We start from the raw sequence: 57,671 nt of genomic DNA, 5'->3' as shown, positions 1-57,671 counted from the left end.
CTTTTAATTATATTAAAATTTTTATTTTTTCTATAAAAATTAAATATTTACATAAAATATTATTATATATAATATCTATGTATAAATAAAATAAAATTTATAATTATTAATTTTATAAAAATAAAAATATATTCAAGATAATTAGTATGAAAAATAAATTTAACCTAAATTTACCAAAAACAAAATTTCCAATGAAAGCATGTTTAACACAAAAAGAACTAATTATATTAAAACAATGGGAAAAAGATAATTTATATAAGAAAATATTAAAAAATAAAAAAAATAAAAAAAAATTTATCTTACATGATGGACCCCCATACGCTAATGGTAATATTCATATTGGTCATGCTTTTAATAAAATATTAAAAGATATTATTATAAAATTTAAAAATATGAATGGATATTCTACTTCATTTATTCCTGGATGGGATTGTCATGGATTACCTATAGAACAAAAAGTAGAAAAAATTTTAAAAAAAAAAAAGAAAAAAATTTCTAAAAAACAATTTAGAATTGAATGCAGAAAATATGCTTTTAAACAAATTAAAAAACAAAAAAAAGATTTTATAAGATTAGGAATATTAGCAGATTGGCTTAATCCTTATTTAACAATGAATTTTAAAACAGAAGCAAATATTGTTCGTACTTTAGGAAAAATTATTAAAAATAATTATTTATATAAAGGTAAAAAACCTGTACATTGGTGTGTAAAATGTCTTTCTTCCTTAGCAGGTGCTGAAATTGACTATGTTAAAAAAAAAACATTAACTTGTTATGTAATGTTTAATATAATTAATACTGATTTTTTTCAAAAAAAAATCAATATGAAAATTAAGAATTATAATATTGCTTTTTTAATATGGACTACTACTCCATGGACTATACCTGCAAATAGAGCTATTGTTTTAAATCCAGAAATATATTATCAATTAATTAAAATTAATAAAGATATTATTATTTTAGCTAAGAATTTAGTTAATATTATTATGGATAAAAAAAAAATTATAAAATGGGAAATTTTATTAGAAATAAAAGGAAAATTTTTTAAAAATATTTTAATAAAAAATCCAATTAATAATAATATTTCATCTATCATTATAGATAATTATGTTTCTGAAAAATCAGGTACAGGAATTGTACATATGGCACCTAATCATGGATTAGATGATTATAATATATGTAATAAACATAAAATAACATGTTTAAAAAATATTATAGATAAAAAAGGATTTTTTAAAAATGGAATACATCCTCAATTAGATAAAATTAATATTTTTTCTTCTGAAAAAATAATTATTAAAATTCTAATAAAAAAAAAAGCATTATTTTTGTCAGATAATTATATTCATAACTACCCATATTGTTGGCGTCATAAAATTCCAATTATATATATATCTACTCCACAATGGTTTATTAGCATAGATAAAAAAAATCTTAGAAAATTAGCGAAAAAATTAATAAAAAAAGTACAATGGATTCCTAATTGGGGATATGAGAGAATGAATTTAATGTTAGATAAAAGACCTGATTGGTGTATCTCTAGACAAAGAACATGGGGTATTCCTATTCCTTTATTTATTAATAAGAAAACACAAAAAATACATACTAATTCTTTAGAATTTATTGAAAAAATAGCTTGCATGATTGAAAAAAAAGGTATTCAGGCATGGTGGGATTTAGATATTGAAAAATTTTTAGGTCAAGATGCTATTTTATATGAAAAAATAATTGATGTATTAGATGTATGGTTTGATTCTGGATCAACTTATGATTCTGTTATTAACCAAATCAAAGAATTTAAAAATAATAAAATTGATATATATGTAGAAGGAAATGATCAATATCGAGGATGGTTTATTTCTTCATTAATTATTTCAACAGCTATAAATAATAATATTCCATATAAAACAGTAATAGGTCATGGATTTACTGTTGATAATAATGGAAGAAAAATGTCTAAATCTCTAGGAAATATTATTAAACCTCAAAATATAATAAATACATTAGGTAGTGATATTTTAAGATTATGGGTTGCTTCTACAGATTATACTAATGAAATAAATATATCTTTAGATATATTAAAAAGAACTACAGAAACCTATAGACGTATTCGTAATACAGTAAGATTTATATTATCTAATTTAGATCAATTTATACCAGAAAAAAATATAGTCCAAAAAAAAAATATGCTAGTTTTGGATAAATGGATTATTCATAAAACAAAAATTATACAAGATAATATAATAAAATATTATAATATTTATAATATAAAAAATGTAATACAAGAAATAATGCAATTTTGTTCTGTAGATTTAGGATCTATTTATTTTGATATTATTAAAGATAGACAGTATACATTTAAAAAATGTAGTATAGAAAGATTAAGTTGTCAAACATCTTTATATATGATTCTTGAAGCTTTAGTAAGATGGATAGCACCAATATTATCTTTTACAGCTCATGAAATTTGGAATTATATTCCAGGAAAAAGATCTAAATATATTTTTACAGAAAAATGGTATTCTAAATTATTTTATTTATCATCAAATGATATCATGAATTATGAATATTGGAACGATATTTTTATTTTTAAAAATGAAATAAATAAAATAATTGAATATGCAAGAAATAAAAAAATTATAGGTAGTTCTTTAGAAGCAAATATTATTGTTTATGTAAATAAAAATATTTATAAAAAATTAATAATTTTAGGTTCAGAATTACGTTTTTTATTATTAGTATCTAATATTTCCTTTTATTATGAAGAAAAAACATCTATAAATAAATTAATACAAAGTTTTAAAATTAAAAAATCAAAATATTTAAAATGTAAACGTTGTTGGTATTATTCGAAAGATATAAATAATAATATTTGTAATCGTTGTGAACTAAATACTATAGGTAATGGTGAAAAACGTTTATTTATTTAATAATTTTTAATAAAATTAGGAAAAAAATGAAGAGAAAAAATATTTATATCTTATTATTTATATTAATAGATTTTTTTTGTAAAAATTTAATTATACAAAAAATAAAATTATATAAATATTATTATATTTGTTCTTGTTTGAATTTTATTTATGTAAAAAATTATGGAATAATTTTTGGTTTTTTTGAAAAAAATAAAAATACTATTTTTTTTTTAACATAATAAATATTATATTAATAATATTTTTTTTTATAAAAAATAAAAATAAGACATTATCTAATATTTTTATATTAGGTGGAATATTAGGTAATTTTATTAATAGAATTAAATATGGTTTTGTGATAGATTTTATAGATATTCATATATCTAATTATCATTTTCCAACTTTTAATATTGCAGATATTTTAATTTTTATTGGAATTATTTTAATTATAAAAGATATTTTTAAACATTAAATAATAAATAGGTTAGTTTTATGCAAAATAATAAAATTCGTTTAGCAATAGCAGGTATTAATGGACGTATGGGACAAAATATTTTAAAAATATTAAATACAAATAAAGTAAATAATATTTTATTAAATGGAGTTACAGAACATAAATTGTCTATAAAAAATAAAAATAAAATCCTATATAAATCAAATTTTTTAAAAATTAAACCTAATTTAATTGATATTAAAGATAAATTTGAAATTTTAATAGATTTTACAAATCCATTAACAACATTAGAAAATATTAATTTTTGTAAAAAATATAAAAAAAAAATTGTTATTGGAACTACAGGTTTTACTGAAAAACAAAAATTAATAATAAACAAAATATCAAAAAATATAGCTATTGTTTTATCTTCTAATTTTAGTCAAGGTATAAATTATTTATTAAAAATAATAGAAAATTTTACTAAAATTTTATGTAAAAATAAAGAAATAAATAATTTAGATATAGATATAATCGAAAAACATCATAAAAAAAAAAAAGATCTCCCATCAGGGACAGCATTATCTTTAAAAGATACTATTACTAATATTTGTGAAAAAATTAATATTTTTAAAAAAATAACATGTCATTCTATTAGAGCAGCTGATTTATATGGAGAACATAATATTTTATTTTCTTTTATTGGCGAACAAATAGAATTAACTCATAAAGCATCAAATAGAATTTCTTTTGCAAAAGGTGCAATTAATGCTGCTATTTGGCTCCATAATAAAGAAATAGGAATATATAATATGCATGATGTGTTAGGAATATAAAATATAATTTTTAATTAATATTTTGAATATAAAATAATTATATAAATAAAAAATCTATATGAATTATTTTACTATTTTTGTAAGGATGATATTGAATATCTAAAATTTTTACTTTATATGTTTTTTTTTTTTCATCTATTAATTGAATTTTTTTTTTTAAAAATTTTTTTAAATCAATATTAATTATGTCTGTATTATTTATAATAACAGGTATTTCTTTTTTTTTTTTACCGTAAATAATAGCTGGAAATTGATTATTAATTCTTAATCTTCTGCTAAATTTTTTCCCTATTTCTGTTCTTTTTAAAAATTTTATATTATTCATATTATATCTCTTTTTTTAATTTTATTAAAATAATTTTTTTGCAGTATCTAATAAATCTTTTTTAAATATTTTTTTCATATTTAAAATAGCATCAATAATATCATGATGAACCATTTTATTATTCTGGATACCTATACATCTTCCTCCATATCCTTTGTATAGTAATTCTACTGCAAATGATCCCATGCGAGAACCTAATATACGATCATATGCGACAGGAGTTCCTCCTCTTTGGAGATATCCTAAAACTGTAGTTCTAGTTTCACGTTTAATTTTATTTTGTATGAAAATTGCTAGTTTATTAATATCACAAATCAATTCTGTAATCAATACTATTGCATGTTTTTTCCCTTTTTTTATACCTATTTTTATTTCTTTTACTAAATCTTCTTGATTATAATTAATTTCTGGTAAGACAATAAACTCACAACCTCCAGCAATCGCTGCTGCTAAAGTTAAATCTCCACAACGTCTACCCATAATTTCAACAATAGATATTCTCTGATGGGAAGTAGATGTATCTCTTAATTTATCAATAGCTTGAACAATAGTTTCAAGTGCAGTATAGTATCCTATACTAAAATCAGTACCTACAACATCATTATCAATTGTTCCTGGTATGCCTATACATGGAAATCCAATTTCTGTTAATAATTTAGCTCCCATATAAGTTCCATCTCCTCCTATTACAACTAAGGCATCAATACCATTTTTTTTCATATTATTTATAGCAATAGAACGTATTTTTTTATTCTTAAATTGAATAAAACGAGCAGATCCTAAAAAAGTACCTCCTTTATTTATAATATCAGAAACACTATATCTGTTTAATTTAATAATATGATTATTATATAATCCTAAATAACCATTATATATTCCAAAAACTTCGATATTATATCCTAATGCTGTTCTAACTACCCCCCTAATAGCAGCATTCATTCCTGGAGCATCTCCTCCACTTGTAAGAACACCAATTTTTTGAATCATTTGATACCTCGTCGAAATATATAATATTGTATTGATAAAATTAATTCTTAAAAAAACCTTTATATTTTTCAGAAACAATAGAGTATGGATCTTGATGTATAATTATATCTGAATAAGGAAATTTTTTATTTAAAGCATTTTCTATTTTTTTTGCAATTGAATGTGATTCTAATAAGGGTAAATTATCTTCTAATACTAAATGAAGTTGTATAAAACGAGTGGGTCCAGATTGTCTTGTTTTTAATTGGTGAGCTCCTTTTACTTTTGGCCAAGAAGTAATTATATCTATTATAATTTTTTTTTCATGTTCTGGTAAAGCTCTATCTAATAGAGATTGTATGGCTTTATAACCTACTTTAAAAGCATTATAAAAAATAAATATACTTATAATTAGTGCGATAAATGAATCTGCCTGTTTTATATTAAAAAAATTTAAAATTAAAGCAATTAGAATGGCGCTATTAATTAAAATATCAGATTCATAATGAATCATATCAGCATGAGTAGCTTGACTATTTGTTTTAGCAATTACCTTTTTTTGAAAAATAACTAATATTAAAGTTAAAAAAAATGAAATTATTATAACTAATATTCCAATAATTGGATAGTGTAATTTTGTAGGATGAGATATATATTTTAAACTATTTAAAAATAAAAATATTGCTGTTATACAAATAAATATACTTTGTGTTAAAGCAGATAATGATTCAGCTTTACCATGACCAAAAGTATGTTCTAAATCAGCAGGTTGTAATGAATAATATATAATTAATAAATTAGTTGAAGAAGACATAATATCTACTAAAGAATCTACACAAGCAGCTAACATACTAATAGATTTAGTTTGCCACCAAGCTAATAATTTTAATATTAATAATATTAAAGATAATAAAATTGCTAAATTTGTAGCTTTGGTGATTAAATTACTATATTCATGTTTTTTTTTTTTAGATATATTATTCATATTTATATTTAATCCGTATTAAATTTTCTATAAATTAATAAATTTTATATTTTAAAATAATAAATTATTTTAACATTAATTTTTATTTTATTAGAAATATGTTAAATTTTAATTTATATTTTATTAAAAAAAATGAATTTTATTATACTAAAATAATAAAATTAAATATATTAAAAAATAAATGAAAGAATTTAATGAGAAAACATTTCAAGGGATGATTTTTATTTTACAAAATTATTGGGCAGAACAAGGTTGTAGTATAATTCAATCTATTGATACTGAAGTTGGAGCAGCAACATCACATCCTATGACATGTCTATATGTAATAGGAAAAAATCCAATTAAGTTGGCTTATGTTCAATTATCAAGAAGACCATCTGATGGAAGGTATGGACAAAATTCTAATAGATTACAACAATATTATCAGTTTCAAGTGATAATGAAACCTCCTCCTAATAATATTCAATTTTTATATTTAAAATCTTTAGAAACATTAAAAATAGATTTAAAAAATAATGATCTTTGTTTTATGCATGATAATTGGGAAAATCCTACATTAGGAGCATATGGAATTGGTTGGGAAATATGGCTTAATGGTATGGAAATAACTCAATTTACATATTTTCAACAAATGGGAGGATTACCTTGTAATCCAATTACAGGAGAAATTACTTATGGATTAGAAAGATTAGCAATGCATTTACAAAATGTAAAAAATATATTTAATTTAATATGGAATAAAGATCAAAATAATTCTATTACTTATAAAGATTTTTTTTATAAAAATGAAATAGAACAGTCTATTTATAATTTTAAATATACAAATATTGATTTTCTTATATATTGTTTTCAAAATTATGAAAAAGAAATTATTTATTTATTAAATTTAGAAAAACCATTAATTTTTCCTGCATATGAAAAACTTTTAAAAGCATCACATTGTTTTAATTTATTAGAAGCACGTAAATTTTTTTCTCATACTGAAAGACAAAGATATATTTTAAAATTACGTAATATGACAAAATTAATTGTTACAAAATATTATAATTATATAAAATAATAAAATTATTAATTAGGTATTAACTTTATGTGTAAAAATATTCTATTATTAGAAATTGGTATAGAAGAAATTCCTTCAAATTATTTATTAAAAATATCACAAATAATTTTAAAAAATTTTAAAAATGAACTAAAAAAAAACTGTTTTAAATATAAAACAATAAAATGTTTTTTTACTTCTAGACGTATTGCGTTACAAATTTATTTTATAAATATAAAACAACCTAATTATTTTTTTAATATTAAAGGTCCTTCTATTTCTAATAGAGAAAATATTTTTGAAAATAAAATAATTCAATATTGGATAAAAAAATATAATATTAAAGATATAAAAAATATTTTTTATAAAAATAAATATGTTTTTTATAAAAAAATTATAAAAGGATTACATATAAAATACTTATTATCAAATATGATAACAAATTCTTTAAAAAACATTATCTCTATTCCTAATTTTATGTTTTGGCATGAAAATATTTTTAAATTTATTAGACCAATAAGAACTATTGTATTAGTTTTAGGAAAAAAAAATATTAAAAAAAAAATATTAAATATTAAATCAGATAATATTATTCAAGGACATAGATTTATGTGTCAAAAAAAAATAATTTTAGAAAATTCAGAAGAATATGAAAAATTATTATTTGAAAAAGGAAAAATAGTTGTTGATTATATTAAAAGAAAAAATATTATTTTTAATAAAATTAAAAAAATAACAAATAAATTACATGCTGTTATTAAAATAAATGAAATTTTTTTAGAAGAATTATCCTCTATGTTAGAGTGGCCTATAGCATTAATAGGAAAATTTAATAAAAAATTTTTAACATTACCATCAGAAATATTATCATATGTAATGATTAAATACCAAAAATATATTCCTTTATATGATAAAAAAAATAATTTATTATGTAATTTTATTATTTTAATAAATATTAAAACAGATAATAATGAAAAAATTATTAATAATCATGAAGAAGTAATTAAATCAAGATTTAAAGATATTCAATTTTTCTTTCAAAATGATTTAAAAATAAAATTTGAACAATATTTAAATAAATTAAAAAATATTATTTTCCAAGAAAATTTAGGTAATTTATTTGAAAAAACTATAAGAATAGAAAAAATATCTCAATATATATCAAAAAAAATTATTCAAAATATTAATATAATTGATTGTATTAGAGCAAGTAAGTTATCTAAATGTGACTTAGCAACACAAATGGTTTATGAATTTCCTGATTTAAAAGGAATTATTGGTATGTATTATGCAAAATATAATAAAGAAAATAAAAATGTAACACAAGCTATTAAAGATCAATATCAATATAAAAAAAATAATTTTATACCTAAAAATATAGTTTCTTGTATTTTATTTATTGCAGATAAAATAGATACCTTGGTAGGTATGTTTAGTATACAATTAATACCAACAGGAGATAAAGATCCATTTTCTTTAAAAAATATAATATTAGTTATAATACGTATTATTATCGAAAAAAAAATAGAAATTAATTTAATTAAATTAATTAATTTTAGTCTTTTTTTATATAAAAAAGATTTTATTGATAAAGAAAAAATCTTAAAACAAATATTAATTTTTATAAAAAAAAGATGTAACAATTACTATATATCATTAGGATATAAAAAAAATATTATTAATTCTATTTTAGATAATAAAATAAATAATTTATTAATTTTAGATTATAAAATAAAAGCATTAGATTTATTTCTTAAAAATGAAAAAAAACAAATTAATTTTTTAATTTTAACTTTTAAAAGAATAAATAATATTTTATTAAAAAATAAAAAATATATAAATAAAAATAATCAGATTAATACTTATCTATTAAAAAATAAAGAAGAAATTATTTTATTTAGATATATTATTAAATTATCTAAAATATTAAAATTAAAAATTAAAAATAACGAATATTATAATATTTTGTTAATATTATCTGAATTATATTATCCTGTTAATAATTTTTTTAAGAAAGTAATAATTAATCATAAAGATAATGAGTTTAAAAAAAATAGAATTTTAATTTTATACCATATAAAAAAATATTTATTAATCGTATCTAATCTTATTCATTTATATTAATTTTAATTTTTTTAATGTATTCTCTATAATTTTTTGATTACACATTGTAAGTTGAGTCATTGGTAATCTCATTGTACCATTTTTAATTAGTCCTAATCTTTGTGCTGCCCATTTAATAGGTATTGGATTAGATTCAAGAAATAATTGATTATGTAATAGAATTAATTCTTTATTAATTTTTTTTGCTTTATGAATTTTTTTATCTCTTATATAATTACAAAATTTGTTCATTTTTGATGCAACAATGTTAGCGGTAACAGATATAACCCCATCTCCTCCTAATAACATAAATTCAAAAGAAGTTTTATCATCTCCACTAATTAAAAAAAATTTCTTTTTTATTAAATTTTTAATTTTATGTACACGAGATAAATCTCCAGTTGCTTCTTTTACTCCTACTATATTATCAATTTTCGACAATTTATAAATTGTTTCTGGTAATAAATCACATCCTGTTCTGGAAGGAACATTATATAGTAATTGAGGTAATATAGTATTTTTTGCAATTGCTTTAAAATGTTGATATAAACCTTCTTGTGTAGGACGATTATAGTAAGGAGTAATATTCAGACAACCTATAATTCCTGAATTTTCTAGAACAGATATTATCTTAATACTTTTAGATGTAGAATTAAATCCTGTTCCAGCTATAATAGGAATTTTTTTTTCTGAAAAATCTAATGCATACATTATAATATTTATTTGTTCATTATATGTTAATGTTGCAGCTTCTCCTGTTGTCCCCATAATAACAATTGCTTTTGTACCACTATTAATATGATATTTAATAAGTCTTTGTAAACTTTTTTTACAAAGATTACCTTTAATATCCATTGGAGTTATAAGTGCTACAATACTTCCGGTAAACATTAAATTATAATCCATATTAATTAATATTAATTAATAAATAATAACAAAATCAGAGTAAATAAACAAATTATTATGATTTTAATTATTTAATTAAAATTTTTAAAAGTTTAAAATTATTTTTTTATTTTATTTAATTTTTGTAAAAAATTATCTATTTTTTTTTTTACATCTAAAATAGATAATGTATTATTAATTTTTTTATAAATGATTTCATTTTTTAAATGATCTTTATAATAATAATTAGTTAATGGTTTAGTTTGTTTTAAATACTCTTTTAAACGATTTTTTATCGTAATTATATTATCATCTGTTCTTGTTATTAATGTTTCACCAGTTATATCATCTTTATTTTTTATTTTTGGAGGATTAAAAATTACATGATAAGTCCTACCTGAAGGTAGATGTATTTTCCGGCCTATAATTCTTTTAATAATTTGATTAATTGGTATATAAAATTCTAAAATTATATTTATTTTTATATTTTCTTTTTTTAGAATATTAGCTTGTAAAATATTTCTAGGAAATCCATCTAATAAAAAACCTTTTTTACAATCAATATTGTATAATCTATTTTTAATAATTTTAATTATTATATCATCAGGAACCATAATACCATTTTTAATAAATTTTTTTATTTTTTTAGTTAAAAAAGTATATTTATTTTTTAAAATATAATTTCTTAACATATTTCCAATAGAAATATTAGGTAAATTATATTTTTCAGATATAAATCTAGCATAAGTTCCTTTACCTACTCCAGGAGGACCTAATAATATTATACGCATTTAATAATATGCTCATTTTAAAAAAATTTAAAATATGTTTTTTCAAAAATATTAATTTCTTTAGAATATTTTTTTGTTAGATCTATTTGATCTAAATCATTTGTAATAAAATTAACTATGTCATTATTTATTTTAAAATTAAAAATTTTTTTATTAATTATAATTTTTTTATAAAATAAATTTATATAACAATATATACCAGGAGATTTTTGTATTATAAAAAATAATTGATCAATTATTTTTTTATTTAAAATAATTAATAATAATTTATTATTAATTGCATTATTATAAAATATATCTGCATAACTAGATGCAATAATAGTATGAAAACCAAAATCTAATAATGCCCATGGAGCATGTTCTCTTGAAGAACCACATCCAAAATTATCTCTAGTTAATAAAATTTTTGAATTTTTAAATTCTTTTTTATTCAAAATAAAATTAGGATTAATTATTTTACTTTCATTATCTAAATATCTCCAATCATTAAATAAATATTTCCCAAATCCTTGTTTATTATTTTTTTGTAAAAATTGTTTTGGAATAATAACATCTGTATCAATGTTTGATCTATTAAAAGGAACTATAATACCATTAAATTGTAATTTATTATTCATAAATATTTCTTATTATAAATTTATATTAATAAAATAACCATATATAGCTGTAATTGCTGCTATAACAGGACTAACTAAATGAGTTCTACTATTACGTCCTTGACGACCTTCGAAATTTCTATTACTAGTAGAAGCACATCTCTCTCCAGGTTGTAATTTATCATCATTCATTGCTAAACACATAGAACATCCTGAATATCTCCATTCAAAACCAGCATTTTTAAAAATTTTATCTAATCCTTCTTTTTCAGCTTGTTTTTTTACCATATTAGACCCAGGAACAACTAAAGCAGTAATATGAGAAGCAATTTTTTTCCCTAAAACTATTTTTGCAGCAGCTCTTAAATCTTCAATTCTAGAATTTGTACAAGAACCAATAAAAACCTTATCAATTTTTAAATTAATTAATGTAATTCCTTCATGTAAATCCATATATTTTAAAGCCTTTATTGCTAATTTTTTCTTATTTTCATTTTTATATGAATTTATTAATGGAATAGGTTCATCTATACTAATTATTTGTTCAGGATTTGTTCCCCAAGAAATTTGAGGAGTTAATTGTGAAATATCTATGTTTATAATTTTATCAAATTTAGCATTATGATCACTATATAATGTTTTCCAATATTTTAATGCTTTTTCCCATAACTCCTTTTTAGGAGTAAATTTTTTATTTTTTAAATATGATAAAGTAGTATTATCAGGTGCAATTAATCCTGATTTGGCTCCCATTTCAATAGACATATTACAAATAGTCATTCTAGATTCCATACTTAATTGTTTTATAACATTACCATTAAATTCAATAATATATCCGTTACCCCCACTAATACCAACTTTTCTAATTATGAATAAAATAATATCTTTTGCAGTAATATTTTTTGGTATATTACCATTAATATTTATTAACATATTTTTAGCACGATTTTGTTTTAAAGTTTGAGTTGCTAAAACATGTTCTACTTCTGAAGTACCAATACCAAAAGATAATGCACCAAATGCTCCATGAGTAGAAGTATGTGAATCTCCACATACAATTATCATTCCAGGCAATGTAATACCCTGTTCTGGTCCTATAACATGTATAATCCCTTGTAAGGGATGATAAATATCATATAGTGTAATATTGAAGTCATTACAATTTTTTATTAGTGTCTCCATTTGTTTTTTAGCTATATAACCAGATGCTTCTATATTTTTTATTTTAGTAGATACATTATGATCCATAGTTGCAAAAGTTTTATTTGCTCTATAAACTTTTCTATTTTTATCTCTTAATCCTTGAAATGCTTGTGGTGAAGTAACTTCATGAATAAAATGTCTATCTATATATAATAAATTAATATTATTTCTTAAATTATAAATAATATGTTTATCATATATTTTTTCATATAATGTTTTTCCCATATATTTATACCTATTTTTTATTAAATAATAGTTTCCATAATTAATGTTCCCATATCATCAGTTGTGACTATCTTTTCATTTTTACTATTAGTAAATAAATCTTTTGTTCTATAACCTATACTTAGTATTTTTTTAATAGCATTTTTAATTTTTTGAGATATATTTCTTTCTTTTAAAGAAAATTCGATTAACATTGCTAATGATAATATTTGTGCTATAGGGTTAGCTATATTTTTACCAGCAATATTAGGAGCAGAACCACCTGATGGTTCATATAAACCAAAATAATTTTGATTAAAACTAGCTGAAGGTAAATTACCTATCGACCCAGAAATCATAGCACATTGATCAGATATAATATCTCCAAATAAATTTGAACATAATACAACATCAAATTGTGATGGATTTTTCATTAATTGCATTACAGCATTATCAATATACATATGTTCTAATTTTACTGATATATATTGTTTTGATATTTCTGTTAAAACTTCACGCCATAATATGGATGTATTTAAAACATTTGCTTTATCAATAGAGCATATTTTTTTTTTTCTTTTTAAAGCTATATTAAAAGCAATATGTGCAATTCTCTCTATTTCAAATCTTGAATATATTTCAGTATCAAATGCATATTCATCTATACCTTTTCCTTTTCTCCCATTAGGTAAACCAAAATATATACCTCCTGTTAATTCTCTAATACAAATAATATCAAAACCTTTACATAAAATTTCTTCTTTTAAAGGACTTAAAATACCTAAATCTTTATAAAAAAAAGTAGGACGTATATTTGCAAATAAATTAAAATGTTTTCTTAATTTTAATAATGATCCTTTTTCTGGTCTTTTATTTAAAGGTAAATAATCCCATTCAGGTCCACCTACAGATCCAAATAATATAGCATTAGATTTTTCACAACCATATAACGTTTTTTTAGGTAATGGATTACCATATATATTTATAGCAGCTCCACCAACAACATAAGTATCAATAGCTATTTTTTTAGTTATATATTTTTCTATTTTTTCTAATATTTTTATTGCTTGTTTCATAATTTCTGGACCTATACCATCTCCAGGTAAAATAGCTATTTTAAATATATCTGACATTATTGTTCCTTAAAATTTTAAAATTTATTAATTTTCATTATATTTTTTTGTACTTGATCAGATCTCCAAATATTATTAAGGCAATTAATTATAGAAATAACTGAAGCTTTTATAATATCTTTAGATAACCCAATACCATGAAAAATTTTTTTTTTATATTTCATTTTAATATTAACTTGTCCAATTGATTCTTCAGTATTATTTTTAGTTGTCAATACATACTGAATAAATTTTATATTATAGTTTGTTATTTTAATTATTGTTTTGTATATTGCATCAATTGGTCCTAATCCTGTTGCTGCTTCTAATTTTGTTAATTTTCCACATTTTAATTTTATAGTTGCAATAGATAAATTAGAATTTGATTGTATATTAAAATATATTAATGAGTAATATTCTGTACTATTTTCTATTTTACTATTAAAAGCTAATGCTTCTAAATCATAATTAAAAATTTGTCCTTTTTTATCAGCTAATTTTATAAATTTATTATATAATTGATTAATATCGTATGTATTTTTTTTATATCCCATTAATTTCATATGATATTTAACGGCAGCTCTTCCTGATTTAGAAGTAAGATTAATTTTTGTTTTATTTAAACCTATATCTTGAGGATTTAAAATTTCATAAGTTTTTTTATTTTTGATTATTCCATCTTGATGGATACCAGAAGAATGTGAAAAAGCATTACTTCCTACAATAGCTTTATGTATAGCTAATGGAATATTACAAATATTACTCACTATTTTACTTGTATGATATATTTTTTGATAGTTTATATTAGTGAAAAAATGCATACTTTTTTTTCGAGTATATAGAGCCATAATTACTTCTTCCAAAGCACAATTACCAGCTCTTTCACCTATTCCATTAATAGTTCCTTCTATTTGTCTTGCACCTGCATTTATTGCAGTGATAGCGTTACCAACAGCCATTCCTAAATCATTATGTGTATGAACTGAAATAATACATTTATCTATATTATCGACTTTCTTCTTTAAAGAAGAAATTATATTATAATATTCTTGAGGAAATGTATAACCTACCGTATCTGGTATATTAATAGTTGTCGCTCCTGCATCAATAGCTGTTTTTACTACTAAACATAAATCATTGATAGGTGTTCTACTTCCATCTTCACAAGAAAACTCAATATCATCAGTATATTTACGAGCATATTTTATCATAAATGATATTTTTTCTATTACTTTATTTAAAGTAGTTTTTAATTTTGTAGTAATATGTATAGGAGAAGTTGCTAAAAAAATGTGAATTCTAAAATTATTAGATTTTTTTAATGATTTATAAACTAGATCTATATCTTTTTCTTTACATCTAGCTAATCCACATAATTTACTATTTTTTATAATATATGATATTTTTTTTGCAGTTTGATAATCATTAGGAGAAGACATTGGAAATCCAACTTCAATAATATCAATACCCATTTCTTCTAAAGAAAGTGCTATTTCTATTTTTTCTTGAGTATTTAAATTAGATTTAAGTGATTGTTCTCCATCACGTAAAGTAGTATCAAAAAGAATAATTTTTTTTTTCATATAAATGTTATCTCTTAAAACAGAATTTATTAAGTATATTTACTATTATTTTTTATAATAAAATTATTTTAATAATTAATTAAATAGTTAAAATAATATATTTTATATATATTTAATATATTAAATATAATAGTTTATATTGATAATATATTTAAATAAAAAATTAATTTTTATAAATTTTTATTTAATTAATAATTTTATTATATTAAATGATATTAATGAATATTAAAATTATAAATTATTAAATATTAAATTTTTTAAGGATATTATGTATTCAATAGATAAATTTTATATGATGTATGCTATTAAGTTAGCTAAATTAGGTATTTTTACTACAACTCCTAATCCAAATGTAGGATGTGTTATTGTAAATAATAAAAAAATTGTTGGTCAAGGATATCATTTTAAAGCAGGAGAATCTCATGCAGAAATTAATGCATTAAAAATAGCAGGTAAATATGCTAAAGGATCAACAGTTTATGTTACATTAGAACCTTGTAATTATAAAAATTTAACACCTTCTTGTTGTAAAGCATTAATTAATGCTAAAATAAAAAGATTAGTAGTTGCATCAAAAGATCCTAATCCAAGAATAAATGGAAAAGGATTAAAATATTTATCTTCTAAAGGAATTCAAATAACTAAGAATATTTTATCGAAAAAAGCGGAATCAATAAATTATGGATTTTTTAAAAGAATGAATACTGGTATTCCTTGGATACAACTTAAATTAGCATCATCTTTAGATGGGAAGATTGCACTTTTAAATAGTAAAAACAAATGGATATCATCAAAAATTTCAAGAAATGATGTTCATAAATTAAGAGCAAAAAATACGGCTATTTTAAGTACAAGTAAAACTATTTTACAAGATAATTCTACTTTACTGGTTAAATGGAATAAATTAAATTATTATATCAAAAAAAGATATCCTAAAAAATTCTTAAGACAGCCAATTAGAATTATTTTAGATCGATTAAATACAATAAAACCTACTGACAAAATAATTTTATTTCCTGGTAAAATTTTTTTAATAAAATCAAAATATACTTTTGAAAATTGGCCTAATTATGTAGAACAAATTATTATTCCTGAAATTAATGGTTATTTTAACTTAAAATATTTATTTAAAATATTGGGTAATAAAGGAATTAATTCTGTTCTTATAGAAGCAGGAAGTATATTATCAGGATATTTAATTGCTTATAATTTAATAGATGAATTAATTATTTATTTAACACCTAAATTATTAGGAAATATTACAGTAAGTTTATGTAGTATAAATAAATTTATGAATATTATTAATGTTCCAAATTTTTATTTTACAAATGTTAAAAAAATAGGACCAGATTTAAAATTAATATTAAAACCTATTAAATAATTTGATAAAAAAGGATAATACAAATATATTATGAAAATTATTGATGAAAATATTATAGTTCCTAATGCTTTTATTGCGATTGTTATATCAAGATATAACACTTTTATAAATAAAAATTTATTATATTCTACTATTGATACTTTACAAAGAATAGGTATGGTTCAAGATAAAAATATAACTATATGTTGGGTCCCAGGAAGTTATGAAATAGCATCAGTTATTAATTTATTAATACAAAAAAATATCTATGATGGTATAATAGCTATTGGTACTATTATTAAAGGAGAAACATCTCATTTTAAATATCTATCTCAAGAAGTATGTTCTCAAATATCTAGTTTATCAGTAAAAAATAATATTCCAATTTCTTTTAGTATCTTAACAACAAACAATATTAAACAAGCAATTGAAAGATCTGGTATTAAAAAAGGTAACAGAGGTACAGAAGCAGCTTTAACGTTATTAGAAATGATTAATATATTTAAAGCAATAAAATTATTACATACAAAAAATAAAAAGGAAGTTAAGTGAAATTTATTGGTAGATATTATTCTAGAAAATATGCTTTACAAGCAATTTATTCTTGGCAATTGTCTAAAAATAATTTTAATGATATTAAATATTATTTTCTAAATGAATCAATAAAAAATATCAATATTATTGATATTGATTATTTTAATGATTTAATAAATGGTGTTATAGTTAATAGTTTTTATTTAGATAATATAATGAAACCATTTTTATCTCGTAAATTATTTGAATTAGGACAAATTGAAAAAGCAATTTTACGTATTTCTTCATACGAATTAATAAATCGTTTAGATGTTCCACATAAAGTAATAATTAATGAAAGTATTTGTCTTGCAAAAAAATTTGGAGGAGTAGAAAATAGTTATAAATTTATTAATGGGGTATTAGATAAGATTGCAAATAAATTAAGAATTTAAATAATTAAAATTTTTTGTTAATTAATAATAAAAACTATATATTTTAAATTTAAAATAAATAGTATTTATTATTATTTATATATTTAAAATTTTTATAATTCTTTTTCAATTTTTAAAGATGTTTTTTCCCCTAAAATAATTTGTACTAATTTTAAATTAAATGTAATTGCATATTTTACACTTTGTGCTGTTAATAATTTATATTTGTCGTCCCAATAAACTGGGTATTTTACCCACTGTTGATATGGTATTAAATATTTTAATCCTAAATATCCAGTCATTTTAGCATTAGGAAATAAATTATTAGCACTAATAACCATAGCAGGAGCAGCACATATTGCTCCAATTATTCGATTAGTATTCTTAATTTTTTTTAAAAATTTTAACAAAAAAATATTTTTTTGAAAAAATTTTGATGCTTGTAATCCACCTGGCAAAATAATTGCTACTATATTTTTAAAATTAATTTTTGTTATTTGATTAAAAAAAAGATCACTTATAATTTTTGTACCATAAGCACATATTATTTCTCGTTTATTGTTTAGACTAACTAATATAACATTTATATTACTTCTATTTAAAATATCTATAGAAGATATAGTTTCTATATCTTCGATACCATCTGTAACAAAGATAAGAACAGAGTAATGTTTTCTCATTTAAATATTTTCCTTATTTAAATAAATAAAATATTATTAATTATATACAGGGAATAATTTACACAATTTTAGAATATCATTTTTTATATTTTGATAATATTTATTTTTTTCATTTAAAATATTTATAATATATTGACATAATATATATATTTCTTTTTTTTTAAAACCTCTTTTTGTAATAGCTGGAGTTCCTATTCTTATACCAGAGGTAATACTTGGAGGATTTATATCATTAGGTATACTATTTTTATTAACAATAATATTATATTTTTCTAATAATAATTCAGCTTCTAAACCTGTAATATTCTTATTTGTTAAATCTATAATAAATAGATGATTATCAGTTTCATTAGAAATTATTTTATAGTTATTTTTTTTTAATATTTTTACCATTAATTTTGCATTTTTTAAAATTTGTTTTTGATATCTAATAAAATTAGGTGTTAATGCTTCTTTAAAAGCTATTGCTTTAGCTGCAATAATATGCATTAATGGTCCTCCTTGACTCCCAGGAAAAACAGATTTATCAAATTTTTTAAATAAATGTTTATTTTTTTTTGATGATAATATAATACCTCCTCTAGGTCCAGATAATGTTTTATGTGTTGTACTAGTAACTACATGAGCATAAGGTAATGGATTTGGATATAATCCCGCAATAATTAATCCAGCAATATGAGAAATATCAACAAAAAAATATGCATTTACTATATCTGCAATACTTCTCATTTTATTCCAATCACATATCCTTGAATAGGAAGAAAAACCGCCAATAATCATTTTTGGTTTATATTTTTTTGCTAATTTTAATAAATGATTATAATCAATTATACCTTGTATATTAGTTTTATATGATATATTTTTATAAAATTTTCCTGAAAAATTGACTTGAGATCCATGTGTTAAATGGCCTCCATGTGAATGTTCTAATCCCATAATAATATCTCCAGGTTTTAATAAAGCCATATATACAGCAAAATTAGCTTGTGATCCTGAATGTGGTTGTACATTTACATAATCTGCATTGAATAATTTTTTAGCTCTTTTTATAGCAATACTCTCAATTTGATCAATATATTTACAACCTCCGTAATATCTATTATTTGGATATCCTTCTGCATATTTATTAGTTAATATAGATCCTTGAACTAACATAACATTATGTGATGTATAATTTTCTGAAGCTATTAAATTAATATTTTCTTCTTGTCTTTTTGATTCTTTATATATTAAATTAAAAATTTCTATATCAGAATTTGATATTTTTTTACTTTTTTTCAAATGTAATTACCTTTATAAATAAAATTATTTTTTTTTTCTTTTTAAATAAAAAAAATCATGTATAATACTCGTACATTCTTTTTTTAAAATTCCAGAATTTATTTTTATTTTATAATTAATATTATAAATTCCTAATAAATCTACAAAAGATCCTATATTACTATACTTTTTATTATAAGTACTAAATACTAAACGAGAAATTCTACTCATAATTATAGCTCCAGAACACATTAAACATGGTTCTAATGTAACATACATAGTAGTATTTAATAACCTATAGTTTTTTAAATATTTTCCAGCTCTTCTTAAAGCTATTATTTCGGCATGTGCTGTAGGATCATTATTTTTAATTGTATTATTATTCCCAAAAGAAATTATTTTATTATTTTTTATAATAATTGCTCCTACTGGTATTTCACCATTATATTTAGCTAATTTAGCAAAATATAAAGCATACTTCATCCAATAAATATCGTTTTTCATTAAAATACATTTTATTTTTTATTTAAATATAATTTAATTTTATTAAATAAAAAATATATAAAGAACATATATTTTATTTTAAAAATTAATTGTTATTAGTATAATATACTTAAAATTATTATTAAAATAATAAGAATAATTTAAATTATTAAATAATTTTTATAAAAAAGAGAGATATTTTATAGTGATAAAAAAAATTACAGCAATTCATGGTATGCATGATTATTTATTTCCAAATACTTTAATATGGAAAAATATTGAAAATACTATTGAAAATACTCTAAATAATTATGGGTATCAAGAAATTAAGTTACCTATTTTAGAAAAAAGTGAATTATTTAAAAAAACTATTGGAGAATATACAGATATTATAGAAAAGGAAATGTATACTTTATTAGATAAAAATAATAATTCTTTAACTTTACGTCCAGAAGGTACAGCTGGCTTCATTAGAGCTATTATAGAACATAATAATTTTTTTCAAAATAAACGTTTTTGGTATAATGGACCTATGTTTCGTTATGAAAGACCACAAAAAGGTAGATATAGACAATTTCATCAAATTGGTGTTGAAATAATTGGATTAAAATCTCCTTATATTGATGCTGAAATTATTATAATGATTAATAATATATGGAAAAAATTAAATATTATAGATAATATTTTTTTAGAAATTAATTCTCTAGGTTCTTTAAAAGATAGAAAAAAATATGTAAAAAAATTAACATTATTTTTAGAAAATAATTCTCATCTTTTAGATTTAAAAGATAGAAGAAAAATTTATACAAATCCTTTAAGAATTTTAGATAGCAAAAATAAAAATATTAAAATTTTATTAAAAAATGCTCCAAAATTACAAGATTATCTTAATGATAAAAGTATAAATAAATTTAAAAAATTATGTAAAATTTTAAATTTTATGAATATAAAATTTACTATAAATAATTATTTAGTCAGAGGATTAGATTACTATAATGATATAGTATTTGAATGGAAAACTACTAATATAGGAAAGGGAAATTCTAAAACTATATGTGGTGGAGGAAGATATGATAAATTAATTAATAAAATGAGTAATAAAAAAATTAATAATGGTATTGGTTGCGCTATTGGAATAGAACGTTTAATTTTATTAGTAGAAATGATACAATCCTTAAAAATAGATATTAAATATCTAGTTGATATTTTTTTAATACCAATGGAAAATAATCATATTTTAAAAAAAATTTTAGTTATTGGGGAATTAATTAGAAATAAATTTCCTAAACTTAGGATAATTACTAGTTATCTTTTTAAAAATTTAAAAAAACAAATTATTCAAGCAAATAAATATAAATCACATTTTATAATTATAATAGGGCAAAAAGAAATAGATAATAATTCTATTATTATTAAAAATTTATTTTTAAAAAAACAAACAATTATACCAGAAAATAAATTAATATTTTATTTGAAAAAAATATTTTATTAATTTTTTTTAATAAAAATATTTTTAATTAAATTTTAATTTAAAAAGAGTAAAATATGAAAATAAAATTATCAAAATTAATGATATTAATATTTATTTTTTGTTCTATTTGTTTAACTTCTTGTACATATGAAAAAGATAGTTTTTTTCATAAAAAAAATAATTCATTATCTAAATTAGATAAAATAAAATTAAAATTAATTTGGCAAAATAAAATAGGAAAAAATAATATTATTTTAAATAAGTTAAATCCTTTTTATTATAAAGGATTTTTATATTTAGCTAATAGTAATGGATATATTTGTTGTATAAATGTTAAAACAGGAAAAATTATTTGGCATATTAATTTAATAAATAGATATTGTTTTTTTTCGTCTTGTAAATATGAATATATTACTTCCGGACCTATAATTTCAAATAATTATTTGTATGTAGGTAATAAACAAGGAAAAATTTTTGCAATAAATATAAAAACAAAATCTATAGTTTGGACACAAAATGTATTTAGTGAAATATTATCTAATTTTGTAATTAGAAAAAATATATTAGTAGTAAATAGTATTGGTAATATTTTACAGGGTTTGAATAAAAATAATGGTAAAATTTTATGGACAGTTAATTTAGGAGATTTCAATACATTTGCTATAAGAGGCTTATCTACTCCTGTACTTTTTTTCGATAATATAATTACTGGTAGTGATAATGGATTAATTAGTTCTCGCATAGTTTCTAATGGATCATTAGTTTGGGAACAGAATTTATTAAGATTTAGTGATACAAATAATTTTATTGATATAAATGATATTGATGTACAACCAGTTATATATAATGAAGTTGTTTATGCAACATCTTATAACGGTACTTTTACAGCTTTAAATTTAAGTACTGGTGATGTTATTTGGGAAAAAATATATTTTACTCATAAAAATTTTATTGTAGATAAAAATAATATCTATTTAATAGATTCTAAAAATAGAATATTAGCATTAAATGCACTAAACGGTAATTTAATATGGAAACAAGATCAATTTAAAAATAATAAAATTGATAATTTATTTATTTATAAAAAAAAAATTTTTTTTACAAATAATAAAGGATTTTTATATTGGATAGATCCTAAAAAAGGATTTTTACTTGGAAATAAAAGAATTGATAAATATAAAATAAATTTTATTTTATTAATAAAAAATAAATTAATTATACAAACTTTATATAATAAAATATATTTATTTAAAATTTTAATAACATAATAAATAAAAGAGTTAAAAATGAAATATAAATATCCTATTATTACTATACTAGGTGATAGTAATGTAGGAAAATCTTCTTTATATAATATTTTAATTAAAAAATATGATTCGTTAGTTAATAAAATACCAAATTTTACAATAGATAGAAAATATGAGAATGCTCAAATTAAAAACTATAAATTTATTTGTGTGGATACAATAAGTTATAATAAATTCGAACAAAAAAAATCTTTAATAAAAGAACAAATTTTGTTATCGATTAAAGAATCAAATATAATTTTATTAATGATAAAAGGAGATAAACTTAATATTACAGATTATAAAATTATTAATTACATTAGAAAATATAATAAAAAAATAATTATTATTGTGAATATAAAAAAAAAATATTTTTTGGATAATGAATTTTATTCTTTAGGTATAGATTTCTATCAAATAGATATCATGAATAAAAATGATATTTTAAAATTTAAAAAAATATTATTTTTTCATATAAATAAAATTTATATAAAAAAAAATTTTTTAAATAAATCAAATACTAAATTTTTAGTAAAAAATAAAAATAATAATATTAAACTAGCTATTGTAGGTATGCAAAATGTAGGAAAATCTACTTTAATAAATAAATTTGTTAATGAAAAAAGAACAATTATTGATAATATGCCTGGTACAACAAGAGAAAACATTTCAATATCATTAAATCATTTAAATAAAAATATTACTGTAATTGATACAGCAGGTATAAAAAAAAAAAATAAAATTACAAATCAAATAGAAAAAATCTCAATTATTGAATCTTATAAAACCATAAAAGTATCTAATATTATTTTATATATAATTGATGGAGAAAAAAAAATTTTTTGTAACCAAGATATAAAAATAATAAAATATATTATTTCACAAAAAAAACCAATTATTATTTTAATAAATAAAATAGATCTTATTAAAGATAAAGATATTTTCTTTATAAAAAATCTTATAAAAAAAAAATTTAAGTATTTTCCTATAATTTCTATTTCTGCTAAATTTATTCTAAATTTAGAACAAATATTTAAACTAATATATAAAATATATAATATTTCAAAAAAAATATATAGTACTTCTAAACTCATGAAAATTTTAAATTTAGCTACTAAAGTAGTTTTACCACCCATATATAATGGTCGACGTATAAAATTAAAATATATACATCAATTAAAAAGTAATTTCTTAATATTTAAGATACATGGTAATCAATTATTAAAATTAAATAATAATTATAAAAATTATTTAATAAATTTTTTTTATAAAAAATTACAATGTATTGGTAGTATTATAAATTTTAAATTTCAAGAAAATAAAAATCCATATAAATAATTTATTAAAATATATTTAATATTTGATTATTTATTATGTAATAAATAATATTTTTAATACATCAATTATAAATATGAAAAAAAATATTCCATATTTTAAATTTGAAATAGCTCCTATGTTAAAAAAAACAAATAAACATTGTAGATATTTTTATCGTAAATTAACTAAAAAATCACTTTTATATACGGAAATGATTCATTGTAATTTTATTAAAAAAAATCCAGTTATTTTATTAGAAAATAAAAATATTGATAATATTGTATTACAAATAGCTGGTAATAATCCAAAATTATTATCTTTATGTGCTAGGAAAGCAGAAAAAATAGGATATAAAGAAATTAATTTAAATTTAGGTTGTCCCTCTTTAAGAGCTCAAAAAAATAATTTTGGTGCATGTTTAATGTATAAACCTTTAATTGTATCAGATTGTATAAAATCTATGAGTGATAATGTTTCTATTCCTATTACTGTAAAAATGCGTATTGGGATTAATAATAATAATAATTATGATTTTTTATATAAATTTATTGATTTATTAATAAATAGTGGATGTAAAAGATTTATTATTCATGCAAGAACAGCTTTACTTTACAAAAACATTAATACAAAAAAAAATTTAATAATTCCAAAATTAAATTATAAAATTATTTACAAAATAAAAAAAAGTTTTTCAAATATCAAAATTTCAATTAATGGAGGTATTAAAACTTTATTAGATATAAAAAAACATTTAAAATATGTTGATGGGGTTATGATGGGTAGGGAAATTTTTAAAAATCCTATGATGTTAGTAGATATAGATAAATTTATTTATCATAATAAATCTTTTATTAAAAATCCTATAATAATAGTAGAATCTATGTTTTCCTATATAGAAAAAGAATTAAAAAAAGGTACTTCTTTAATAACTATTATTAAACCTTTATTAAATATTTTTTATGGTATTTATGGAGCACATAATTTTAAAAATTTTATTTTTAATCAGAAAAAAAATAATTTAGATGTTTTAAAAAAAGCACTTTCTTTTATAAGAATAAAAGAATAAATTTTATTTTTACTATTAAGTACATTTATAGTCAAATTTATATATGGTAATAAATAATTGAATGAAACAATTTAAAAAAGATCTACAAATTGAAAAAATTAAAATTCCTCCTCATTCTATAGAAGCAGAACAATCAATATTAGGAGGATTAATGTTAGATAACAATCGTTGGGAATATATTATAGAGAAAATAATAGTAGATGATTTTTTTATTTTATCGCACAGAATAATTTTTAATGAAATGAATTATTTAATAGAATTAGGTAAACCTATTGATTTAATAACACTTTCTGAATCTCTAGAAAACAAAAAAAAATTAAATCAGGTAGGAGGATTTGCATATTTAGCTGAATTATCAAAAAATATTCCTAGTATATCAAATATATATGCCTATGCTGATATTGTTCATGAACGTGCTATAGTTAGAGAAATGATATCTGTTGCGAATGAAATAGCAGAAGATGGATATTATCCAAATGGTAGAAATAGTGAATATTTATTAAATTTAGCTGAATCTCGTGTATTTAGAATTGCAGAAAAACGTTTTAGTAAAAATACTAAACCAAAAAATTTAGAAGAAATTTTAGATGTGACTATTTCTAAAATTGAATCTTTTTATAATTCACCTAAAAAAGGTATTACCGGGATTGATACTGGATATCATGAATTAAATAAAAAAACATCAGGATTACAAAATTCTGATCTTATTATAATTGCAGCACGTCCTGCTATGGGTAAAACTACCCTTGCAATGAATATTTGCGAACATACAGCAATCTCTCAAGAGAAACCTGTATTAATATTTAGTTTAGAAATGCCTTGCGAACAAATCATGATTCGTATGCTTGCATCTCTTTCACGTGTAAATCAAAGTAAAATTAGAACAGGACAATTAAATGATGATGATTGGAAAAAAATATCAAATACTATGGGTATTTTATTAAAAAAAAAAAATATATATATTGATGATTCTTCAGAATTAACTCCTACAGAAATTAGATTACGTTCTAGAAGAATATTTAAAGAACATAACGGGTTAAGTTTAATCATGGTAGATTATTTACAATTAATGAGAGTTCCTTCATTATCTTTTAATAGAACATTAGAAATATCTGAAATTTCTCGTTCATTGAAATCTTTAGCTAAAGAATTACATGTTCCAGTTGTTGCTTTATCTCAATTAAACAGATCTTTAGAACAAAGATCTGATAAACGTCCTATGAATTCTGATTTAAGAGAATCTGGTTCAATAGAACAAGATGCAGATCTTATTATGTTTATTTATAGAGATGAAGTGTATAACGAAAATACTAATTTACATGGTATAGCTGAAATTATTATAGGAAAACAAAGAAATGGTCCTATTGGTACTATAAAATTAGTTTTTAATAATCAAATTACACGTTTCGATAATTATTCAAATTATTATAATAATGAAAATATTTGATCTCTTTATTAAAATATTTAATTATTTTTTATAAAAAATTAATTTTTTATAAAAAATATTATATTAAAATAATTAATAAAAAATTATTTATACAAATTTTATAAAGGGAAATAAATGTTAAAAATTTTTAATACATTAAGTAGAAAAAAAGAAATATTTACTCCTATTAATAAAAAAAAAGTAAGAATTTATGTATGTGGGGTAACTCCATACGATATTTGTCATATTGGTCATGGTAGAACTTTTATTGTATTTGATATAATTATCAGATATTTAAAATTTTTAGGATATAAAGTTTATTATATAAGAAATATTACTGACATTGATGATAAAATTATAGAATTAGCAAAAAAAAAAAATAAAAGCATAAAATATGTTACACAAAATATTATTAAAAAAATATCAAAAGATTTTAATAATTTAAATATTACATCTCCTAATTTTGAACCTAAAGTTACTGATCATATAAAGGATATTATTTTTACAATAAAAAAATTATTAATAAATAATACTGCATATATTGCTAAAAATGGTGATATTATGTTTTCTATTAAAAAATATCCAAATTATGGAATTTTATCTAAACAAAATACAAAATTACTAAAATTAAATATAAAAATTAAAAATTTTAATGTTAAAAAAAATTATAAAGATTTTGTTTTATGGAAATTAACAAATGAATCTAATATAGGTTGGGATTCCCCATGGGGTTATGGACGCCCAGGATGGCATATAGAATGTTCAACTTTAAGTTATAAATATTTAGGAAAAAATTTTGATATACATGGGGGCGGTAGTGATTTAATGTTTCCTCATCATGAAAATGAAATTGCACAATCTTTTTGTATAGATAAAAAATTTTATGTTAATTATTGGATACATACTGGAATGATTATTATTAATAATACAAAAATGTCTAAATCATTAAAAAATACTTTTAAAATAAAAGATATATTATCAAAATATAATGAAGAAGTTATTAGATATTTTTTAACAATTACTCACTATCGAAAACCTATTATATTTAGTGAAAATAAATTAAAACAAGCTCAATTAGCTATCCAAAAATTATATACTTCTTTATTTTATAAAAAAAATATTTTTATCATAAAAAATATAAGAAACAATTTTTTTTTATTAGAACAAAAATTCTATGAATCTATAAATGATGATTTTAATACTCCAAAAGCATATAGTATTTTGTTTAAAATATCTAAAAAAATTAATATTGCTTATAAACAAAAAAAATATTTAATTGCTAATTATTTTATTTTAAAATTAAAAAAATTAGGTAATATTTTAGGAATCTTATTTTATAATCCAAAAAATTATCTACAAAATAATAAAAATTCACTTAGTTTTTATGGTAAAGATAAAATTGAAAAATTAATTAAAAAACGTAATATTGCTCGTATTCATAAATTATGGGCTGAAGCTGATTTAATTAGAAATAAATTAAAAAAAAATAATATTCTTTTAGAAGATACTAATTTTGGAACAATATGGAAAAAAAAAATTTAAAATTTTATATAATAAAATTATTAGATATTTTATATAAAATTTATAAACTTTTTTATTTTAAAAATAAAATAATAAATCTACGTAGAGAAATTCTAAATTACAATTATAAATATCATGTATTAAATAATTCTAATATTTTGGATTATCAATATGATAAATTAATTTTTAAATTAAAGAAATTAGAAAATTTGTATCCTTATTTAAAAAATAAATATTCTTCGACTAAATTAGTAGGAGCTAGATATAAATCATTAACATTTTTAAAAAAAATATATCATAAAATACCAATGTTATCATTAAATAATGTGTTTAATGAACAAGATTTATTTAAAAAATTTTTATTTCCTATTAATAAAATAATAAAAAAATTAAATTTTTGTTGTGAATTAAAGTTTGATGGTATAGCAATTAATTTATTATATAAAAATGGTATTTTAATAAGTGCAGCTACAAGAGGAGATGGTATTATTGGAGAAAATATTATAAAAAATATTTTAAAAATTAAAAGTATTCCTCATACTTTAAAAGGTAAAAATTTTCCTAAAAACTTAGAAGTAAGAGGCGAAATATTTATAACAAAAAAAAACTTTAAAAAATTAAATCAACAGAGATTTGATAAATATAAATTATTTAGTAATACAAGAAATACCGCATATGGGATTTTAAAAATGAATAAGAATGTTGATAAAAAAATTTTTAATTTACTTAATTTTTATAGTTATGGTATTGGTTTTATAGATCAAATTAAATTTTCTAATCAACAAGAAATATTACTAAAATTAGAATATTTTGGGATTCCAATATCTAAATATACAAGAATTTATTCTTCTTATTATAAAATTATTAATTTTTATAAATATTTTAAAAAAAACAGGAATTTATTACCTTATAATATTGATGGAATTGTTATTAAAATTAATGATGTAAAAAAACAAAATATTTTAGGATATACTAACCATGCTCCTAAATGGGCAATGGCATATAAATTTCCTTCACAAGAAAAATTAACATTATTGAAAAAAATAATTTTTCAAATTGGACGTACAGGAGTTATTACTCCAATTGCATATTTTAATACAGTAAATATTAATGGAGTAAATATTAATTTTGCAACATTATATAATATTAATGAAATAATAAGATTAAATTTAAAAATTGGAGATCATATAATTATACAAAGATGTGGGGATGTAATTCCAAAAATTACTAATGTAGTAATTAATAAAAAATTTTTAAAAAGAAAAACTAATATATTAATACCTACATTATGTCCTAGTTGTAATTCTATTCTTAAAAAGACAACAAATAATATTTTATATTGTAAATCAGGATTATTTTGTAAAGATCAATTAAAGGCATATTTAAAACATTTTGTTTCAAGAGATGCTTTTAATATCTATTATTTAGGAGAAAAATTAATTAATAAATTAGTTGATAAAAATTTAGTAAAAAATACTGTAGATTTATTAAATCTAAATAATCATATTTTATCAAAAATAGATAATTTAGGTAATAAATTTATTAATAAAATTTTACAATCTTTAAAAAATAAGAAAACAATTACTTTTAATAAGTTTTTATTTTCTTTAGGAATTCCAGAAATGGGAACAATAAGTTGTTATTATATATCATTATTTTTTAAAACATTAGAAAATTTTTTAAATACTAATTTAATTGAATTATGTAGTATTAAAAATATAGGTAAAAAAACTTCATTAAGTATATTTAATTTTATTAGTAAAAAAGATAATATTAATATTATTAAAAATTTATTAAAAAAAATTAAAATTATTTATCCTATAAAAATCTCAAAAAAAAATTATTTTTATCAAAAAAAAATAACTATTACTGGAAAATTTATGTTTATAACAAGATATAATCTTGTAAAAAAATTAAAAATATTAGGAGCTGTAATACATACTCAGATTAGTAAAAAAACAGATTTATTAATTTTAGGTACTAACCCAAGTTCTAAATTATTAAAAGCAAATAAACTAAATATTAAAATCATAAATGAAAATAAAGTTTTTTCTTTATTTCAAAAATATAAATAGTTTTTTAAATTATTAAAATTTGTTAATTTATAAAATAAATGATATGGTTATCAATATTAATTGATATTTAATTGAAAAATTTTAATAATAAAATAATATGAAATATTTTAGAGATATTATAGAAAATTATTTTTCAGAATATAAAAATAATAATAATTTATTAAAAGATAAGAAAGTTATTAATAATATTAACAAAGTCATTAGTTTTTTAGATAATGGTATAATTCGAGTATCTAAAAATATTAAGGGAAATTGGGTAGTTTATGAATGGATTAAAAAAGCAATATTATTATACTTTAAAATTAATAAAAATTTTTTATTAAAAGGAACATATAATAATTTTTATGATAAAATACCTTTAAAATTTAATAGTAATTTTAAAAAAAAAAAATTTAAAAAAATAGGATGCCGTGTAGTTCCTCCTACTATTGTGAGATTTGGATCTTTTATTTCTGATAAAGTAATATTAATGCCTTCTTTTGTTAATATAGGAGCTTTTATTGGAAAAAATACTATGATAGATACTTGGTCTACAATAGGTTCTTGTGCTCAAATAGGAGATAATGTTCATATTTCAGGAGGTGTTGGTATCGGGGGAGTTTTAGAACCTATTCAATCTAGTCCAACTATCATTGAAGATAATTGTTTTATAGGTGCAAGATCAGAAATAGTAGAAGGAGTAATTGTAAAAAAAGGATCTGTAATTTCAATGGGAGTATATATAGGACAAAGTACTAAAATTTATGATAGAGAGACTGGTTCAATTAATTATGGTATAATCCCTAGTTATTCTGTTGTAGTTCCAGGAACTTTACCATCAAAAGATGGTAAATATAACTTATATTGTGTAATAATAGTTAAAAAAGTAGATAAAAAAACTTTAAGTAAGACAGCAATTAATAATATTTTACGTGAATTTTAAAAAATTAAATGTTAATTAACTAACTTAAAAGCTAAATTAAATATAACTTTTCAAAAATCTAAAAATAAAAAATAATCATTAAAAAAATCGTTTTTTATTTGCATCCGGGAGGATTTGAACCCCCGACCACTCGGTTCGTAGCCGAGTACTCTATCCCCTGAGTTACGGATGCTTGCTTTAATATTTTCGGTGAGAGAGAGATTCGAACCCTCGATGCAGAAAACTACATACACCCTTAGCAGGGGTGCGCCTTAAACCACTCGGCCATCTCACCAATTACATTAATCAGTATAGTATTATATCTTTTATAAAAACTTTGTCAAATTAATTATTTTTTGTTTTTTATAAAAAAATAAAATTATTTTAACGAATTTATTTTTTGATTTTTTTCAGCTTGTATACGTTGATATATTTCTTCACGATGAACAGCAATCTCTCTAGGAGCATTAACACCTATTCGAACTTGATTCCCTTTTATTCCTAAAACTGTTACCATAACTTCATCACCTATCATAAGTGTTTCGCCTACTCGGCGAGTAAGAATAAGCATCCTTTTCTCCTTAAAATAATAAAATATAAAATATCTATTATTTATGTATTTATTTTAAAATAATTTTAAATTTTATTTAAAAATATTAAATAAAAATCACTAAATTAATTTAAATTAATCTAATTTATTTATTTTATTTAAAATAAATAATCTTATTTTAGATAAGAAAAAATAATATTCATCTTTATTAAGATTAATATTTCCTTGTGCTATATTAGCACATCCATTTACTTTACAACTATTTTTATCTAAAATTTTTTGAATAATTTCTTTAGCATTTATTTTTTTATTAATATTTGTTGTAATTTTTATAATAAAAAATATTTTTTTTTCCCATTTTGTAGATAAAAATATTATTGTTTTTTTAAATTTTTTTAATAATTTTTTTATAATATAATTAAATAATTTAGGATTAAAATTATATATTTTACTTATTATTAAGTTAATATTATTTATTAAAATAATATTTTTTATTAAATTTTTTTCTTCTTTTAAAGATATATATTGTTCCAATTCTTGGATATTATTTTTTAAAATATTAATTTTTTTTTTATCTAATAAAATATTTTTTATTAAATTTTTTTCATCTATTCTAAATATATTAGAAATAATTTTTATATTTTTATTTTGTTTTTGAACATAATCTAAAGCTAAATTATGAGTAATTGCATGTATACGTTTTATTCCATTTGCAATACTTAAAAATTTTGTAATTATGAAAAAACCAATTTCTTGAGTACTTAAAATATGAGTTCCGCTACATAATTCTTGTGAAATATTTTGAATATCTACAATTCTTACTATTTTACCATATTTATTATTAAATAATTTAATAATATTTTTATTATTTTGTAATTCTTTTTTTTTTTTTAAATATATTTTTATAGGTATATTTTTAAATATATAATTATTAATTTTTTTTTCAATATCAAAAATGTCTTCTAATTCTAAAGAATAATTATATGAAAAATCAAATCTTAGATATTGATTAGTAATTAAAGATCCTTTTTGCTCTATACCATTACCAAATTTTTGACGTAAAATAGAATGTAATAAATGTGTTGCAGAATGATTTCTACTAATCATTAAACGATTTGTGATGTCTATTCTAGAAAATATATAATCATCTATTTTTAATGATCCTAAAATCATTTTACCAATATGAATAATTAGATTACCATGTATTTTAGTATTGTAAACCTGAAAAATATTTTTTTTGTCTTTTTCTAAATATCCTATATCACCTAGTTGTCCTCCAGATTCTCCATAAAAAGAAGTAATATTTAATATAATTTCTCCAGATTCTCCCTCATTTATTTTGTTTGTTAATTTTTCATTAAAATATATATCTAGTATTTTACTATAAATAGTGAAATTACTATATCCATCAAATTTCGATACTCTGTTTTCATAATATAAATTAATTTTTTTTTCAAAAAAAATATTTTTTCTGGATTTTTGTCGTTGAATATCCATATATTTTATAAATTCTTTTTTATCAAAATTAATTTTTTTATTTATACATATATCTTGTATTAAATCAGGAGATAATCCAAAAGTATCATATAAATAAAACATTTGTTTCCCTGATAAAAAATTTTTATTTGATTTTTTAATTTCTTTTTCTAACAAAAGAATTCCTGAATTAATAATTTTATTAAAATTTTCTTCTTCATTCTTAATTATATTAGTAATATAATCATATTTTTTATATAAAAAAATTTTTTCTGTATTATTAATGTATTTAATATATATTTTAACTAATTTATATAAAAAAGGTTTTTTTACCCCTAAAATTCTACCATGATTAATAGCTCTTCTAAGAATTTTCCTTAAAATATATCCTCTTTTTTCATTATTAGGTAGAATACCTTCTGATATTAAATAAATAGATGATCTAATATGATCAGCTATAACTTTTAATGAATTATTTTTTAAGTTTTTAATTTTAACAAAATTATTTATATTTTTAATAATTTTTTGGAAAAAATATAATTTATAATTTGAATTAACCCCTTCTAAAATACTACTAATACGTTCTAACCCCATTCCTGTATCAACTGATTTTATTGGTAAAGGTATTAATTCTTCTTTTAAATTTTTATTAAATTGAATAAAAACAATATTCCATATTTCAATAAAACGATTATATGTATTATTTTTAATATTATCTTTTAAATTATGTCCTAAATCATAAAAAATTTCTGTGGATGGTCCACATGGACCTGTTTCAGACATTTGCCAAAAATTATCAGAATGATAAATTTTGTTATTTTTATCTTTAATTAATAAAATATTTTTTCTTGGAATACCAATATTTTTATACCAAATATTATATGTTTCTATATCTGTATAATATACAGTAATGTATATTTTTTTTTTTTCTAAATTAAACCATTTAGAACTAGTTAATAATTCCCATGCATAAAAAATTGCTTCTTTTTTAAAATAATCTCCGAAACTAAAATTACCTAACATTTCAAAAAATGTATGATGTCTATTTGTAAAACCAACGTTTTCTAAATCATTATGTTTACCTCCTACTCTTATACATTTTTGAATTGTAGTAATTCTTGGATAAGGAGATTTTTTATATCCTAAAAAATATTCTTTAAACTGATTCATACCTGCATTTGTAAATAATAATGATGTATCATTTTTAGGTATTAATGAACTTCCTTTTATTATTTTATGTTTTTTTTTATAAAAAAAATCTAAAAACATTTCACGAACTTTTTCTATTTTATTTTCCATACTATAAATTATCCTTAATTATTTTTTGAAAAGTATATAAATTTTTTATAAAAAATATAATATCTATATTATTTCTTTTTAAAAAAAAATTTTCGTATTTTTTTTTCTATTTCTAGAGATTGTTTTTTGTTTTTTTTTAAGAAATTTATAGCATTTATTTTCCCTTGTCCAATTTTTTCATTATTATAACTATACCATGATCCACATTTTTCAATTATTTTTTCTTTAACTCCTAAATCTAATAATTCTCCATAGATATTAATACCTTGTCCATAAATAATTTGGAATTCAGCTTGTTTAAAAGGTACTGCAACCTTATTTTTTACTACTTTAACTCTAGTTTCATTACCTATTATTTCATCTCCATTTTTTATATTACCAATTTTTCTAATATCTAATCTTACAGAAGCATAAAATTTTAAAGCATTACCTCCAGTTGTTACTTCTGGATTTCCAAATAAAATTCCAATTTTCATACGAATTTGATTAATAAAAATTAAAAGTGTATTTGATTGTTTTAAATTACTTGCTAATTTACGCATAGCTTGGCTCATCATTCTTGCTGCTAATCCTATATGTGAATCTCCTATTTCTCCTTCTATTTCTGCTTTTGGAGTTAAAGCTGCAACTGAATCAACTATAATAACATCTACTACACCTGATTTAGCTAATGAATCACATAATTCTAATGCTTGTTCTCCAGTATCAGGTTGTGAACATAATAATTTATTAATATCGACATTTAATTTTTGAGCATATATGGGATCTAATGCATGTTCAGCATCTATAAAAACACAAATTTTATTTAATTTTTGAGCTTCAGCAATGATTTGTAATGTTAAAGTAGTTTTACCAGAAGATTCAGGTCCATATATTTCTACTATTCTTCCAATTGGAAGTCCACCAATACCTAAAGCTATATCTAAAGATATAGATCCTGTTGATATTGCTTCTATATCCATAGTTCTATTATCGCCTAATCTCATAATAGAACCTTTACCAAACTGGTTCTCTATTTGAAGAATAGCATCTTCAAGTACCATTTTTTTTTTTTTTTCTAAATTCATAATATTACCTTATATATTTAAAATATAAATTTATTTATAAAAATTTATAAATAAAAAATTTTTTATTATAATAATAAAATTACTTATACAAATTTATTATTTATAATATATTAAAATGATTAAAAAAAATAATTTTTATAAAAACGTAAATCATATTTTAGATATACAAGGATTACAATGTCCAAATACTATTATGATGATTAAAAAAAAAACACTTCAAATAAAAAAAAATGAAACTTTATTAATTATTACAAATGATTTATTAGTTAATACAGATATAAAATACTTTTGTCATTTTATGAATTATAATATAATTGATAAAAAAATATATGATAATAAATATTTTTTTTTAATAAAAAAATTATAATTTTTTATGCATATATTTTTTTTTGATATAAAAGATATGTGACTATACCAAATGTTTTTTTTTTATATTTTATCCAATTTTTTGGTAAAAAAAATTTATTACTTTTTTTTTTATATTCAATAAATATTTTTGCGTTATTTGTTAACCAATTATTTTTTTCTAATAAAATACAAGTTTTTTGTAATAAAATATTTTTTTTACAAAATGGAGGATCTACAAAAACAAGATCATATTGAATATTTGACTTTTGTGCTAAAAAATTTAAAGTATTATTATAAATTAAAAAAATGTTTTTTATTTTTAATAAATAAACATTTTGTTTTAATTGTTGAAATATTTTTTTATTATTTTCTATTAAAGTAGCTAACAAAGCATTTCTGGAAAGTGCTTCAAAACTCAAAATTCCAGTACCAGCATAACAATCTAAACATTTTAATTTATATAAATTATTTTTCATAAGCCAATTAAATAAATTTTCACGAATAAAACACATTGTAGGTTTTAAAATTTTATTGTTTATAACTTTTATTTTTTTACCTTTCCATTTTCCAGATATAATATTAATGTTATTATGTTTTTTTTTTTTCATAATTTATATTAAAATTACTATTAATAATAATTACTTTAAAATTATTTTTGTTATACTATTTAAATAATAATTAGTTTTAATTAAATCAAGTATTTTATTACTAGATAATTTAAAGATTTTTGTAAGAAAATGATAAATAAAAAAAGTAAAGAAAAAATGAGTTTTTTTAATTATTTAAAAAATAAATTAATTAAAACAAGTAAAAACATTAGTAAAGAAATTTTTAATCTTTTTAAAAAAAGAAATACTATTGATGAAGAATTATTTAATAAATTACAAGAAAAATTAATTATTTCTGATGTAGGAATATACACTACAAAAAAAATTATTAACTTAACAAAAAAATATGTAAAATTAAATAAATTAAAAGATTCTTCTCAATTATATACATACATAAAAGAAGAAATGTTAAAAATTTTACTTCCAGTAGAAAAACCTTTAATTATTAATAATAAACCATTTATTATATTAATAATAGGTGTTAATGGAGTTGGTAAAACAACTACAATAGGTAAATTAGCATATTATTTTTATAAAAGAAAAAAATCTGTGCTTTTAGCTTCTGGAGACACTTTTAGAGCAGGTGCACATGAACAATTATTTTCTTGGAGTAAAAAAAGTAATAGTTTGTTTATTTATAATTCTAATAAAAAAGATAGTTCAGCAATTATTTTTGATTCAATTTCTAAAGCTAAAAAAGATAAAATAGATATTTTAATTGCTGATACATCAGGAAGATTACATAATAATTTTTTTCTTATGGAAGAATTAAAAAAAATTGTACGTGTAATAAAAAAAAATAATAATATGGTTATTAATGAAATAATGTTAGTTTTAGATTCAAATATTGGACAAAATTCTATTAATCAACTTAAAACATTTCATGATAATATAGGTGTTACAGGTATTACAATAACTAAAATAGATGGTACAGCAAAAGGTGGTGTTATTTTTTCTTTGGCAAATGAATTTCATATTCCAATAAGATATATTTGTTGTGGAGAAAAAATTACAGATTTACATTTATTTAATGCAAAGGATTTTATAAATGCAATTTTTACAGATTAAAAATAATGATTAATATAATTAATGTAAAATTAATTACTAATGTTTTTTATTTTTGGAGGAATTAATGTATAAAAATATATTTACCTCTAATTTAAGATCTTCTCTTCTTCCTATAGGTACATTAGATTCTTATATACATGCAACAAATACTTATCCAATGTTAACTGCTAAAGAAGAACAAGAATTATCAAAAAAATTATATTATAAAGGAGATTTAGAAGCTGCTAAAAAATTGATTTTATCGCATTTAAGATTTGTTATACATGTGGCTAAATATTATTCAGGATATGGATTGCAACAAGCAGATCTTATTCAAGAAGGTAATATAGGTTTAATGAAAGCTGTAAGGAGATTTAATCCAGAAATTGGTGTAAGATTAGTATCTTTTGCTATTCATTGGATAAAAGCTGAAATACATGAATATGTTTTACGTAATTGGAGAATTGTAAAAGTTGCTACTACAAAAGCACAAAGAAAATTATTTTTTAATTTACGAAAAGCTAAACAAAGATTAGGTTGGTTTAATCAAGATGAAATTAAAATGGTAGCGAAAGAATTAGGAGTATCTATAAAAGATGTTTATGAAATGGAATCACGTATGTCAGCACAAGATATGCATGATGATACAAAAGACGATTTTAAAAATAAACAAATTAATTCTAATATCTTTCTTAAAGATCATAGTTCTAATTTTGCTAATATAATAGAAAAAGATAATTGGAGTAAATTTATTTCAGAAAAATTATATAAAGCTTTACAAAAATTAGATTATCGTAGTCGTCATATTATTAACTTAAGATGGTTAAATAAAAATAAAAAAAAAACTACATTACAAGAATTAGCAAATTATTATGGTATATCTGCAGAACGTATAAGACAATTAGAAAAAAATGCAATGAAAAAATTACGTTTTCTTATTGGAAATTTATTACCTATATAATTTATATTTTTCATGTAATAATTATCTTATTTAAAATTTAAAATATTAATTTTTTAGTTAAAAGGATTAAAAAAATGGCTAGTAGAAGAGGTATTAATAAAGTAATTATAATTGGTTTTTTAGGTAAAAATCCTGAAATACGTTATATGCCGAATGGAAATCCTGTTGTAAATATTATAGTTGCTACTTCGAATAATTGGAAAGATAAAAATACTGGGGAAAATAAAGAAAAAACCGAATGGCATAGAATTGTAATATTTGGTAAATTAGCTGAAATTTCTAATGAATATTTAAAAAAAGGATCCCAAGTTTATATTGAAGGTTATTTACAAACTAGAAAGTGGCAAAATCAAAATGGACAAGATAATTATATAACTGAAATAATTGTAAGTATAGGAGGAACAATGCAGATATTAAATAATATAAGACAACATGATAATAATTTATCAAATAAAAATAAAAATTTAAAAGAAATAAAAGATGATTGGAACAAAAAAACAAACATATCTAATGATATGATACAAAAAAATGATGATGATAAATTATCTATTAATAAAAATGAAAATCTTCTTGATTTTGAAGATGATATTCCATTTTAATTTAAATAAATAATAATTAATATTATGCTTTATAATAATATTTTACTTTTCAAATTAAAAAAAAAATTTTCAAAAAATTTACCTTCTATAAAAGGTTTTGTAAAAATTTTAAATAAAAATACAGTTATTTTAGAAACAGATGAAAATAACATGTATCATATTTCTTATATTTATTTAAAATATGTTATGGATGGAGACTATATATTAGCAAATATAAAAAATGATATTAATAATAAATTAAATGTTATTCCAATTAAACTAATAAAATCTAGTATTAATATTTTTGAAGGAATAATAAAAAAAAATATAAATAATATTTATATTATTCCTAAAAAAAAATTTTTATTTAATAATATAATAAAATGTGTTATAGGAAAAAATATAAAAAATAATTTTAAAAATGGTGATAAAGTAATTGCAAAAATTATCCAACATCCCTTAAAAAAAAATAATAATTCATTTGTAGCAGAAATAACAGAAATTTTAACTATAAATAATAAACATTTAAAACCATGGTGGGAAATATTATTAAAATATAATCTTGAAATTAATTCTCCTAGTAATGATTTATGTAAAAAAATAGAATTTTTAGATGAAAATATAAATAGACACGATTTAACAAAATTATGTTTTATTACAATAGATAGTAAAGAGACTAAAGATATAGATGATGCATTATATATAGAAGAAATATCTGAAGAAGAATTGTTAATTTATATTGCAATTGCAGATCCTACTTCTTATATTAAGAAAGATAGTAAAATAGACCAAATAGCTTCAGAAAGAATGTTTACAAATTATTTACCAGGATTAACTATTTCTTTATTACCAAAAAAATTATCAGAAAATTTTTGTTCTTTACATCCTAATAAAAAAAGACCAGTTTTAATTTGTAAAATAAAAATTAATAAAAACGGTCTTTTAAATAAAAAAATAATTTTTTTTACCGGTTGGATAAAATCAAAAGCAAAATTAAATTATAATGATGTTTCAGATTGGTTAGAAAAAAAAGGAACTTGGAAACCTAATAATAGTCAAATTAAAAAACAAATTTTTTTATTATATAAATTTTATTTATATCGTAAAAAATGGAATGATAAAAATACTGTAAAATTTAATAATCAAGATTATAAATTTATGATTGATAATCAAGGTAATATATTAGATATAATAATAGAAAAAAGAAGAATAGCACATAAGATAATTGAAACTGCAATGATAACCGCTAATATATGTGCATCTGAAATATTATATAAACATTTAGATTTTGGAGTATATAATATATATTATGGTTTTAATATAAATAAAATTGATAAAATAAAAGAATTATTAAATGAATCTAATATTAGATATAATAAGTCATTTTTAATGACTTTAACAGGATATAAAACTTTATATAATCAATTACAAGATTCAAAATCATCATTTATTTTAAATAGAATAAAAAAATATCAATTAATTACATTTTTTAATATAAAACCAGGACCTCATTTTTCTTTAGGTTTAAAAAGATATGCTACTTGGACCTCTCCTATTAGAAAATTTGGAGATATGATTAATCATAGATTAATAAAATCAATTATAAATAAAAAATATAATATATTAAAACCTTTAAATGATATATATATCAATATGAATCAAAAACGTTATTTATACAAACAAGCACAAAAAGATTTATATAATTTTTTATATTTACAATATTTCCAAAATATTTATACTCGTAATAAAATTTTTATATCTGAAATTATTGATATATTATATAATGGTATTAAGATCAGATTTCTTGAAAATGGTGCTTATGCTTTTATCCCTAAAAAATTTTTAAATAAAAATTTAATTTTTAAGCAAGAAAAAGGAATTATTTTAAATAAAAATAAATTATTTTTTAAAGTTACTGATAAAATAAAAGTTATTATAAAAAAAATAAATATTAATGGTATTATTGCTAAATTAGTAAATTAATTTTTTAGGTAAAATTTATATGACAATTAAAGGACATATAATATTTACAATAACTAGTAGTATTTTAATACAACATTTTATTTTTTCCAAGATCCTATATCATGATGATTGGTGGCGTATTATTCCTGTTTCAATAATTACATGTTTATTACCAGATATTGATAATCCTAAATCTATATTAGGACGTAAAATAAAAATCTTATCTTATTTAGTTAATAAAATATTTGGACATAGAGGATTTACGCATAGTTTATTATCTATTTTAGTTTTTGGATTTATTATTTTTTCTATTAATTTAAAATTAAATAATATTTTTGATGTTAAATTAGGGTTAATTATTGGTTATTGTAGTCATATTGTTGCTGATATATTAACTCCATTTGGAGTGCCATTATTATGGCCTTATAAAAAAAAATTTAGATTACCACTTATTACAAAAAAATTACTTAATGAAGATATTTTTTGCTATTTATATTTAATATTTTCTTTATATTTATTGTATCCTATTTGTAATAATATTATAATTAAGCTCTTTTATTAAAATATTTTTTTATATTAAATAAATTTTAATTTATATATAAAATATATAAAAATATAATAAGTAATATATTATGTTATTAAAAAAAAAAATATTAGTTACATGTGCTTTTCCTTATTCTAATGGTAGTATTCATTTAGGTCATATTTTAGAACATATACAAGCAGATATTTGGGTTCGATATCAGCGAATGTGTGGAAATAAAATATTTTTTATTTGTGCTGATGATGCACATGGTACTCCTGTCATGCTTAAAGCTCAGCAATTAAATATAAGTCCAGAAAATTTAATTAATAAAATATATAATGAACATATTATAGATTTAAAAAAATTTAATATTAGTTATGATAACTACTATACTACACATAGTAGGGAAAACTTTTTTTTTGCTAAATTAATTTTTAATCGTTTAAAAAAACGAAATTTTATTAAAAAAAGAATTATTCAACAATTATATGATTTTGTTCATAATATTTTTTTACCTGATAGATTTATAAAAGGATCATGTCCTAATTGTAAATCTATAAACCAATATGGAGATCACTGTGAAAATTGTGGTACTACTTATTCTTCTATAGATTTAATTAATCCAATTTCTGTTTTATCTAATACTACTCCTATATTATGTAATTCTGAACATTTTTTTTTTGATCTACCTCAATTTAGTAATTTTTTAAAAAAATGGATTTATTCTGGTGTTTTAAATAAAAAAATAAAAAATAAAATATGTGAATGGTTTACTTTAGGTTTAAAAAAATGGGATATTACAAGAGATAGTCCATATTTTGGTTTTAAAATACCTAAATCTTTTAATAAATATTTCTATGTATGGTTAGATGCACCAATAGGTTATATAAGTACTTTTAAAAATTTATGTGATAATAAAAAAATTAATTTTTATGAATGGTGGAAAAAAGATTCAGATACAGAATTATATCATTTTATTGGAAAAGATATTATTTATTTTCATAGTTTATTTTGGCCTGCAATATTAGAAGGAAGTAATTTTAGAAAACCTACTAAATTATTTGTTCATGGTCATGTAACATTAAATGGATTAAAAATGTCAAAATCAAAAGGTAATTTTATTACTGCAAAAAAATGGTTAAATTTTATGGATTCTGATAGTTTACGTTATTATTATGCTTCTAAATTATCACATAATATTAATGATATTGATTTTAATTTTTCTGATTTCATTTTTAAAATAAATGGAGATATCGTAAATAAAATTGTTAATTTAGCTTCAAGAAATGCATATTTTATTAATAATTATTTTAATGATAATTTAGCTAAAAATATTGATATGTCTCTATATTTAAAATTTGTTAAAAAATCTGAGGTTATTCATGAATATTTTATACAAGGTAAATTTAATGATGTTATTAAACAAATAATAATTTTATCAGATAAAGCTAATTATTATATAGATAAATATAAACCATGGTTATTAATTAAAAATAATTTTAAAAGAAAAGAAGTTCATAATATTTGTTCTATGGGAATTAATATGTTTCGTTTAATAATGATATATTTAAAACCAATTATGCCTATTTTATCTAAAAAAACGGAATTATTTTTAAAAAATAAATTATGTTTAAAAAATATTAAATTGCCTTTAATTAATACAAAAATTAGTAAATTTAAACCTTTGTTTGTTAGAATAAATATAAATAATTTAAACAAAATAATAAAAAAATAAATATAAAATCTACTATTTTTTATATTTTTTTTTAAAAAATTTTAAAAAGTTATTTTAAAATTCTAGGTACTCTTTTTGAAACAGAACACATTAATTCATATCCGATAGTATTAGAAGACTTAGCTATATCATCAATTTTAATATTTTCTCCCCATAATTCAACTGAACTTCCTATTTTAGCTGTAGGGATATTATTTAAATCTACTACTATCATATCCATAGATATACTACCTAATATTAATGTTTTAATACCTTTAATTAAAACATATGTTTTATTATGATTAATATTTCTAGGATAACCATCAGCATATCCACATGCAATAATTCCTATTCTATTTTTTGTATTTGTATAATATTGACAATTATATCCTATAATATCTCCTGGATATATTTTTTGAATAGATATTATTTTACTTTTTAATGTCATTACTGGTTGTATTTTTTTTTTAGCAATATCTTCCCAAACACCTGTAGGTGAAGCACCATATAAAATTATACCAGTTCTTATCCAATCATAATAACTATATGAATGCCATAATATTGCTGCTGAATTAGCAAATGAGTATGAAAAATTATGATAAATATTAATAATATTTTTAATATTATTTATTTGTTTTTTAACAAAAGAAGAATTTTTAGATGCATCAGCAAAATGAGTCATTAAAGTTATGTTATAAACATTAATTTTTTTTTTAATAATATTTATTATTGGAATAACATCTTTTATAGGAAATCCTAATCTATTCATTCCAGTATTAATTTTTATATATATATTAATAGGGTATTTTGATTTGAATTTAATTAAATTATTAAGTTGCCATTTATTATGTATTGTAATAGTTAAAAAATATTTATAAATTAAATATAATTCCTCTCTATTAAAAAAACCTTCTAGTAAAAGAATTGGTTTAATACAACCATTTTTTCTTAAAATTATAGCTTCATCTAATGTTAAAATAGCAAAACCATCACTGTCATATTTTATTACAGAATAAATATTTTTAATACCATGTCCATAAGCATCTGCTTTTAATACAGCCCAAACTTTAGATTTATATGCAATTTTTTTTATTATTTTTAAATTATTTTTTAATGCATTGCTATTTATAATAGCACAAATTGGTCTTACCATATATTTTTTCTCTTTTTTTTTAAAAAATTTTATATTTAAAATTATTTTAATAATATATAAAAATTAGTTTAATTTTTATAGTTTAATTTAAATAAATATTTAATTTTAGATAAGTTTATTATATAATTACTATAAAAACTATAATATTTCTTAGGAAGGATCATTAATAATGATTACCAGTAAATTTGGTATTGGTCAACAAGTAAGACATAAATTATTAGGTTTTTTAGGAGTTATAGTTGATATTGATCCTGAATATTCTTTACATGATCCTAAAATTAATGAAGTTGCAGAAAGTAAAAAATTACGTAATAAACCTTGGTATCATGTAGTAATGGAGGATGATAATGGTCAACCAATACATACCTATTTATCAGAAGTTCAATTATCCAGTGAACCTCTTGACAATGAACATTCAGAAAACTCATCTTTAGATGAGTTATCAGCTGCTATAAAAAAGCAACTAATAACACCTAGATTAAGAAATTAATATAAAAGAAAAGAAAAGTATATTTATTTTAATTTTATTATTTTAATATTTTATTTTTAAATAAAATTTATTGCATTATTAATATGATAAATAATTTTTTCTCTTCCCATTAAATAAATTATATAATTAATAGGAGGGGTATTTTTTATTCCAGTAATAGCTAAACGTAAAGTCATAGCTGCTTTTTTATAAGAAATATTTAATTTTAATAATATTTTTTTGAAAATATTATTAATAGATTCTATAGACCATATTTTGATATGGATTATTTTTTTTTTAAATATTTCTAAAATTATTTTGGTATCTATATTTAAGTAATTTCTAATTAATAAATTATTTTGATAATTAGGATTTTTATAAAAAATAAAACATAAATTATTTATTTCTTTTAAAGTATTACATCTTTTATGAAAAATTTGATATAAGTTTTTTAATTTAGGACCATTATTAATATTAATACTATTTTTAGTACAAAATTTTTTTAAATAATCAATAATATCATTTTCTGAAAATTTACTTAAATAATATTTATTAAACCAATTAAGTTTATTTATATCAAAAATACTAGATGATTTACTTAAATTTTTTAAATTAAATAATTTTTGCATTTCTTCTAATGAAAAAATTTCTTTATTTCCGTAAGACCATCCTAAACGTAAAATATAATTTAATAACGCAATAGGTAAATAACCATTTTCTTTATATTTTAAAATATTAAAATTACCATCTCTTTTAGAAATTTTTTTTCCTGATTTATCTTTAATTATAGAAACATGTGTATATATAGGAATATATGCTCCAATAGCATTAATAATGTGTATTTGTTTTGGTGTATTATTAATATGTTCTTCACCTCTAATAACATGAGTTATTTTCATATCCCAATCATCTATAACTACACAAAAATTATAGGTTGGAATTCCATCTGATCTTCTAATTATGAAATCATCTAATTCATTATTATCAACTATTATTTGACCTCTAATTGTATCTATAAATGTAGCACATGTATTTTTTTTAGGAACACGTAATCTTACAGTATAAGGTAATTGTATATTATTTTTTAATTTCTTGTTACGACATTTACCATTATATTTAATTTTTTCTTTATTAAGAATTTGTTTTTGTTTATTTTGTTCTAATTCTTCTTTAGAACAAAAACATTTATAAGCTTTCCCTTCATTTAGCATAATATTTATTATATTATTATATCTTACCATTCTTTCACTTTGTAAAAATGGACCTTTATCCCAATCAATATTTAACCATTTTAAAGTATTAATAATATTTTTAATAAAAATTTTTTTTGATCTTTTAAAATCAGTATTTTCAATTCTTAAGATAAATTGACCTTTATTTTTTTTAGCAAATAACCATGAATATAAAGCAGTACGTATATTACCTATATGTAGGTAACCAGTTGGACTTGGTGCAAATCTAGTTATTATTTTCATAATATATAATTTTTTCTATAGATTAATATTATTAAATTTTAATTTATTTTATTTTTATTTTAAATATTTTTAATAAAAATATTGACATCTGAGTATTAAAAAATATAGCATATAAGAATTACCTTTTAGGGTGATTAGCTCAGTTGGTAGAGTACCTCCCTTACAAGGAGGGGGTCGCCGGTTCAAATCCGTCATCACCCATATAATTTATAGTTTATTCAATGGGTCGTTAGCTCAGTTGGTAGAGCAGTTGACTTTTAATCAATTGGTCGCAGGTTCAAATCCTGCACGACCCACCAATAGTAATTTTTTTTATAAAAAATAACAAAATTTTTATAAAAAATTATTTTTTTAATAAATAATAAATAAAATAAAGAAAAGATAAAAATATAATTTTATTACTATCTTATTTAGTAATTTAATTTTTTATTTATAATAATGTAATTTTTTTAAACATTTTACTCATAAAAATGAGTTTTTATATTAAATATAATTTAAATTTAAAATTAGAAAAAATATAAATTTTATAAAAAATATTTAAAAATTAATAAATTATTTTAATGAAATATTTTATTTTACTTGTTTATAAAATTTTTGAAAAAATATAATAATAAAGCTATTATTTTTAATGTTTTTTGCGCTCTACAGGATTCGAACCTGTGACAAATAGCTTAGAAGGCTATTGCTCTATCCTACTGAGCTAAGAGCGCAAAATAATTATTTAATCTAATAATATCATTATTATAATATATATTCAAATTAATTAAAAAATTAATTTGAATTAATAATTTTATTTAAAAAATGAGTAATTTAAAATGAATGCTAAAATCATTAATGGCAATATTATTGCAGAAAAAATATATTTTAAAATTCGTAAAAAAATAAAAAATATTTTTTTAAAAAAAAAAAGAAAACCTGGTTTAGGTGTAATTTTAATAGGAAATAATCCTGCATCAAAAATTTATGTTAAAAACAAATTAAAAATGTGTGAAAAATTAGGTATTTTTTATACCAAATATAATCTATCTGAAAATACTAATGAAAATAAAATAATTGAAATTATTAATTTTTTAAACAAAAATAAATATATTGATGGTATTTTAATCCAATTACCTTTACCTAAAAAAATAAATAAAATTAAAATTTTAGAAAAAATAAACCCATTAAAAGATGTTGATGGTTTTCATCCTTATAATATTGGACGTTTATGTCAAAGAGTTCCTTTATTACGTCCTTGTACATCTTTAGGGATATTAAAAATATTAAAATATTATAATATTAATATATGTGGTCTTAATGCAGTAATTGTGGGAGCTTCTAATATAGTTGGAAGACCAATAGCTATGGAATTATTATTAAATAGATGTACTATTACTGTTACACACCGTTTTACAAAAAATCTATATCATCATATTAAGTATGCTGATTTATTAATAGTAGCTATTGGAAAACCAAATTTTATACCAGGTCATTGGATTAAGATAGGTGCTATTGTAATTGATGTTGGTATTAATAAAATTGATAATAATCAAATTGTAGGTGATATAGATTTTAATTTAGCAAAAAAAAGAGCTTCTTATATTACTCCTGTGCCTGGAGGAGTTGGTCCAATTACAGTAGCAATTTTAATGCAAAATATTTTATATGCTTATGAAAAAGCATAATTTTTTTGAATAAAATATGCTTTTTCATATATATAAAGTTAATTTTTAAGCCGGATTCTGTTTAAAACAGTCATTTATCTAGAATAATAATCACTTATTATTTCAAGCAGCTTACCCAGATTCATAGTACGGGTTATACGAATCTTATTTAGCCTTGCTCCTGGTGGAGTTTACATTGACATATATTATTACTAATATACCGGTATGCTTTTACCACACCTTTTCACCCTTACCCTTTTTTTTAAAAGGCGGTATTTTTTCTGTTGCACTATTCGTAAGTTTAAACTTCCCAGTAATTATCTGGCACCATACCCTATGGAGTCCGGACTTTCCTCTTTTATTAATTAATAAAAGCGACTGTTTTAATTAACTTTAGAATAATTATTCTACCTTATTATTATTATAATTAGTATTTTTTTTTATATAAAATTTATATAATAAATTTTTTTTAATGGAAAAAATATCAGAAGTTATTTTTATTGCTTTTTTTATTGATAATTCTTTTTTTAGTTTTAAAAATGTTTGAATTACTTTAGGAGATAATTGATCTTTACTATTAATAGATTCTTTATATCCTTTAATAACTAATACTATCTCTCCTTTAAGTCTATTTACATCTAATTTTAGCCATTTAATTAAATTAGATATATTATTTCCATATATACTTTCCCATTTTTTTGTTAATTCTTTTATAAAAACTATATATCTATCTTTACCAAAAATTTTTTTTATATCATATAAACATTTTAATATTCTATGTGTTGATTCATAAAGAATTAATGTTCTATTTTCTAATTTTAATTCATTTAATCTTTTAATTCTTTTATTTTTTTTATGAGGTAAAAAACCTTCATAACAAAATCTATTTGTTGGTAATCCTGAAATAGATAATGCTAAAATAGCTGCGCATGGTCCTGGAATAGGAATAATTTTTATATTGATATATTTTGTACGACATAATTGAACAATCCTATATCCAGGATCATTTATTAATGGAGTTCCTGCATCAGAAACTAATGCAATATTATATCCTTGGTTAATTTTTTTTAAAAAAAAATTTATTTTTTTTTTTTCGTTATATTCATAATATGAATATATTTTTTTTTTTATATTAAAAAATTTTAATAATATTCCTATTTTTCTTGTATCTTCGGCTAAAATATAATCAACCTTATTTAAGGTAATTAAAGCTCTTTTACTTATATCATTAAAATTACCTATAGGTGTAGCAATAATATATAAATAACCTAATTTTAAATTATTATTTTTCATATTTTGTAGTATTTAATTATTTAAAATATTTACTTTAATTGTTTTATAAAATATAATATTATATTAAAAGTATTTGATGTTATTGTTTGGAGGAATGGCCGAGAGGTTGAAGGCACCGGTCTTGAAAACCGGAAATAGGAAACTATTCGAGAGTTCGAATCTCTCTTCCTCCTATTTAAAATATTTTCATTATTTAAATATATTTAATTTCAAGTAAAGTATGAATATGTCTTTATATCAAAAAAAATATTCTTCATGGAATGAAAAAATAGCAGTAAAAATTGCATTTTCAGAAAATATTATATTAACTGCAAATCATTGGAAAGTAATACATATATTAAGATTTTTATTTTTTAAATATAAAATAATTCCTAATTTACGTATATTAATTAATACTTTAAAAAAGAAATATAATAATACTTATTGGGATAGTATTATCCTTTTTCAATTATTTCCTAATGGAATTTTAAAACAAGCTTTAAATATTGCCGGGTTACCAAAAAATAATATATGTTTATAAATAAGAATAATTTATTAAATTTTATATTTAAAACAAAACATTATCATTACAATGATAATGTTTTGTTTTATGAAAAAAAATATTCTCGATATTTATCATAAAACTTTCCCATTTTATAATAAATAATAATCCATATAAAACTATTAATAATACTTTGTAAAAATAATTCTTGATAAGAAGAATGTATATTATTTATATAATAAACAATAATATTTCTTATTAAAGAAATATATATAATTAGTAAAAATTTATAGAATATATTTAAATTTAATATTAATTTATGATTATATAATAAAATATATGTTACTATACATAATAGTAAACTGTGTACTCCTAATATATAATCAGTAAAAAAATCGATTAATAATCCTATAAAAAAACTTGTAATAATATTAATTATATATGGATATTTTAAAATCCAATAAATTAAAATTAATATTAACCAAGGTATCTGTAAAATAATATTACTATTTTTAGTGAATAAAACTTGTAAAAATAATGATATTATAAAAGTCATATAAATAAATAATCTTAAGAAATAATTTTTCATATTTTATTTTGAATTTATTAATAATATTAAATATTTTATTTTTTCTATTTGAAAAAATGGTTTTACATAAGCTATATTAAAATTTTTTCTTTTATCAAAAAATATTTCAGTGATAACACCTACTGGATATCCTATAGGATATAGTTCGTCTAATCCAGATGTAACTAATATATCTCCTTTATTAAGGATAATATCTGTAGATATATATTCTGATTGTAAATTTTTTGTACATCCATTACCACTAATTATAAATTTAATATCGCTGTTTTTAATTTGTACTGGTAAAAAAATTTTTTTATTACAAATTAATGAAACTTGACTACTTTTATTAGTACTCGTTATTATTTGGCCTACAACACCTTTATCATTAAGAACTACTGTTCCTGGAGTTATATTATCTTTTAATCCTTTATTAATAAATATTATATCTTTATGTCTAGGGAAATAGACAGGTATTATTTCAGCCAAAATATTTTTTTTTTTCTTTAAAATAGATAATTGTAAAATATTTCTTAGATTGATGTTATCATATTTAATTTTTTGTAAACTATACAACTTAATATTTTGTTTTAATATTTTATTATATAAATATTTATTTTTTTTTTGTAATAAATTATTTTCTTTAAAATAATTTAATGTTTTTTTATATAAAAAAAATGGTTTATTTAAAAAAAAATAAATTGGACTAATTCTATTAGTAATAGAATACCTTAATTCTATTAAATAATCAGAATATATATCTGTAATTATAATTATAATAGAAATTATTATAGTAATAATTATTCTTGATCTAAAAATAGGTTTTTTGTTAAAAATTAATTTCATAAATTTATCATCTTAATTTAAGAATAATTTTATTCTTCACTAAATAAATCACCTCCATGTATATCAATCATATCTAAAGCTTTTCCCCCTCCTCTTGCTACACAAGTTAATGGATCTTCAGCAATAGATACTGGTATACCTGTTTCTTCAATTAATAATTTATCAAAATTTTTTAATAATGCTCCTCCTCCTGTTAATACCATTCCTTTTTCTGCTATATCAGCTGCTAATTCTGGTGGGCATTGTTCTAATGCAATCATTACCGCACTAACTATACCTGTTAAAGGTTCTTGAAGTGCTTCTAAAATTTCATTTGAATTTAATGTAAATCCTCTTGGTACTCCTTCAGCTAAATTTCTTCCTCTTACTTCCATTTCTAATAATTCTTCATTATTATTGTAAGCTGATCCTATCTTATGTTTAATTTTTTCAGCTGTAGCTTCTCCAATTAAAGACCCATAATTACGTCTTACATGATTAATAATAGCTTCGTCAAATCTATCTCCTCCTATTCTAACTGAAGATGAATATACTACTCCATTTAGTGATATTACTGCTACTTCAGTAGTTCCACCTCCTATATCTATGACCATAGAACCTGTTGCTTCTGAAACAGGCAAACCTGCTCCAATGGCAGCAGCCATAGGCTCTTCTATTAAAAAAACTTCTCTAGCTCCAGCTCCTTGTGCTGATTCACGTATTGCTCTTCTTTCAACTTGAGTAGCTCCAACAGGAACACATACCAATACTCTTGGACTTGGTTTCATAAAACTATTACTATGGACTTGTTTAATAAAATGTTGTAACATTTTTTCAGTAATAAAAAAATCTGCTATAACACCATCTTTCATAGGTCTAATTGCAGAAATATTTCCTGGAGTTCTTCCTAACATTTGTTTAGCATTATATCCAACAGCTGCTACACTTTTAAGAAAACCTGCTTTATCTTGTCTAATTGCTACAACAGAAGGCTCATTTAAAACAATTCCTTTTCCTTTAACATAAATTAAAGTATTTGCTGTTCCTAAATCTATCGATAAATCATTGGAAAACATTCCCCGAAATTTTTTAAACATGATAAAAAAACCTAATTTTATATTTTATAATTAATTTAATTAAATGTAGTTTTTTATATTTATAATAAATAATATCATTTTATTTCTCATAAATATATTATTTATTATAAATAAATAAATTCTTAAAAAATATATACTTTATAAAATATATATATTTTAATATAATAAAATAAAAATTTTTTAATTTTTAAGTAAAGTATATAATATATGAAAAATATAAATTATCATATTTTAGTTTTAAATGGTCCTAATTTAGATCTTTTAGGTACTAGAGAAACTCAAATATATGGAAATGAATCTTTAAAAGATATTATTAATATTTTATGTAAAATAGCTCAAAAAAAAAATTGTAAATTAAGTCATTTTCAATCTAATGCAGAACATAAATTAATTAATTATTTAATTAAATATAAAGATAATTTTAATTATATTATTTTTAATCCTGCTGCTTTTACTCATACCAGTATTGCTTTACGGGATACTTTATTAGGAATAAATATTCCTTTTATAGAGGTACATATTACAAATATTCATAAAAGAGAAATTTTTAGGAAAAAATCATTTTTTTCAGATATTTCTGATGGAGTTATTTTAGGATTAGGAACATATGGTTATGTTTTAGCTTTGAAAATAATTTTTAAAAGGTTATTTTCTTAAAATAAATTATTTTTTTTTAAAAAAAACACAGGGATTTATTTCTCCATAATTACCTATAATTTTAATTTCTGGTTCTAACCAGATTCCAAATTTTTTTCCTACTGTATTATATATTTTTATGGCTAATTTAAGAATATCTATTCCTGATGAATTATTAAATTTATTTATAATAACTAGAGATTGTTTTGAATATACCATTACTCCATTTCTTATATATCCTTTAAATTTACATTTATCAATTAACCATCCTGCAGATAACTTAAAATTATTTTTTTCTAAAGTAAAAGGCATATCAGAAAATATTTTTAATAATTTTAAACCTAATATAGGAGATATAATTGGATTTTTAAAAAAACTTCCTGCATTACCATGAATTTTAGGATGAGGAATTTTTTTTTTTCTAATATTACAAATATAATTAAAAATTATTTTAGGAGTAACATTATTGTATTTTAATTTTTTTAAATCATTATAATTTAAATTTGGAATCCATTTTTTAGATAAAGATAACCCTATAGAAATGATTATATAATTTTTATAACTGTATTTAAAAATACTATCTCTATATTTAAAATTACATTTTTCTTTATTAATTCTTCTAATTTTTTTACTGATAGGATCGATGATATCTACATATTTACAAAAATCTTGTATACTAGAACCATAAGCACCAATATTTTGAATTGGAGCAGAACCTACACATCCCGGAATAAGAGCTAGATTTTCTAAACCATAAATTTTATTTTTAATTGTAAATTTTACAAGTTTATGCCAATTTTCTCCAGAATTTATATGTAAATGCCAGTATTTTTTAGATTCAATTATATACATACCTTTAATTCTATTAATAATAACTAAACCGTAAAAATTTTTTAAAAATAAAACATTACTACCTTCTCCTAAAATTATACAAGGAAATTTTTTTTTTTTATATTCATTCCATAATAAACATAATTGTTTTAAATCTTTAACTTTTACAATTTTACAAGCTTTAATATTTATATTAAAAGTATTTAATTTTTTTAATGAATATTTACAAGATTTTTTTTTATACATTACATATTATTTATTTTATTATTCCTGGTATTTACCTACTCTTACATGAGGTCAAACCTCACACTACCATCGGCACAACAACGTTTCACTTCTGAGTTCGGAATGGATTCAGGTGGTACCATTGCGTTATTTATACCAGGAAATATTTTATATTAAACTATAAAATAATTAATTAATCAATTAATAATTAAATTTAAACGATTCTGGTGTTGTAAGGTTAAGACTCACGGGTGTTTATTAGTACTGATTAGCTCAACATATTACTATGCTTACACACTCAGCCTATCAACGTCATAGTCTTTAACGTCCCTTAAGGAATTTTTATAAATAATTAATAAAAATTCAGGGAAGATTAATCTTAAGATAAGTTTCGCGCTTATATGCTTTCAGCGCTTATCTTTTCCGTATTTAGCTACCGGGCAATGCTATTGGCATAACAACCCGAACACCAGAGATACGTTCACTCCGGTCCTCTCGTACTAGGAGTAAATTCTTTCAATCTTCCAACGCCCACGGCAGATAGGGACCGAACTGTCTCACGACGTTCTAAACCCAGCTCGCGTACCACTTTAAATGGCGAACAGCCATACCCTTGGGACCTACTACAGCCCCAGGATGTGATGAGCCGACATCGAGGTGCCAAACACCGCCGTCGATATGAACTCTTGGGCGGTATTAGCCTGTTATCCCCGGAGTACCTTTTATCCGTTGAGCGATGGCCTTATCATACAGAACCACCGGATCACTAAGACCTGCTTTCGCATCTGTTCGAATTGTCATTCTTACAGTTAAGCCAGCTTTTGCCTTTGTACTAACCTCACGATTTCCAACCGTGATTAGCTGACCTTAGTACTCCTCCGTTACTTTTTAGGAGGAGACCGCCCCAGTCAAACTACCCACCAGACACTGTCTCTAACCCGGATCACGGGTTTAGGTTAGAATAATAAATATTAAAGGGTGGTATTTCAAGGTTGACTCCATATCAACTAGCGTTGATACTTCGTTGTCTCCCACCTATCCTACACATCAATATCTATTAATCAATATCAAGCTATAGTAAAGGTTCACGGGGTCTTTCCGTCTTGCCGCGGGTACACTGCATCTTCACAGCAATTTCAATTTCACTGAGTCTCAGGTGGAGACAGTCTGGCCATCATTACGCCATTCGTGCAGGTCGGAACTTACCCGACAAGGAATTTCGCTACCTTAGGACCGTTATAGTTACGGCCGCCGTTTACCGGGGCTTCGATCAGGAGCTTCTTATTAAAATAATAACCCCATCAATTAACCTTCCGGCACCGGGCAGGCGTCACACCGTATACGTCCACTTACGTGTTTGCACAGTGCTGTGTTTTTAATAAACAGTTGCAGCCAGCTATTATCTTAGACTGATTTCAGCTCCAAAAGTAAATTTCTTCACTTACAATCAGCGTGCCTTCTCCCGAAGTTACGGCACTATTTTGCCTAGTTCCTTCACCTGAGTTCTCTCAAGCGCCTTAGTATTCTCTACCTGACCACCTGTGTCGGTTTAGAGTACGATTCAATATTATTTAGAGCTTAGAGGATTTTCTTGTAAGCATGGTATTAATTACTTAAATACAGTAAAGTATTTCGTCATCACGCCTTAATGTTGTTAATTATTCGGATTTTCCTAAATAATCCATCTAAACGTTTAAACCAAGACTACCATCACTTGGCTAATCTAACCTTCTTCGTCCCCCCTTCGCGATAATAATGAGTACAGGAATATTAACCTGTTGTCCATCGATTACGCTTTTCAGCCTCATCTTAGGTTTCGACTTACCCTACCCCGATTACCGTTGGATAGGAACCCTTAGTCTTTCGGCGAATAGGTTTTTCACCTATTTTATCGTTACTCATGTCAGCATTCGCACTTCTGATATTTCCAATAAATTTCACAACTTATCTTCAGCAACTTACAGAACGCTCCCCTACCCAATAAAAAAAAATATTTATTGTCGCAGCTTCGGTGTATAATTTAGCCCCGTTAAATCTTCCGCGCAGGACGACTAGACCAGTGAGCTATTACGCTTTCTTTAAATGATGGCTGCTTCTAAGCCAACATCCTGGCTGTTTATGCCTTCCCACTTCGTTTCCCACTTAATTATAACTTAGGGACCTTAGCTAGCGATCTGGGTTGTTTCCCTCTCCACAACGGACGTTAGCACCCGCTGTGTGTCTCCCGTGATAGCATTATTCGGTATTTGAAGTTTGCATCGGATTGGTAAATCTGGAAGATTCCCTAACCGAAACAGAGCTCTACCCCCGAATATGAATTACACGAGGCGCTACCTAAATAGCTTTCGGGGAGAACCAGCTATCTCCCGGTTTGATTGGCCTTTCACCCCTAACCACAAGTCATCCGCTAATTTTTCAACATTAGTCGGTTCGGTCCTCCAGTAAGAATTACCAAACCTTCAACCTGCTCATGGTTAGATCACCGGGTTTCGGGTCTATATCTTGCAACTGAACGCCCTTTTAAGACTCGGTTTCCCTACGGCTTCCTTATACAGTTAACCTTGCTACAAAATATAACTCGCTGACCCATTATACAAAAGGTACGCAGTCACATTTTTTTAAAAATGCTCCTACTGCTTGTACGTATATGATTTCAGGTTCTATTTCACTCCCCTAACCGGGGTTCTTTTCACCTTTCCCTCACGGTACTAGTTCACTATCGGTCAGTCAGTAGTATTTAGCCTTAGAGGATGATCCCCCTATATTCAAACAAGATTTCACGTGTCTCGTTCTACTCTTCGAGATTATATTTATTATATTTTAATATACGGGACTATCACCCTATATTGTATAACTTTCCAGTTATTTCTACTAACACAATAAATACATATATCTCTGGGCTTTTTCCTGTTCGCTCGCCACTACTAAGGAAATCTCTATTGATTTCTTTTCCTCAGGATACTTAGATGTTTCAGTTCTCCTGGTTTACTTCGTTATTCTATGTATTCAAATAACGATAATATATGATTAAATATATTAGGTTTCCCCATTCGGATATCATCGATTAATAATG

The 57,671-nt window shown here is 20.8% G+C and carries 49 protein-coding genes, 6 tRNA genes, 2 rRNA genes, 1 other RNA gene and 1 pseudogene; 30 read left to right on the top strand and 29 right to left on the bottom strand.

What is annotated here, in order from left to right:
- The first annotated feature begins 146 nt into the window (after positions 1-146).
- The 3 genes and pseudogenes from ileS (at position 147) to dapB (ending at position 4,181) form a co-directional block, all read left to right on the top strand.
- Entirely contained in the window at positions 147-2,930 is a 2,784-nt protein-coding gene (gene ileS / locus GJU03_RS00310) for an isoleucine--tRNA ligase (protein WP_168918716.1), read from the top strand.
- Between the two features lie 26 nt (positions 2,931-2,956).
- A pseudogene (lspA, locus tag GJU03_RS02250) lies at positions 2,957-3,384 on the top strand (signal peptidase II).
- Positions 3,385-3,404: 20 nt separating this feature from the next.
- Positions 3,405-4,181, top strand: coding sequence for a 4-hydroxy-tetrahydrodipicolinate reductase (dapB, locus tag GJU03_RS00295; RefSeq protein WP_168918714.1), 777 nt, complete (start codon positions 3,405-3,407; stop codon positions 4,179-4,181).
- A gap of 37 nt (positions 4,182-4,218) precedes the next feature.
- Here the strand turns inward: dapB and rplY are convergent, their stop codons facing one another.
- From rplY to GJU03_RS00280, 3 genes are read right to left on the bottom strand one after another with little or no spacing between them, the layout of a single operon-like run.
- On the bottom strand, positions 4,219-4,506 hold the full coding sequence (gene rplY / locus GJU03_RS00290; RefSeq protein WP_168918713.1) for a 50S ribosomal protein L25: 288 nt from the start codon (positions 4,504-4,506) through the stop codon (positions 4,219-4,221).
- 24 nt (positions 4,507-4,530) lie between these two features.
- Entirely contained in the window at positions 4,531-5,493 is a 963-nt protein-coding gene (gene pfkA, locus GJU03_RS00285) for a 6-phosphofructokinase (protein ID WP_168918712.1), read from the bottom strand.
- Positions 5,494-5,533: 40 nt separating this feature from the next.
- On the bottom strand, positions 5,534-6,457 hold the full coding sequence (locus tag GJU03_RS00280) for a cation diffusion facilitator family transporter (RefSeq protein ID WP_168918711.1): 924 nt from the start codon (positions 6,455-6,457) through the stop codon (positions 5,534-5,536).
- A 181-nt stretch (positions 6,458-6,638) separates the two neighbouring features.
- Here GJU03_RS00280 and glyQ point away from each other — a divergent pair, with 181 nt between their 5' ends.
- Positions 6,639-7,517: a glycine--tRNA ligase subunit alpha gene (glyQ, locus tag GJU03_RS00275; protein ID WP_168918710.1), complete on the top strand. Its 879-nt coding sequence runs from the start codon at positions 6,639-6,641 to the stop codon at positions 7,515-7,517.
- 27 nt (positions 7,518-7,544) lie between these two features.
- On the top strand, positions 7,545-9,620 hold the full coding sequence (gene glyS / locus GJU03_RS00270; RefSeq protein ID WP_168918709.1) for a glycine--tRNA ligase subunit beta: 2,076 nt from the start codon (positions 7,545-7,547) through the stop codon (positions 9,618-9,620).
- Here glyS and dapA read toward each other — a convergent pair.
- The 6 genes from dapA to leuA all read right to left on the bottom strand — a co-directional run bounded on the left by dapA (position 9,612) and on the right by leuA (position 15,973).
- Positions 9,612-10,490 (bottom strand): 4-hydroxy-tetrahydrodipicolinate synthase, encoded by an 879-nt coding sequence (dapA, locus tag GJU03_RS00265; RefSeq protein ID WP_168919051.1) that lies wholly within the window; start codon positions 10,488-10,490, stop codon positions 9,612-9,614. The two genes, glyS and dapA, sit on opposite strands and share 9 nt — an antisense overlap.
- Positions 10,491-10,603: 113 nt before the next feature.
- Entirely contained in the window at positions 10,604-11,275 is a 672-nt protein-coding gene (locus GJU03_RS00260; RefSeq protein ID WP_168918708.1) for a nucleoside monophosphate kinase, read from the bottom strand.
- A gap of 17 nt (positions 11,276-11,292) precedes the next feature.
- A complete protein-coding gene (leuD, locus tag GJU03_RS00255; protein WP_168918707.1) occupies positions 11,293-11,892 on the bottom strand; it encodes a 3-isopropylmalate dehydratase small subunit in 600 nt (199 codons plus the stop codon).
- A gap of 12 nt (positions 11,893-11,904) precedes the next feature.
- Positions 11,905-13,299: a 3-isopropylmalate dehydratase large subunit gene (gene leuC / locus GJU03_RS00250; protein ID WP_168918706.1), complete on the bottom strand. Its 1,395-nt coding sequence runs from the start codon at positions 13,297-13,299 to the stop codon at positions 11,905-11,907.
- Positions 13,300-13,319: 20 nt separating this feature from the next.
- A complete protein-coding gene (leuB, locus tag GJU03_RS00245) occupies positions 13,320-14,411 on the bottom strand; it encodes a 3-isopropylmalate dehydrogenase (RefSeq protein WP_168918705.1) in 1,092 nt (363 codons plus the stop codon).
- Between the two features lie 17 nt (positions 14,412-14,428).
- Positions 14,429-15,973 carry a 2-isopropylmalate synthase gene (gene leuA, locus GJU03_RS00240; RefSeq protein WP_168918704.1) on the bottom strand — a complete coding sequence of 515 codons (1,545 nt, stop codon included), beginning with the start codon at positions 15,971-15,973 and terminating at the stop codon, positions 14,429-14,431.
- 268 nt (positions 15,974-16,241) lie between these two features.
- On the opposite strand from leuA, the gene ribD reads away from it, so the two are divergent.
- Genes ribD through nusB form a run of 3 tightly spaced genes read left to right on the top strand, consistent with a single transcriptional unit; the run spans position 16,242 to position 18,301 of the window.
- Positions 16,242-17,354: a bifunctional diaminohydroxyphosphoribosylaminopyrimidine deaminase/5-amino-6-(5-phosphoribosylamino)uracil reductase RibD gene (gene ribD, locus GJU03_RS00235; RefSeq protein ID WP_168918703.1), complete on the top strand. Its 1,113-nt coding sequence runs from the start codon at positions 16,242-16,244 to the stop codon at positions 17,352-17,354.
- A gap of 30 nt (positions 17,355-17,384) precedes the next feature.
- Entirely contained in the window at positions 17,385-17,885 is a 501-nt protein-coding gene (ribH, locus tag GJU03_RS00230) for a 6,7-dimethyl-8-ribityllumazine synthase (protein ID WP_168918702.1), read from the top strand.
- Positions 17,882-18,301, top strand: coding sequence for a transcription antitermination factor NusB (nusB, locus tag GJU03_RS00225; RefSeq protein ID WP_168918701.1), 420 nt, complete (start codon positions 17,882-17,884; stop codon positions 18,299-18,301). Before ribH ends, nusB begins: the two co-directional genes overlap by 4 nt.
- Positions 18,302-18,393: 92 nt before the next feature.
- On the opposite strand, the gene GJU03_RS00220 is transcribed toward nusB, so the two are convergent.
- Genes GJU03_RS00220 through tadA form a run of 3 tightly spaced genes read right to left on the bottom strand, consistent with a single transcriptional unit; the run spans position 18,394 to position 20,724 of the window.
- Positions 18,394-18,960, bottom strand: a complete 567-nt coding sequence (locus GJU03_RS00220; protein WP_168918700.1) for a DJ-1/PfpI family protein — start codon at positions 18,958-18,960, stop codon at positions 18,394-18,396.
- 36 nt (positions 18,961-18,996) lie between these two features.
- Positions 18,997-20,241, bottom strand: a complete 1,245-nt coding sequence (gene glyA / locus GJU03_RS00215) for a serine hydroxymethyltransferase (RefSeq protein WP_168918699.1) — start codon at positions 20,239-20,241, stop codon at positions 18,997-18,999.
- Between the two features lie 24 nt (positions 20,242-20,265).
- Positions 20,266-20,724 (bottom strand): tRNA adenosine(34) deaminase TadA, encoded by a 459-nt coding sequence (tadA, locus tag GJU03_RS00210; RefSeq protein WP_246208759.1) that lies wholly within the window; start codon positions 20,722-20,724, stop codon positions 20,266-20,268.
- Positions 20,725-20,908: 184 nt separating this feature from the next.
- Here tadA and hisS point away from each other — a divergent pair, with 184 nt between their 5' ends.
- The 8 genes from hisS to dapD all read left to right on the top strand — a co-directional run bounded on the left by hisS (position 20,909) and on the right by dapD (position 31,787).
- Positions 20,909-22,195, top strand: coding sequence for a histidine--tRNA ligase (hisS, locus tag GJU03_RS00205; RefSeq protein WP_168918698.1), 1,287 nt, complete (start codon positions 20,909-20,911; stop codon positions 22,193-22,195).
- Positions 22,196-22,248: 53 nt separating this feature from the next.
- Positions 22,249-23,442, top strand: a complete 1,194-nt coding sequence (locus GJU03_RS00200) for an outer membrane protein assembly factor BamB family protein (RefSeq protein ID WP_168918697.1) — start codon at positions 22,249-22,251, stop codon at positions 23,440-23,442.
- Between the two features lie 18 nt (positions 23,443-23,460).
- Positions 23,461-24,798: a ribosome biogenesis GTPase Der gene (gene der / locus GJU03_RS00195; RefSeq protein WP_168918696.1), complete on the top strand. Its 1,338-nt coding sequence runs from the start codon at positions 23,461-23,463 to the stop codon at positions 24,796-24,798.
- A 22-nt stretch (positions 24,799-24,820) separates the two neighbouring features.
- The gene (dusA, locus tag GJU03_RS00190) at positions 24,821-25,843 is read left to right on the top strand and encodes a tRNA dihydrouridine(20/20a) synthase DusA (RefSeq protein WP_168918695.1); all 1,023 of its coding nucleotides are present in this window, start codon (positions 24,821-24,823) and stop codon (positions 25,841-25,843) included.
- Between the two features lie 61 nt (positions 25,844-25,904).
- Complete coding sequence (gene dnaB / locus GJU03_RS00185) at positions 25,905-27,290, top strand: replicative DNA helicase (protein ID WP_168918694.1); 1,386 nt, start codon at positions 25,905-25,907, stop codon at positions 27,288-27,290.
- Between the two features lie 114 nt (positions 27,291-27,404).
- A complete protein-coding gene (cysS, locus tag GJU03_RS00180; RefSeq protein ID WP_168918693.1) occupies positions 27,405-28,811 on the top strand; it encodes a cysteine--tRNA ligase in 1,407 nt (468 codons plus the stop codon).
- Positions 28,793-30,865 carry an NAD-dependent DNA ligase LigA gene (gene ligA, locus GJU03_RS00175; RefSeq protein WP_168918692.1) on the top strand — a complete coding sequence of 691 codons (2,073 nt, stop codon included), beginning with the start codon at positions 28,793-28,795 and terminating at the stop codon, positions 30,863-30,865. Before cysS ends, ligA begins: the two co-directional genes overlap by 19 nt.
- A gap of 97 nt (positions 30,866-30,962) precedes the next feature.
- Positions 30,963-31,787 carry a 2,3,4,5-tetrahydropyridine-2,6-dicarboxylate N-succinyltransferase gene (dapD, locus tag GJU03_RS00170; RefSeq protein ID WP_168918691.1) on the top strand — a complete coding sequence of 275 codons (825 nt, stop codon included), beginning with the start codon at positions 30,963-30,965 and terminating at the stop codon, positions 31,785-31,787.
- A gap of 99 nt (positions 31,788-31,886) precedes the next feature.
- On the opposite strand, the gene GJU03_RS00165 is transcribed toward dapD, so the two are convergent.
- From GJU03_RS00165 to recA, 5 genes are all read right to left on the bottom strand, one after another.
- Positions 31,887-31,959: transfer RNA gene (locus GJU03_RS00165), tRNA-Arg, on the bottom strand.
- A 15-nt stretch (positions 31,960-31,974) separates the two neighbouring features.
- Positions 31,975-32,061, bottom strand: a tRNA-Ser gene (locus GJU03_RS00160).
- An 84-nt stretch (positions 32,062-32,145) separates the two neighbouring features.
- The gene (gene csrA / locus GJU03_RS00155) at positions 32,146-32,337 is read right to left on the bottom strand and encodes a carbon storage regulator CsrA (RefSeq protein ID WP_168918690.1); all 192 of its coding nucleotides are present in this window, start codon (positions 32,335-32,337) and stop codon (positions 32,146-32,148) included.
- A 114-nt stretch (positions 32,338-32,451) separates the two neighbouring features.
- Complete coding sequence (gene alaS / locus GJU03_RS00150; RefSeq protein WP_168918689.1) at positions 32,452-35,091, bottom strand: alanine--tRNA ligase; 2,640 nt, start codon at positions 35,089-35,091, stop codon at positions 32,452-32,454.
- A gap of 68 nt (positions 35,092-35,159) precedes the next feature.
- A complete protein-coding gene (gene recA, locus GJU03_RS00145; protein ID WP_168918688.1) occupies positions 35,160-36,158 on the bottom strand; it encodes a recombinase RecA in 999 nt (332 codons plus the stop codon).
- A gap of 115 nt (positions 36,159-36,273) precedes the next feature.
- Here recA and GJU03_RS00140 point away from each other — a divergent pair, with 115 nt between their 5' ends.
- Complete coding sequence (locus GJU03_RS00140) at positions 36,274-36,525, top strand: sulfurtransferase TusA family protein (protein ID WP_168918687.1); 252 nt, start codon at positions 36,274-36,276, stop codon at positions 36,523-36,525.
- A 4-nt stretch (positions 36,526-36,529) separates the two neighbouring features.
- Here the strand turns inward: GJU03_RS00140 and rsmD are convergent, their stop codons facing one another.
- On the bottom strand, positions 36,530-37,114 hold the full coding sequence (gene rsmD, locus GJU03_RS00135) for a 16S rRNA (guanine(966)-N(2))-methyltransferase RsmD (RefSeq protein WP_168918686.1): 585 nt from the start codon (positions 37,112-37,114) through the stop codon (positions 36,530-36,532).
- 129 nt (positions 37,115-37,243) lie between these two features.
- Here rsmD and ftsY point away from each other — a divergent pair, with 129 nt between their 5' ends.
- The 6 genes from ftsY (at position 37,244) to metG (ending at position 43,923) form a co-directional block, all read left to right on the top strand.
- Positions 37,244-38,182, top strand: coding sequence for a signal recognition particle-docking protein FtsY (gene ftsY / locus GJU03_RS00130; RefSeq protein ID WP_168918685.1), 939 nt, complete (start codon positions 37,244-37,246; stop codon positions 38,180-38,182).
- Between the two features lie 64 nt (positions 38,183-38,246).
- On the top strand, positions 38,247-39,122 hold the full coding sequence (gene rpoH, locus GJU03_RS00125; protein ID WP_168918684.1) for an RNA polymerase sigma factor RpoH: 876 nt from the start codon (positions 38,247-38,249) through the stop codon (positions 39,120-39,122).
- A 74-nt stretch (positions 39,123-39,196) separates the two neighbouring features.
- On the top strand, positions 39,197-39,721 hold the full coding sequence (gene ssb / locus GJU03_RS00120; RefSeq protein WP_168918683.1) for a single-stranded DNA-binding protein: 525 nt from the start codon (positions 39,197-39,199) through the stop codon (positions 39,719-39,721).
- A gap of 24 nt (positions 39,722-39,745) precedes the next feature.
- Positions 39,746-41,683 carry an exoribonuclease II gene (locus tag GJU03_RS00115; RefSeq protein WP_168918682.1) on the top strand — a complete coding sequence of 646 codons (1,938 nt, stop codon included), beginning with the start codon at positions 39,746-39,748 and terminating at the stop codon, positions 41,681-41,683.
- A 19-nt stretch (positions 41,684-41,702) separates the two neighbouring features.
- Entirely contained in the window at positions 41,703-42,224 is a 522-nt protein-coding gene (locus tag GJU03_RS00110) for a metal-dependent hydrolase (protein ID WP_168918681.1), read from the top strand.
- A gap of 70 nt (positions 42,225-42,294) precedes the next feature.
- On the top strand, positions 42,295-43,923 hold the full coding sequence (gene metG, locus GJU03_RS00105; protein ID WP_168918680.1) for a methionine--tRNA ligase: 1,629 nt from the start codon (positions 42,295-42,297) through the stop codon (positions 43,921-43,923).
- Positions 43,924-43,972: 49 nt separating this feature from the next.
- Here metG and alr read toward each other — a convergent pair whose 3' ends face one another.
- Positions 43,973-45,055: an alanine racemase gene (alr, locus tag GJU03_RS00100; protein ID WP_168918679.1), complete on the bottom strand. Its 1,083-nt coding sequence runs from the start codon at positions 45,053-45,055 to the stop codon at positions 43,973-43,975.
- Positions 45,056-45,224: 169 nt separating this feature from the next.
- On the opposite strand from alr, the gene hspQ reads away from it, so the two are divergent.
- Positions 45,225-45,545, top strand: coding sequence for a heat shock protein HspQ (hspQ, locus tag GJU03_RS00095; RefSeq protein ID WP_168918678.1), 321 nt, complete (start codon positions 45,225-45,227; stop codon positions 45,543-45,545).
- Between the two features lie 56 nt (positions 45,546-45,601).
- Here the strand turns inward: hspQ and gltX are convergent, their stop codons facing one another.
- Positions 45,602-46,999 (bottom strand): glutamate--tRNA ligase, encoded by a 1,398-nt coding sequence (gene gltX / locus GJU03_RS00090; RefSeq protein WP_168918677.1) that lies wholly within the window; start codon positions 46,997-46,999, stop codon positions 45,602-45,604.
- A 128-nt stretch (positions 47,000-47,127) separates the two neighbouring features.
- Between gltX and GJU03_RS00085 the strand changes: the two genes are divergently transcribed.
- Positions 47,128-47,200: transfer RNA gene (locus GJU03_RS00085), tRNA-Val, on the top strand.
- Positions 47,201-47,222: 22 nt separating this feature from the next.
- Positions 47,223-47,298: transfer RNA gene (locus GJU03_RS00080), tRNA-Lys, on the top strand.
- 337 nt (positions 47,299-47,635) lie between these two features.
- On the opposite strand, the gene GJU03_RS00075 is transcribed toward GJU03_RS00080, so the two are convergent.
- A tRNA-Arg gene (locus tag GJU03_RS00075) sits at positions 47,636-47,709 on the bottom strand.
- Between the two features lie 105 nt (positions 47,710-47,814).
- Between GJU03_RS00075 and folD the strand changes: the two genes are divergently transcribed.
- Positions 47,815-48,663 carry a bifunctional methylenetetrahydrofolate dehydrogenase/methenyltetrahydrofolate cyclohydrolase FolD gene (folD, locus tag GJU03_RS00070; protein WP_168918676.1) on the top strand — a complete coding sequence of 283 codons (849 nt, stop codon included), beginning with the start codon at positions 47,815-47,817 and terminating at the stop codon, positions 48,661-48,663.
- 30 nt (positions 48,664-48,693) lie between these two features.
- On the opposite strand, the gene rnpB is transcribed toward folD, so the two are convergent.
- Both rnpB and rsmI read right to left on the bottom strand, forming a co-directional pair.
- An RNA gene (gene rnpB / locus GJU03_RS00065) (RNase P RNA component class A) lies at positions 48,694-49,037 on the bottom strand.
- Positions 49,038-49,044: 7 nt separating this feature from the next.
- Complete coding sequence (gene rsmI, locus GJU03_RS00060) at positions 49,045-49,935, bottom strand: 16S rRNA (cytidine(1402)-2'-O)-methyltransferase (RefSeq protein WP_168918675.1); 891 nt, start codon at positions 49,933-49,935, stop codon at positions 49,045-49,047.
- Between the two features lie 88 nt (positions 49,936-50,023).
- Here rsmI and GJU03_RS00055 point away from each other — a divergent pair.
- A tRNA-Ser gene (locus tag GJU03_RS00055) sits at positions 50,024-50,108 on the top strand.
- Between the two features lie 47 nt (positions 50,109-50,155).
- Positions 50,156-50,455: a TusE/DsrC/DsvC family sulfur relay protein gene (locus GJU03_RS00050; RefSeq protein WP_168918674.1), complete on the top strand. Its 300-nt coding sequence runs from the start codon at positions 50,156-50,158 to the stop codon at positions 50,453-50,455.
- A 67-nt stretch (positions 50,456-50,522) separates the two neighbouring features.
- On the opposite strand, the gene mreD is transcribed toward GJU03_RS00050, so the two are convergent.
- Genes mreD through GJU03_RS00035 form a run of 3 tightly spaced genes read right to left on the bottom strand, consistent with a single transcriptional unit; the run spans position 50,523 to position 52,906 of the window.
- Positions 50,523-51,005: a rod shape-determining protein MreD gene (mreD, locus tag GJU03_RS00045; RefSeq protein ID WP_281351262.1), complete on the bottom strand. Its 483-nt coding sequence runs from the start codon at positions 51,003-51,005 to the stop codon at positions 50,523-50,525.
- 3 nt (positions 51,006-51,008) lie between these two features.
- Positions 51,009-51,830, bottom strand: a complete 822-nt coding sequence (gene mreC / locus GJU03_RS00040; protein WP_168918672.1) for a rod shape-determining protein MreC — start codon at positions 51,828-51,830, stop codon at positions 51,009-51,011.
- A 29-nt stretch (positions 51,831-51,859) separates the two neighbouring features.
- Positions 51,860-52,906: a rod shape-determining protein gene (locus GJU03_RS00035; protein WP_168918671.1), complete on the bottom strand. Its 1,047-nt coding sequence runs from the start codon at positions 52,904-52,906 to the stop codon at positions 51,860-51,862.
- Positions 52,907-53,113: 207 nt separating this feature from the next.
- Here GJU03_RS00035 and aroQ point away from each other — a divergent pair, with 207 nt between their 5' ends.
- Complete coding sequence (gene aroQ / locus GJU03_RS00030; protein WP_168918670.1) at positions 53,114-53,563, top strand: type II 3-dehydroquinate dehydratase; 450 nt, start codon at positions 53,114-53,116, stop codon at positions 53,561-53,563.
- 6 nt (positions 53,564-53,569) lie between these two features.
- On the opposite strand, the gene murB is transcribed toward aroQ, so the two are convergent.
- From murB to GJU03_RS00015, 3 genes are all read right to left on the bottom strand, one after another.
- Positions 53,570-54,619: a UDP-N-acetylmuramate dehydrogenase gene (murB, locus tag GJU03_RS00025; RefSeq protein WP_168918669.1), complete on the bottom strand. Its 1,050-nt coding sequence runs from the start codon at positions 54,617-54,619 to the stop codon at positions 53,570-53,572.
- A 22-nt stretch (positions 54,620-54,641) separates the two neighbouring features.
- Positions 54,642-54,759 (bottom strand): 5S ribosomal RNA (rrf, locus tag GJU03_RS00020).
- Positions 54,760-54,832: 73 nt separating this feature from the next.
- Positions 54,833-57,671, bottom strand: a 23S ribosomal RNA gene (locus GJU03_RS00015).

This window comes from Enterobacteriaceae endosymbiont of Donacia bicoloricornis (assembly GCF_012567955.1).
In the GTDB taxonomy this organism is placed as follows: domain Bacteria; phylum Pseudomonadota; class Gammaproteobacteria; order Enterobacterales; family Enterobacteriaceae.
The sequence above is the reverse complement of the archived record's forward strand: the minus strand, read 5'-3'. Positions and strand labels throughout refer to the sequence as shown.

Coding starts and splice junctions, on each gene's coding strand:
- ileS (WP_168918716.1), top strand. CDS start 147: ATGAAAAATAAATTTAACCTAAATTTACCAAAAACAAAATTTCCAATG.
- dapB (WP_168918714.1), top strand. CDS start 3,405: ATGCAAAATAATAAAATTCGTTTAGCAATAGCAGGTATTAATGGACGT.
- rplY (WP_168918713.1), bottom strand. CDS start 4,506: ATGAATAATATAAAATTTTTAAAAAGAACAGAAATAGGGAAAAAATTT.
- pfkA (WP_168918712.1), bottom strand. CDS start 5,493: ATGATTCAAAAAATTGGTGTTCTTACAAGTGGAGGAGATGCTCCAGGA.
- GJU03_RS00280 (WP_168918711.1), bottom strand. CDS start 6,457: ATGAATAATATATCTAAAAAAAAAAAACATGAATATAGTAATTTAATC.
- glyQ (WP_168918710.1), top strand. CDS start 6,639: ATGAAAGAATTTAATGAGAAAACATTTCAAGGGATGATTTTTATTTTA.
- glyS (WP_168918709.1), top strand. CDS start 7,545: ATGTGTAAAAATATTCTATTATTAGAAATTGGTATAGAAGAAATTCCT.
- dapA (WP_168919051.1), bottom strand. CDS start 10,490: ATGTTTACCGGAAGTATTGTAGCACTTATAACTCCAATGGATATTAAA.
- GJU03_RS00260 (WP_168918708.1), bottom strand. CDS start 11,275: ATGCGTATAATATTATTAGGTCCTCCTGGAGTAGGTAAAGGAACTTAT.
- leuD (WP_168918707.1), bottom strand. CDS start 11,892: ATGAATAATAAATTACAATTTAATGGTATTATAGTTCCTTTTAATAGA.
- leuC (WP_168918706.1), bottom strand. CDS start 13,299: ATGGGAAAAACATTATATGAAAAAATATATGATAAACATATTATTTAT.
- leuB (WP_168918705.1), bottom strand. CDS start 14,411: ATGTCAGATATATTTAAAATAGCTATTTTACCTGGAGATGGTATAGGT.
- leuA (WP_168918704.1), bottom strand. CDS start 15,973: ATGAAAAAAAAAATTATTCTTTTTGATACTACTTTACGTGATGGAGAA.
- ribD (WP_168918703.1), top strand. CDS start 16,242: ATGTATTCAATAGATAAATTTTATATGATGTATGCTATTAAGTTAGCT.
- ribH (WP_168918702.1), top strand. CDS start 17,385: ATGAAAATTATTGATGAAAATATTATAGTTCCTAATGCTTTTATTGCG.
- GJU03_RS00220 (WP_168918700.1), bottom strand. CDS start 18,960: ATGAGAAAACATTACTCTGTTCTTATCTTTGTTACAGATGGTATCGAA.
- tadA (WP_246208759.1), bottom strand. CDS start 20,724: ATGAAAAACGATATTTATTGGATGAAGTATGCTTTATATTTTGCTAAA.
- GJU03_RS00200 (WP_168918697.1), top strand. CDS start 22,249: ATGAAAATAAAATTATCAAAATTAATGATATTAATATTTATTTTTTGT.
- der (WP_168918696.1), top strand. CDS start 23,461: ATGAAATATAAATATCCTATTATTACTATACTAGGTGATAGTAATGTA.
- dnaB (WP_168918694.1), top strand. CDS start 25,905: ATGAAACAATTTAAAAAAGATCTACAAATTGAAAAAATTAAAATTCCT.
- cysS (WP_168918693.1), top strand. CDS start 27,405: ATGTTAAAAATTTTTAATACATTAAGTAGAAAAAAAGAAATATTTACT.
- ligA (WP_168918692.1), top strand. CDS start 28,793: ATGGAAAAAAAAAATTTAAAATTTTATATAATAAAATTATTAGATATT.
- dapD (WP_168918691.1), top strand. CDS start 30,963: ATGAAATATTTTAGAGATATTATAGAAAATTATTTTTCAGAATATAAA.
- csrA (WP_168918690.1), bottom strand. CDS start 32,337: ATGCTTATTCTTACTCGCCGAGTAGGCGAAACACTTATGATAGGTGAT.
- alaS (WP_168918689.1), bottom strand. CDS start 35,091: ATGGAAAATAAAATAGAAAAAGTTCGTGAAATGTTTTTAGATTTTTTT.
- recA (WP_168918688.1), bottom strand. CDS start 36,158: ATGAATTTAGAAAAAAAAAAAAAAATGGTACTTGAAGATGCTATTCTT.
- GJU03_RS00140 (WP_168918687.1), top strand. CDS start 36,274: ATGATTAAAAAAAATAATTTTTATAAAAACGTAAATCATATTTTAGAT.
- rsmD (WP_168918686.1), bottom strand. CDS start 37,114: ATGAAAAAAAAAAAACATAATAACATTAATATTATATCTGGAAAATGG.
- ftsY (WP_168918685.1), top strand. CDS start 37,244: ATGATAAATAAAAAAAGTAAAGAAAAAATGAGTTTTTTTAATTATTTA.
- rpoH (WP_168918684.1), top strand. CDS start 38,247: ATGTATAAAAATATATTTACCTCTAATTTAAGATCTTCTCTTCTTCCT.
- ssb (WP_168918683.1), top strand. CDS start 39,197: ATGGCTAGTAGAAGAGGTATTAATAAAGTAATTATAATTGGTTTTTTA.
- GJU03_RS00115 (WP_168918682.1), top strand. CDS start 39,746: ATGCTTTATAATAATATTTTACTTTTCAAATTAAAAAAAAAATTTTCA.
- GJU03_RS00110 (WP_168918681.1), top strand. CDS start 41,703: ATGACAATTAAAGGACATATAATATTTACAATAACTAGTAGTATTTTA.
- metG (WP_168918680.1), top strand. CDS start 42,295: ATGTTATTAAAAAAAAAAATATTAGTTACATGTGCTTTTCCTTATTCT.
- alr (WP_168918679.1), bottom strand. CDS start 45,055: ATGGTAAGACCAATTTGTGCTATTATAAATAGCAATGCATTAAAAAAT.
- hspQ (WP_168918678.1), top strand. CDS start 45,225: ATGATTACCAGTAAATTTGGTATTGGTCAACAAGTAAGACATAAATTA.
- gltX (WP_168918677.1), bottom strand. CDS start 46,999: ATGAAAATAATAACTAGATTTGCACCAAGTCCAACTGGTTACCTACAT.
- folD (WP_168918676.1), top strand. CDS start 47,815: ATGAATGCTAAAATCATTAATGGCAATATTATTGCAGAAAAAATATAT.
- rsmI (WP_168918675.1), bottom strand. CDS start 49,935: ATGAAAAATAATAATTTAAAATTAGGTTATTTATATATTATTGCTACA.
- GJU03_RS00050 (WP_168918674.1), top strand. CDS start 50,156: ATGAATATGTCTTTATATCAAAAAAAATATTCTTCATGGAATGAAAAA.
- mreD (WP_281351262.1), bottom strand. CDS start 51,005: ATGAAAAATTATTTCTTAAGATTATTTATTTATATGACTTTTATAATA.
- mreC (WP_168918672.1), bottom strand. CDS start 51,830: ATGAAATTAATTTTTAACAAAAAACCTATTTTTAGATCAAGAATAATT.
- GJU03_RS00035 (WP_168918671.1), bottom strand. CDS start 52,906: ATGTTTAAAAAATTTCGGGGAATGTTTTCCAATGATTTATCGATAGAT.
- aroQ (WP_168918670.1), top strand. CDS start 53,114: ATGAAAAATATAAATTATCATATTTTAGTTTTAAATGGTCCTAATTTA.
- murB (WP_168918669.1), bottom strand. CDS start 54,619: ATGTATAAAAAAAAATCTTGTAAATATTCATTAAAAAAATTAAATACT.